The organism is Christiangramia marina, from assembly GCF_048285865.1.
In the GTDB taxonomy this organism is placed as follows: Bacteria; Bacteroidota; Bacteroidia; order Flavobacteriales; family Flavobacteriaceae; genus Christiangramia; species Christiangramia marina.
On the sequence record NZ_JBLVTK010000001.1, the window covers coordinates 258154 to 315824 of the forward strand.

At 39.7% G+C, this 57671-nt stretch carries 56 protein-coding genes and 1 riboswitch (1 of these 57 running past the window's edge); of the genes, 23 read left to right on the forward strand and 33 right to left on the reverse strand.

The features are described from left to right. Window positions 1-174: 174 nt before the first annotated feature. The 20 genes from ACNKXS_RS01145 to ACNKXS_RS01240 form a co-directional block, all read right to left on the reverse strand. Window positions 175-924, reverse strand: coding sequence for a head GIN domain-containing protein (locus ACNKXS_RS01145; RefSeq protein ID WP_417919277.1), 750 nt, complete (start codon window positions 922-924; stop codon window positions 175-177). Continuing rightward, window positions 921-2024, reverse strand: a complete 1104-nt coding sequence (locus tag ACNKXS_RS01150) for an acyloxyacyl hydrolase (protein WP_417919278.1) — start codon at window positions 2022-2024, stop codon at window positions 921-923. Before ACNKXS_RS01150 ends, ACNKXS_RS01145 begins: the two co-directional genes overlap by 4 nt. A 51-nt stretch (window positions 2025-2075) precedes the next feature. Continuing rightward, window positions 2076-3032, reverse strand: a complete 957-nt coding sequence (gene metF, locus ACNKXS_RS01155; RefSeq protein ID WP_417920124.1) for a methylenetetrahydrofolate reductase [NAD(P)H] — start codon at window positions 3030-3032, stop codon at window positions 2076-2078. A gap of 275 nt (window positions 3033-3307) precedes the next feature. Next, on the reverse strand, window positions 3308-5986 hold the full coding sequence (metH, locus tag ACNKXS_RS01160; RefSeq protein WP_417919279.1) for a methionine synthase: 2679 nt from the start codon (window positions 5984-5986) through the stop codon (window positions 3308-3310). 1 nt (window position 5987) lies between these two features. Continuing rightward, window positions 5988-7001, reverse strand: a complete 1014-nt coding sequence (locus ACNKXS_RS01165) for a homocysteine S-methyltransferase family protein (protein ID WP_417919280.1) — start codon at window positions 6999-7001, stop codon at window positions 5988-5990. A gap of 51 nt (window positions 7002-7052) precedes the next feature. Then, window positions 7053-7156: riboswitch (SAM riboswitch) on the reverse strand. A gap of 85 nt (window positions 7157-7241) precedes the next feature. Next, window positions 7242-7748, reverse strand: coding sequence for a hypothetical protein (locus ACNKXS_RS01170; RefSeq protein WP_417919281.1), 507 nt, complete (start codon window positions 7746-7748; stop codon window positions 7242-7244). Then, window positions 7748-8170: an OsmC family protein gene (locus ACNKXS_RS01175; RefSeq protein WP_417919282.1), complete on the reverse strand. Its 423-nt coding sequence runs from the start codon at window positions 8168-8170 to the stop codon at window positions 7748-7750. The genes ACNKXS_RS01170 and ACNKXS_RS01175 overlap by 1 nt, the downstream gene beginning before the upstream one ends. Window positions 8171-8237: 67 nt before the next feature. Beyond that, window positions 8238-9302 carry an NAD(P)/FAD-dependent oxidoreductase gene (locus tag ACNKXS_RS01180; protein WP_417919283.1) on the reverse strand — a complete coding sequence of 355 codons (1065 nt, stop codon included), beginning with the start codon at window positions 9300-9302 and terminating at the stop codon, window positions 8238-8240. Next, complete coding sequence (locus ACNKXS_RS01185; protein ID WP_417919284.1) at window positions 9295-9888, reverse strand: precorrin-2 dehydrogenase/sirohydrochlorin ferrochelatase family protein; 594 nt, start codon at window positions 9886-9888, stop codon at window positions 9295-9297. The genes ACNKXS_RS01180 and ACNKXS_RS01185 overlap by 8 nt, the downstream gene beginning before the upstream one ends. 106 nt (window positions 9889-9994) lie before the next feature. Beyond that, on the reverse strand, window positions 9995-10786 hold the full coding sequence (gene cobA / locus ACNKXS_RS01190; RefSeq protein ID WP_417919285.1) for a uroporphyrinogen-III C-methyltransferase: 792 nt from the start codon (window positions 10784-10786) through the stop codon (window positions 9995-9997). After that, window positions 10779-12872, reverse strand: a complete 2094-nt coding sequence (locus ACNKXS_RS01195) for a HEPN domain-containing protein (protein WP_417919286.1) — start codon at window positions 12870-12872, stop codon at window positions 10779-10781. Before ACNKXS_RS01195 ends, cobA begins: the two co-directional genes overlap by 8 nt. 157 nt (window positions 12873-13029) lie before the next feature. Further along, entirely contained in the window at window positions 13030-14274 is a 1245-nt protein-coding gene (locus ACNKXS_RS01200) for a sulfate adenylyltransferase subunit 1 (RefSeq protein WP_417919287.1), read from the reverse strand. A gap of 13 nt (window positions 14275-14287) precedes the next feature. Continuing rightward, window positions 14288-15187 carry a sulfate adenylyltransferase subunit CysD gene (gene cysD / locus ACNKXS_RS01205; RefSeq protein WP_417919288.1) on the reverse strand — a complete coding sequence of 300 codons (900 nt, stop codon included), beginning with the start codon at window positions 15185-15187 and terminating at the stop codon, window positions 14288-14290. 10 nt (window positions 15188-15197) lie between these two features. Then, on the reverse strand, window positions 15198-15827 hold the full coding sequence (locus tag ACNKXS_RS01210) for a phosphoadenosine phosphosulfate reductase domain-containing protein (protein WP_417919289.1): 630 nt from the start codon (window positions 15825-15827) through the stop codon (window positions 15198-15200). An 81-nt stretch (window positions 15828-15908) separates the two neighbouring features. Further along, window positions 15909-16166 carry a DUF2061 domain-containing protein gene (locus ACNKXS_RS01215; RefSeq protein ID WP_417919290.1) on the reverse strand — a complete coding sequence of 86 codons (258 nt, stop codon included), beginning with the start codon at window positions 16164-16166 and terminating at the stop codon, window positions 15909-15911. 114 nt (window positions 16167-16280) lie between these two features. Continuing rightward, window positions 16281-16697, reverse strand: coding sequence for an RrF2 family transcriptional regulator (locus ACNKXS_RS01220; RefSeq protein WP_298528282.1), 417 nt, complete (start codon window positions 16695-16697; stop codon window positions 16281-16283). Window positions 16698-16730: 33 nt separating this feature from the next. Then, a complete protein-coding gene (locus ACNKXS_RS01225) occupies window positions 16731-17894 on the reverse strand; it encodes a trans-sulfuration enzyme family protein (protein ID WP_417919291.1) in 1164 nt (387 codons plus the stop codon). 4 nt (window positions 17895-17898) lie between these two features. After that, window positions 17899-18972, reverse strand: coding sequence for a homoserine dehydrogenase family protein (locus tag ACNKXS_RS01230; RefSeq protein WP_417919292.1), 1074 nt, complete (start codon window positions 18970-18972; stop codon window positions 17899-17901). After that, on the reverse strand, window positions 18935-19948 hold the full coding sequence (locus tag ACNKXS_RS01235) for an alpha/beta fold hydrolase (protein WP_417919293.1): 1014 nt from the start codon (window positions 19946-19948) through the stop codon (window positions 18935-18937). The genes ACNKXS_RS01230 and ACNKXS_RS01235 overlap by 38 nt, the downstream gene beginning before the upstream one ends. A 66-nt stretch (window positions 19949-20014) precedes the next feature. Beyond that, entirely contained in the window at window positions 20015-21307 is a 1293-nt protein-coding gene (locus tag ACNKXS_RS01240) for an O-acetylhomoserine aminocarboxypropyltransferase/cysteine synthase family protein (RefSeq protein ID WP_417919294.1), read from the reverse strand. An 841-nt stretch (window positions 21308-22148) separates the two neighbouring features. On the opposite strand from ACNKXS_RS01240, the gene metK reads away from it, so the two are divergent. Then, the gene (gene metK, locus ACNKXS_RS01245; protein ID WP_417919295.1) at window positions 22149-23408 is read left to right on the forward strand and encodes a methionine adenosyltransferase; all 1260 of its coding nucleotides are present in this window, start codon (window positions 22149-22151) and stop codon (window positions 23406-23408) included. Window positions 23409-23464: 56 nt separating this feature from the next. On the opposite strand, the gene ACNKXS_RS01250 is transcribed toward metK, so the two are convergent. Beyond that, window positions 23465-24334 carry an SDR family oxidoreductase gene (locus ACNKXS_RS01250; RefSeq protein ID WP_417919296.1) on the reverse strand — a complete coding sequence of 290 codons (870 nt, stop codon included), beginning with the start codon at window positions 24332-24334 and terminating at the stop codon, window positions 23465-23467. Window positions 24335-24519: 185 nt separating this feature from the next. Between ACNKXS_RS01250 and ACNKXS_RS01255 the strand changes: the two genes are divergently transcribed. From ACNKXS_RS01255 to ACNKXS_RS01270, 4 genes are read left to right on the forward strand one after another with little or no spacing between them, the layout of a single operon-like run. Next, complete coding sequence (locus ACNKXS_RS01255) at window positions 24520-25884, forward strand: acyl-CoA dehydrogenase family protein (RefSeq protein ID WP_417919297.1); 1365 nt, start codon at window positions 24520-24522, stop codon at window positions 25882-25884. A gap of 17 nt (window positions 25885-25901) precedes the next feature. After that, the gene (locus ACNKXS_RS01260; protein WP_417919298.1) at window positions 25902-26831 is read left to right on the forward strand and encodes a 2-hydroxyacid dehydrogenase; all 930 of its coding nucleotides are present in this window, start codon (window positions 25902-25904) and stop codon (window positions 26829-26831) included. 10 nt (window positions 26832-26841) lie between these two features. Beyond that, complete coding sequence (locus tag ACNKXS_RS01265) at window positions 26842-27288, forward strand: universal stress protein (RefSeq protein WP_417919299.1); 447 nt, start codon at window positions 26842-26844, stop codon at window positions 27286-27288. Window positions 27289-27341: 53 nt separating this feature from the next. After that, window positions 27342-28283: a pyridoxal-phosphate dependent enzyme gene (locus ACNKXS_RS01270; RefSeq protein ID WP_417919300.1), complete on the forward strand. Its 942-nt coding sequence runs from the start codon at window positions 27342-27344 to the stop codon at window positions 28281-28283. On the opposite strand, the gene ACNKXS_RS01275 is transcribed toward ACNKXS_RS01270, so the two are convergent. Next, window positions 28280-28789 carry a DinB family protein gene (locus ACNKXS_RS01275; protein WP_417919301.1) on the reverse strand — a complete coding sequence of 170 codons (510 nt, stop codon included), beginning with the start codon at window positions 28787-28789 and terminating at the stop codon, window positions 28280-28282. The two genes, ACNKXS_RS01270 and ACNKXS_RS01275, sit on opposite strands and share 4 nt — an antisense overlap. Window positions 28790-28885: 96 nt before the next feature. Between ACNKXS_RS01275 and ACNKXS_RS01280 the strand changes: the two genes are divergently transcribed. From ACNKXS_RS01280 to ACNKXS_RS01290, 3 genes are read left to right on the forward strand one after another with little or no spacing between them, the layout of a single operon-like run. Then, the gene (locus tag ACNKXS_RS01280; RefSeq protein WP_417919302.1) at window positions 28886-30685 is read left to right on the forward strand and encodes an SLC13 family permease; all 1800 of its coding nucleotides are present in this window, start codon (window positions 28886-28888) and stop codon (window positions 30683-30685) included. Beyond that, the gene (locus ACNKXS_RS01285; protein ID WP_298248264.1) at window positions 30682-31008 is read left to right on the forward strand and encodes a DUF202 domain-containing protein; all 327 of its coding nucleotides are present in this window, start codon (window positions 30682-30684) and stop codon (window positions 31006-31008) included. The genes ACNKXS_RS01280 and ACNKXS_RS01285 overlap by 4 nt, the downstream gene beginning before the upstream one ends. Next, the gene (locus ACNKXS_RS01290; protein ID WP_417919303.1) at window positions 31008-31361 is read left to right on the forward strand and encodes a DUF6122 family protein; all 354 of its coding nucleotides are present in this window, start codon (window positions 31008-31010) and stop codon (window positions 31359-31361) included. The genes ACNKXS_RS01285 and ACNKXS_RS01290 overlap by 1 nt, the downstream gene beginning before the upstream one ends. Here the strand turns inward: ACNKXS_RS01290 and ACNKXS_RS01295 are convergent. Then, the gene (locus tag ACNKXS_RS01295) at window positions 31358-32308 is read right to left on the reverse strand and encodes a DUF302 domain-containing protein (RefSeq protein WP_417919304.1); all 951 of its coding nucleotides are present in this window, start codon (window positions 32306-32308) and stop codon (window positions 31358-31360) included. The genes ACNKXS_RS01290 and ACNKXS_RS01295 overlap by 4 nt on opposite strands. A gap of 178 nt (window positions 32309-32486) precedes the next feature. Between ACNKXS_RS01295 and ACNKXS_RS01300 the strand changes: the two genes are divergently transcribed. Continuing rightward, window positions 32487-33101, forward strand: coding sequence for a deoxynucleoside kinase (locus ACNKXS_RS01300; protein WP_141878609.1), 615 nt, complete (start codon window positions 32487-32489; stop codon window positions 33099-33101). Window positions 33102-33114: 13 nt separating this feature from the next. Then, window positions 33115-33783, forward strand: coding sequence for a sterol desaturase family protein (locus ACNKXS_RS01305; protein WP_417919305.1), 669 nt, complete (start codon window positions 33115-33117; stop codon window positions 33781-33783). Window positions 33784-33853: 70 nt separating this feature from the next. Here the strand turns inward: ACNKXS_RS01305 and ACNKXS_RS01310 are convergent, their stop codons facing one another. From ACNKXS_RS01310 to ACNKXS_RS01345, 8 genes are all read right to left on the reverse strand, one after another. Beyond that, window positions 33854-34891 carry an App1 family protein gene (locus ACNKXS_RS01310; protein WP_417919306.1) on the reverse strand — a complete coding sequence of 346 codons (1038 nt, stop codon included), beginning with the start codon at window positions 34889-34891 and terminating at the stop codon, window positions 33854-33856. A gap of 82 nt (window positions 34892-34973) precedes the next feature. Next, entirely contained in the window at window positions 34974-37361 is a 2388-nt protein-coding gene (ligD, locus tag ACNKXS_RS01315) for a DNA ligase D (protein WP_417919307.1), read from the reverse strand. A gap of 3 nt (window positions 37362-37364) precedes the next feature. Next, window positions 37365-38138, reverse strand: coding sequence for a non-homologous end joining protein Ku (gene ku / locus ACNKXS_RS01320; RefSeq protein ID WP_298248268.1), 774 nt, complete (start codon window positions 38136-38138; stop codon window positions 37365-37367). A gap of 1 nt (window position 38139) precedes the next feature. After that, complete coding sequence (locus ACNKXS_RS01325) at window positions 38140-38388, reverse strand: DUF7218 family protein (protein ID WP_322301033.1); 249 nt, start codon at window positions 38386-38388, stop codon at window positions 38140-38142. Window positions 38389-38595: 207 nt separating this feature from the next. Beyond that, a complete protein-coding gene (locus ACNKXS_RS01330; RefSeq protein ID WP_417919308.1) occupies window positions 38596-41004 on the reverse strand; it encodes a sodium-translocating pyrophosphatase in 2409 nt (802 codons plus the stop codon). 129 nt (window positions 41005-41133) lie between these two features. Beyond that, window positions 41134-41646 (reverse strand): inorganic diphosphatase, encoded by a 513-nt coding sequence (locus ACNKXS_RS01335; RefSeq protein ID WP_141878615.1) that lies wholly within the window; start codon window positions 41644-41646, stop codon window positions 41134-41136. A gap of 69 nt (window positions 41647-41715) precedes the next feature. Beyond that, complete coding sequence (locus ACNKXS_RS01340; protein WP_417919309.1) at window positions 41716-44208, reverse strand: DUF5686 and carboxypeptidase-like regulatory domain-containing protein; 2493 nt, start codon at window positions 44206-44208, stop codon at window positions 41716-41718. A gap of 59 nt (window positions 44209-44267) precedes the next feature. Next, complete coding sequence (locus tag ACNKXS_RS01345) at window positions 44268-45245, reverse strand: pyruvate dehydrogenase complex E1 component subunit beta (RefSeq protein ID WP_299154658.1); 978 nt, start codon at window positions 45243-45245, stop codon at window positions 44268-44270. A 308-nt stretch (window positions 45246-45553) separates the two neighbouring features. On the opposite strand from ACNKXS_RS01345, the gene ACNKXS_RS01350 reads away from it, so the two are divergent. From ACNKXS_RS01350 to ACNKXS_RS01400, 11 genes are all read left to right on the forward strand, one after another. Next, window positions 45554-46300: an electron transfer flavoprotein subunit beta/FixA family protein gene (locus ACNKXS_RS01350; RefSeq protein WP_417919310.1), complete on the forward strand. Its 747-nt coding sequence runs from the start codon at window positions 45554-45556 to the stop codon at window positions 46298-46300. Between the two features lie 46 nt (window positions 46301-46346). Then, window positions 46347-47315: an electron transfer flavoprotein subunit alpha/FixB family protein gene (locus tag ACNKXS_RS01355; protein WP_417919311.1), complete on the forward strand. Its 969-nt coding sequence runs from the start codon at window positions 46347-46349 to the stop codon at window positions 47313-47315. Window positions 47316-47401: 86 nt separating this feature from the next. Beyond that, window positions 47402-48028, forward strand: coding sequence for a bifunctional nuclease family protein (locus ACNKXS_RS01360; protein WP_295181568.1), 627 nt, complete (start codon window positions 47402-47404; stop codon window positions 48026-48028). A 6-nt stretch (window positions 48029-48034) separates the two neighbouring features. Further along, entirely contained in the window at window positions 48035-49738 is a 1704-nt protein-coding gene (locus ACNKXS_RS01365; protein WP_417919312.1) for a NupC/NupG family nucleoside CNT transporter, read from the forward strand. A gap of 86 nt (window positions 49739-49824) precedes the next feature. Beyond that, on the forward strand, window positions 49825-50808 hold the full coding sequence (locus tag ACNKXS_RS01370) for a YihY/virulence factor BrkB family protein (protein WP_417919313.1): 984 nt from the start codon (window positions 49825-49827) through the stop codon (window positions 50806-50808). Between the two features lie 95 nt (window positions 50809-50903). Beyond that, a complete protein-coding gene (locus ACNKXS_RS01375; protein ID WP_417919314.1) occupies window positions 50904-51728 on the forward strand; it encodes a thymidylate synthase in 825 nt (274 codons plus the stop codon). A 70-nt stretch (window positions 51729-51798) separates the two neighbouring features. After that, on the forward strand, window positions 51799-52209 hold the full coding sequence (locus ACNKXS_RS01380; protein WP_417919315.1) for an energy transducer TonB: 411 nt from the start codon (window positions 51799-51801) through the stop codon (window positions 52207-52209). Next, complete coding sequence (locus ACNKXS_RS01385; protein WP_417919316.1) at window positions 52210-52980, forward strand: energy transducer TonB; 771 nt, start codon at window positions 52210-52212, stop codon at window positions 52978-52980. Between the two features lie 89 nt (window positions 52981-53069). Then, complete coding sequence (egtB, locus tag ACNKXS_RS01390; RefSeq protein ID WP_417919317.1) at window positions 53070-54233, forward strand: ergothioneine biosynthesis protein EgtB; 1164 nt, start codon at window positions 53070-53072, stop codon at window positions 54231-54233. A 6-nt stretch (window positions 54234-54239) separates the two neighbouring features. Next, window positions 54240-55208 (forward strand): L-histidine N(alpha)-methyltransferase, encoded by a 969-nt coding sequence (locus tag ACNKXS_RS01395; protein ID WP_417919318.1) that lies wholly within the window; start codon window positions 54240-54242, stop codon window positions 55206-55208. 12 nt (window positions 55209-55220) lie between these two features. Continuing rightward, window positions 55221-55502: a DUF427 domain-containing protein gene (locus tag ACNKXS_RS01400; RefSeq protein ID WP_295180909.1), complete on the forward strand. Its 282-nt coding sequence runs from the start codon at window positions 55221-55223 to the stop codon at window positions 55500-55502. Between the two features lie 3 nt (window positions 55503-55505). Here ACNKXS_RS01400 and ACNKXS_RS01405 read toward each other — a convergent pair whose 3' ends face one another. After that, window positions 55506-55796, reverse strand: a complete 291-nt coding sequence (locus tag ACNKXS_RS01405) for an isoamylase early set domain-containing protein (RefSeq protein ID WP_141878628.1) — start codon at window positions 55794-55796, stop codon at window positions 55506-55508. Between the two features lie 178 nt (window positions 55797-55974). Beyond that, window positions 55975-57051, reverse strand: a complete 1077-nt coding sequence (locus tag ACNKXS_RS01410; RefSeq protein WP_417919319.1) for an aminotransferase class V-fold PLP-dependent enzyme — start codon at window positions 57049-57051, stop codon at window positions 55975-55977. Window positions 57052-57114: 63 nt separating this feature from the next. Here ACNKXS_RS01410 and ACNKXS_RS01415 point away from each other — a divergent pair, with 63 nt between their 5' ends. Together ACNKXS_RS01415 and ACNKXS_RS01420 are read left to right on the forward strand one after the other, a co-directional pair. Further along, window positions 57115-57579 carry a 2TM domain-containing protein gene (locus ACNKXS_RS01415; protein ID WP_417919320.1) on the forward strand — a complete coding sequence of 155 codons (465 nt, stop codon included), beginning with the start codon at window positions 57115-57117 and terminating at the stop codon, window positions 57577-57579. A 2-nt stretch (window positions 57580-57581) separates the two neighbouring features. Continuing rightward, window positions 57582-57671, forward strand: partial view of a dihydrofolate reductase gene (locus ACNKXS_RS01420; RefSeq protein WP_417919321.1) — the 5' end (the start) only. Its footprint extends 408 nt past the window's final position; only the first 90 of its 498 coding nucleotides appear in the window; the start codon lies at window positions 57582-57584; its stop codon lies off the right edge, out of view.

Sequence of the window (57671 nt, forward strand, 5' to 3'; positions counted from 1 at the left end):
CAAAAAATAAAATGATCCAGCGCAGGTTCAATCACTCTAAACTACAGTTGAATCTCTCAACCTCCCTTTTATTTGTTTGCGTTAGGGATTGCAGCGGCATTCCCCGATTTTTATCGGGGATATAGAGGAAAGCCCGGCCCGAAGGGCAACGCCCAAACCAGAAAAATCATTGAACTATTCAAAAACCAATCTGCCTTCGAAGTGTTCGGTCACATTGACTTCCGGCGGTCGATTTACAGAAATAATATCGCCATAACTAAAAAGATCGGCTTTTAATGATTGCTGCGGATTAATGATCAACTTATTCGTACCACGATGTAGTAAGTCGTAATGCTGTACGACAAGGTCTCTTGCTTCCAGCCTGGAATCTCCTGCTGCAAAGAAGCCGTCAAAATTTTCTACGCTTCCGGAAAGGAAGAAATGGGAATAATTGTCGCTCGTGATTCTAAGATTCTCCACCTGAAGATCAAGCTTGAAATCCCCATTAGTATAAACTTCGATGTCCTTATCCTGATTTTCAGAAACCAGCCAAAGGTTTTCCAGCTCCAGCTTACCTACACTTTCTATCATCAAATTTCCTGCATGTCTCAGGTAAGTAAGATCGGGAACAGTCACATAAACTTTGGTGATATTAAAATCGCGCACAAAATTACAATCGTTCTCGTTTCGTAAAATTAACTGACCATCAATCACTTCAGCCGAGACCTCATTTCGAAGATTTTCACCGGTTTCCACAACCACTTTTTGCTGTTCACCTTGCTCAATAAACAATTTGATCTTGTCATATACCAGGATCTCGTCAAAGCTTTCAAGCACTATTTCTTCGGAAGTGATCGCGCCAGCTTTCTGAAAACAGTCATTGGCATCTTCAGAATCACAACTCCAGAGAACTATTCCGAAGAATAAAAATATCAGTCTTTTCATAATCTGTAACCTATTGAAAATTCTACTGCTTCTGCATTTGCTCCATGGGATCGAACTGTGACCGAAGCCCACCAGTCTTTAGAAAAATCACGTTGCAAACCCATTCGGTTATAAATTCTATCTACATAATCATCATAGGGATAATAAGCATAATACCCAAGATGGGTGATCAGGGACATTTTATTAAAAGTGAGTTTGTGACCCAAAAATAATCCCACTCGCTTAGCATCCTCATCGCCTGAAGTACCTTTCTGCGGAAATGCTATCGACTGATACCTGATAAATTCTTCCAAAGATCTTGAAAAGAAAAGCTCTGCTCCTCCATGTAGCGTACTTTTATGATTCAGGACTTTATCTGCATACGCTGAAACCGTTAGAAATGGCAACCTTGGAGAACCAATCACCCCTGAAGTGTTCACACCACTTCGAACAGCAATATTATAATGAAAAGGTTCGGTATATTTTTCCTCCTCTCCTCTTGGAATATAGTCAGGATGTTCCTTATGATCCAGCAGGTAATTCAGCCCTACGTTAAATGTGAAGGTATTGGTACTATGATTTGGGGAACCCATGTCTGCATTGGAATAATGAATGATCGTGACCCCGGCATTCAGTCCCAGTCCACCCACGATCTTTTCCTTATGAATATTTCCCATTAAATAGGTAGAACTTAAAAGGCGGGTGCCGTAGGCATTATTCTGATAATTGGTATCAGGATCGTAAGGATTGGTGGTGTATGCAATCCCCTGACCTATCCTAAACATCAGCAATCGCTGCAGGAAATAGAAACTAAAATGACCGTAAACAGAATAATTCTCACCGAGATACTGATTCTTCATATTCTGATAGATAAAAGAATAACCAAAATCAGGATAATTGTACCTGCTTTCCCATTTATCGAGTCCGTAGGTTTTCCGGTTCACACTCAGTAAAAAACCTTCCTGATGTTCATCGATCAAATGCGCAATATCCGGGTTATGTTCAAGGATACTTCCATAAAAATAACTGGCATCGAAGGAATAATATTTTTCAGGTTTTTCTTCCTGTGCCTGTATAAACAAGCTGAAAAACATGAGGAGAGCGGGGAGAATTCTTTTCATAAGGAAACAAATCTAACATATTTACGAATATTATTCCGCTAGAGTTTGAACTTAGAAAACCGCTTCGGCAATCTGCCTGATATTGGTACTTTTTCCCATGGAATAATAGTGTAAAACAGGCGCTCCACCTTTAATTAATTCTTTGCTTTGCTGGATGCACCATTCTACACCAACCTGTCGGACCTCTTGATTATTTTCACATTTTTCAACTTCGTGAATCAGGGATTCCGGAAGATCCACATGAAATCTATGCGGCAGTAAACTCAATTGTTTTTTGGTTGCTAAAGGCTTCAATCCCGGGATAATAGGCACATTGATTCCCTGATCCCTGCATTTTTCAACGAATTCGAAATAGCACTGGTTATTAAAAAACATCTGGGTTACCACATATTCTGCTCCGGCATCCACTTTTTGTTTTAAGCGCCGAACATCAGAATCTATACTTGGAGCCTCCATATGTTTTTCCGGATAACCAGCAACGCCTATACAGAAATCTGTGTTATGCCCTTTTTCAATGACCTCATCCAGATATTTACCTTCGTTCATATCCCTGATCTGTTCCACCAGTTCACTGGCAAATTGGTGACCGTTTGCTTCCGGCTTAAAATAAGTTTCACTTTTTACTGCATCTCCCCGTAGTGCCACCACGTTCTTGATCCCAAGAAAGTCCAGGTCGATCAAAAAATTCTCGGTGTCTTCCTTTGAAAAACCTCCACAAAGAATATGAGGTACCGCATCCACTCCATATTTGCTTTGGATAGCCGCACAGATCCCAACAGTTCCGGGCCGTTTTCTAACAATCTTTTTCTCAAGGAGTCCGTTTTCACGTTCAGAATACACATATTCTTCACGATGATAAGTCACGTCTATAAATGGCGGATTAAATTCCATCAAAGGATCGATATTTTCGTAAATCGAATTGATATTAAATCCTTTTAAAGGCGGCAGGATCTCAAAGGAGAATACTGTTTCTCCTATTGTTTTCTCCAGATGTTCGGTAATCTTCATGATATTGGTAATAATTTCAATTTGTGCGTTGCCCTTCGGGCCGGGCTTTTCGCTGTATCTCTTAGCACGATGCTTCGACATGCTCAGCTTCGTACTAAAAGGATGCCGCTGCAATCCCTAACGCAGATTTTTCACTTCACACTTTTTTAATATTCTGAACCTGCTTCAGAATCTTCAGAAAAGCCAAAATCTATGATTCACGGAGTTGAATTACTTCAGCTTCACTGATATCTTTTCTGACTTCTCTAATTTCTTATTGGTCTAAATACTCAGTATTAGTCCGCTATATTCGGATTCAACCATTTTTCTGCTTTGCGATAATCTATTCCTTTTCGCTCTGCATAATCCATAACCTGATCTTCCTTTATTTTTCCCAGTCCAAAATATTTCGCCTCAGGATTGGCAAAATAATATCCGCTTACACTGGCCGCGGGCCACATTGCCAAGCTTTCAGTTAATTCCACTCCTATCTTTTCCTTCACTTTTAAGATTTCCCAGATGGTTAATTTCTCTAAATGATCCGGACAGGCGGGATACCCCGGAGCTGGTCGAATTCCTTTATAATTTTCTTTGATCAGGTCTTCATTACTCAGATTTTCATCGGAAGCATAACCCCAATCTTCCGTTCTAATTTGTTTGTGCAGGTATTCTGCAAAAGCTTCCGCTAGTCGGTCGGCCAGCGCTTTGATCATGATCGAATTATAATCATCGTGCTCTTTTTCAAATTGCGCGGCTAATTCCTGGGTTCCAAAACCGGTACTCACACAAAAACAGCCAATATGATCCTGGATTCCCGAATCTTTCGGCGCAATAAAATCGGCCAGGGCGAAATTTGGCTGATACCCGTGCTTCTTCAATTGCTGACGAAGTGTTCTAAAAATCGCAGTTTTCTGTTCTGAATCTTCAGAATATCTAACTTTAATATCATCATCATTTACTGAATTAGCTTCAAAAAGACCAAAGATCGCTTTTGCTTTCAGTAGATTTTCAGATAAAATTCGCTGCAGTAAAACCTGCGCGTCATCAAATAAATTTTGCGCCTGTTCCCCAACCTTTTCATCTTTCAGAATATCAGGATAGCGACCATGCAGATCCCAGCTTCTAAAAAACGGACTCCAGTCTATATAATCCACCAGTTCTTTCAGGTCAAAATCTTTAATGATCTGTATTCCCGGTTTATTCGGCTTAAAGATTTCGGTTTTGTCCCAGTCGATCTGGAATTTATTCTTTCTGGCTTCTTCAATATTTAGAAAAGACTTGACCTTACTTCTCTTACTAAAGTTCTTCCTGAAAACCTCATACTGGTCTTTCAGGTCTGTCTTATATTTTTCACGGGAATTTTCTTTTAAAAGATCTCCGACCACGGTAACGGCACGGGAAGCGTCATTCACATGCGCTACCGCATGTTTGTATTGCGGATCTATCTTTACCGCCGTATGTGCTTTTGAAGTGGTCGCACCACCAATCAATAAAGGAACAGAAAAATCCTGTCGCTCCATTTCTTTAGCCAAGAAAACCATTTCGTCCAGGGACGGAGTAATAAGTCCGCTAAGACCAATCACGTCCACATTCTCTTTTTTGGCAGTTTCAATGATCTTTTCCGGCGGAACCATCACGCCAAGATCGATGATCTCGTAATTGTTACAACCCAAAACCATCGCTACGATATTCTTACCAATATCATGCACGTCACCTTTCACCGTTGCCATTAGAACCTTTCCAGCCGACTGTCTTTTATTCGATTTATCGGCTTCAATATATGGTAAAAGATGCGCGACAGCTTTTTTCATCACCCTCGCCGACTTTACCACTTGCGGAAGGAACATTTTTCCACTTCCGAAGAGATCACCAACCACATTCATCCCTATCATCAACGGACCTTCGATCACATCCAGAGGTTTTTCAGCTTCAATACGGGCCTGCTCGATATCTTCCAGAATATAGGCGTCCAGACCTTTTACGAGCGCATGCGTAATTCGTTCCTGCAAAGGCTTTTCACGCCAGGATAGGTCTACTTTATTTTCCTTTTTTCGTCCAACGACATTCTCAGCAAAATCCAGTAATCGCTCGGTCGCATCTTCCCTGCGATCTAAAATCACATCTTCAACATGCTCCAGCAGATCTTTAGGAATCTCATCATAGACTTCCAGCATCGAAGGATTCACGATCCCTATATTCATCCCGGCCTTGATCGCATGATATAAAAACACAGAATGCATCGCTTCCCGAACGGGATTATTTCCGCGGAAAGAAAACGAAACATTGCTCACTCCACCACTCACACTGCAATGCGGTAAATTTTCCTTTACCCAGCGCGTACCTTCAATAAAATCGATGGCATTTCTTTTATGCTCGTCCATTCCCGTTCCTACCGGGAAAATGTTTAAATCGAAAATGATGTCTTCGGGAGGGAATTTTACTTTATTCACCAGAATATCATAAGACCGCTTCGCTATTTCGATTCGGCGTTCATAATTATCTGCCTGACCGGTTTCATCAAAAGCCATTACGATCACGGCGGCGCCGTAGCGTTTTATCTTCTTGGAATTTTCGATAAATTCCTGTTCTCCTTCTTTCAGGCTTACGGAATTTACCACGCATTTTCCCTGCACCACCTGAAGTCCGGCTTCAATAATTTCCCATTTTGAACTGTCTATCATAATAGGAACACGAGAAATATCGGGTTCGGCAACCAACAGATTCAGGAATTTCACCATGGCTTCTTTGCCATCGATCAACCCATCGTCCATATTCACATCAATGATCTGGGCGCCATTATCAACCTGCTCGCGAGCTACATCCAGGGCTTCATCAAACTTTTCTTCTTTGATAAGCCTAAGGAACTTTTTAGATCCGGCGACATTGGTTCGTTCACCAACATTTATAAAATTACTGTCCGGTGTGATCACCAGTGGTTCGAGTCCGGAAAGTTTTAAAGGTCTAATTTCTGACATATTAAGCGCTTTCAGATTGAAGTTGTGGTAAAACTCGCGGTTTGTAATTCGAAGCAATTTCAGCAATAGCTCTGATGTGTTTTGGGGTTGTACCGCAGCATCCACCAAGAATATTAACCAAACCTTTATCCAGATACTCTTTGATCTGGGAGGCCATTTCCTTTGCATCCTGGTCGTAATCTCCAAATGCATTTGGTAGACCGGCATTGGGATAGGCTGAAACTCCGGAATTCGCATATCGATTCAAAACTTCCAGATGAGGAGTCAATTGTTTTGCTCCCAAAGCGCAATTGAAACCAACGCTCAATAAAGGAATATGTGAAACCGAAATAAGGAAAGCTTCGGCAGTCTGCCCTGAAAGTGTTCTTCCGGAAGCATCGGTTATCGTACCGCTTACCATAATTGGAATATCAACATTCAATTCTTCTTTTAATTCTTCGATCGTAAAAAGAGCAGCTTTCGCATTCAAAGTGTCAAAAACGGTTTCTACGAGAAGAACATCAACACCACCTTCGATTAATGCTTTTGCCTGTTGCTTGTATGCTTTCCGAAGTTCCTCAAAAGAAATGGCACGGAATCCCGGATCATTCACATCCGGACTCATACTAGCGGTTTTATTGGTTGGACCAATCGCGCCCGCCACAAATCTTGGTTTTGAGGGATCTTCAGCAGTCACCTGTTCTGCCACACCTTTGGCAATCCTTGCCGACTCAAAATTGAGTTCGTAAACAAACTCTTCCATTTGATAATCTGCCATCGCGATAGTGGTTCCGGAGAAAGTATTGGTTTCCACAATATCGGCGCCGGCGTCAAAATATTTACGATGTATGGTGGCGATCGCTTCAGGTTGCGTGATGGAAAGCAGGTCGTTATTCCCTTTGAGAGAAACGGGCCAGTCGGCAAAACGTTGCCCACGGAAATCCTCTTCAGAATATTTGTATTCTTGAAGCATGGTGCCCATAGCACCGTCTAAGATTAATATTTTTTGAGAGAGTAATTCTTCTAATTTCGACATGATTATTTAAATAATACGATATCAAAAAAAGAAGACTGGAAAGAATTCTGATTGTTATCTATCCGAGACTGAACTCGGTAGAATGTAGCACCTTCTCCAAAGGAGGGTTGCTAAGGTTTCACAGGGTCTAATCCCTCAACCTTTCTTGATAACGAATGTTAGTAAACAATGAACTTACGCGACAAATATAGGACTCAGCCTCTAAAAACCAAGAGTTTTGGCAAAAAATTAATCTCGCTCCTAAAATGAGAAATTCCCGCTCTTTTGGACCTTCAGTAAATTATCTTCACTTAATTCCTTCAGAAATGATTTGAATTCTTCTTTCATCTCTTTGTTTGAAAGTATTATTTCAAGGTCAATCTTTTCTCCAGATCTGTCGGTAAAATATAAATGATTCTTATTTCCGTAGATCGTATGCTTCCAGAAACTGGCATATCCTACATAGTCGAAACCAAGATCCTGTAATGCTGCGATCTTATATGTTTTTGATTCGTTCTCTTTTTCAATAACGATCTCATCCCGAGTGATCTTCAAAAATCCTAATTCCTTTGGTTTTAGAAAGCTCTGCCCCAGGGCGATAAACATGCAGATAACATACACTACATGTGCGGAATGTAACAGCCAGGGATTTTCCGGTTTCCAGACATACGCGATTACACCGCTACCCAGCAATAATAGGGCTACCAGAATACGGACATTCCAGGAAGGATCCCAGGTTTTAACAATTTTCGTTTCAAACGAATTCACTAAAGGATTTTTTCAGAATTAAGGCTTACACTGTAAGATATCTCCGCAGCTTTTTCCAACATTTTTGAAACTGAACAATATTTGTCCATTGATAATTTCACTGCCCGCGCCACTTTTGCTGCTGGAACGTCGCCCTTCAGAATAAAATCAAGATGGATCTTTTTGAATACATTGGGAATGGCGCCATCTTCACGATATCCATCCACCTCAACCCGAAGATCTTCCAGTTCGTGATTCTGCTTTCTAAGGATCATCACAATATCTATACTGCTACAACCTGCAATTCCTCTAAGCAGAAGATCCATGGGACTTGCTCCTTTTGGTTCCGCATCAGATTTGTTATCAAGTAAAACTATGTTCCCACGCTCATTTACCGTCTCGAACAGGTAATTCTCGTTGATTCTTTTTAAACTGATCTTCATTTTTTCAAATTTTCAATAAAGATAGGAATTCTCGCACTTTTAAATGTAAGTGGTTATTCGCTGATGGTTAAACGCTAATACTTTTAATCACTTCTCGTTTTGCTTCTTTCTTTGTCCCGTCGAAACCTTCCACCCCGCCAACAGTCGTGTACTTCATCACATACTTTTTATCAGGATTGATTCGAGCATAAGCACTTTGGCACATAATAGCCGCCTCATGAAAGCCAGACAAAATCAATTTCAGTTTCCCTTTATAGGTATTTATATCACCAATCGCATAGACTCCCGGAATGTTAGTCTGGTAATCGTAAGAATTATCTACCTTAATAGCGTTCTTTTCGATTTCCAGTCCCCAATTTCCAATTGGTCCTAGTTTAGGCGATAAACCAAAAAGCGGGATAAATTCATCCACTTCTCTAAATTCTTCCCCGCGAGCTTTGTCTTTATGTCGAATAACCACCTGTTCCAGCTGATCTTCGCCTTTGAGTCCGATTACCTCTGCATTTGTGATCATTTCTATTTTTCCAAGCTTGGCTAATTCTGAAACTCTTTCTACAGAATCCAGAGCACCACGAAATTCCTCTCTTCTGTGCACCAGGGCAACTTCTGACGCAACATCGGCTAAATAAACCGCCCAGTCCAAAGCAGAATCACCACCACCAGCGATCACCACACTTTTATTACGATATATTTCAGGATCCTTAATGAAATAAGATACTCCCTTATCTTCAAAATCTATAATATTAGAAATTGGTGGTTTACGAGGTTCGAAAGAACCAAGTCCGCCAGCGATCGCAACAACGGGGGCATGATGTTGAGTTCCCTTATTAGTGGTTACAATGAAAGTCCCGTCATCCAGTTTTTCCAGAGTTTCTGCTCGCTCGCCAAGTGTAAAACCTGGCTCAAAAGGTTTTATTTGCTCCATTAAATTCTTAACAAGATCACCCGCAAGGATCTCTGGAAACGCCGGAATATCGTAAATAGGTTTTTTCGGATAGATCTCAGAACACTGTCCGCCTGGTTGAGGCAGGGCATCAATAAGATGTGTTCTAAGCTTTAACAGTCCCGCTTCGAATACGGTAAACAATCCTGTGGGTCCTGCTCCAATGATCAGGATATCTGTTTTAATCATTTTTCTCCTTTTTATATATTAAAGACTCCGTAATACTATTCATTTGTTTTACTTTGGCTTCAAAATCACCTTTAATGGATTTTCGGTATTCATTCAAATTCTCCACCATTTCGTTCACATTTTCGGGAATTACTTCTTCAAAAAACTGACGAAGTCTTTTGGCAGTAGTGGGCGATTTTCCGTTGGTAGAAATCGCAATTTTTACATGGCCTTTATTTACGATCCCGCCCATATAGAAATCGCATAGTTCTGGTGTATCTGCGATATTCGCCAGTAAAAATCTCTTTTTTGCATCTTTATACACTCTTTTGTTAAGCTTTGCATCGTTTGTTGCTGCGATCACAAAATGTCGCTTCTTGAGATATTTTCGTTTATACCTTCCCTTTGTCAATTTAGCTCCGTGTTTTCTGGCAAGCTCCTCAGTTTCGGGAAGAAACCATTTTGCCACAATTTCAACCTGGGCATTGGGACTGGATTTGAAAAGGAAATGAAGTTTTTCATGACCAACATTTCCGCCACCAACTACTAAAATATTAAGTTGATTTACTTTTAAAAAAACCGGATATAGTTCGTTTCTCTCTTCCATTTTATTTTAATTAAACTTCGACTAGCGCAGTTTGACATGTCGTCATGCTGAACATCAGGATCTTTACAGAAGCTGAAATAAGTTCAGCTTGACGTGGTAATTGCATTTAAGCTGCTCCTACTTTGACAAATTTTGATTGCTTCGGAAGACTTTTCACGTTCTGATAAACAGTTTGTAAAGCATTCGCTTCTTTCACCACTTCACCAATCACGATGATCGCAGGCGCTCCCAGATTTTTTTCTGAAACTATCTTTTCAATAGTTTTTATAGTTCCAAAACCTGAATTTTCATTAGCAGTAGTACCATTCTGAATAATTCCTACGGGCACATCTTGCTTTCCAAAACCACTGAAGATCTCCACTATCTCCTTCAATTTTCCCATTCCCATCAGGATTACTACGGTTGCTGTAGATTGTGCTGCCAATTGCACGTCATTAGATAAATTCTTGTGAGAAGTGGTTCCCGTGATCACCCAGAAACTTTCAGAAGTGCCTCTTTGCGTCAGCGGAATTCCAACATTTGCCGGTACCGCAATGGAAGAGGTTATTCCCGAAACAACCGCAGTTTCCAGTCCATGCTTTTGAGCATAGATGATCTCCTCAGACCCTCTTCCGAAGATGAATGGATCTCCTCCTTTAAGTCTTACCACATGACCTTTTTCTGCAGCATATTTCACAATTAGTTCATTGATCTCATCCTGAGAAAATCGATGTTTATCCTTTCGTTTTCCCACGAAAATATATCTCGCCTGGGGCGCATATTCCAATAAGTCTCTATTAATAAGTGCATCATACAGAATTACGTTAGCCGACTTTAAAGTATTTAAAGCCTTCACTGTGATCAATTCCGGATCACCCGGACCTGCGCCTACTACCGTTAGTTTTGCTGAATTAAACATTCTGTACCTCCTTCGTCCTATAAGCATCCACTCTATTCAGAAATAACTGCGCATCCTCTAAATACTTTCTGGCAAAGTCCTCGCTGGGTTCATGCTGGTTCAACTGGTATGCAAACTCTTTGAAAGTAGTCGCCAGATCGATCCTGCCAGTTTCAACAAATAGTTCATCAAATTGCGCAATGATCCCAGCCTGGGTATTCGTTTTCACATCTTCAGCCAGCAGCAGGGCTTTCGCTGAATTTACTATCGAAGTGTACGCGTGATAAATACTGTCTGCCCAATCCTTTCGCTCCAAGGCAGATTTCGCATTATCGATCTTCTCTTCACTTTCAAATAATAAAGTTGCAATTAGATCGATGACCACCCCGGCGCATTCCCCTACTCCTACTGCCTTTATATATGGAGTTTCATGACCCCAGTCCACGAACTCATTCTCGGAAATATTTGAAGTATCTGCCAGATCTTTCAGCAAATCATAGAAATAGGTTTTTTCTTTACGATCGTAATACTCCACAAATTTTTCCTGTGCTTCTGCATTTGCTTCAAAATCGTCTAGTATGATCCTCAATGCTTCAGGACCACGTTTACTGGGAACTTTTACAAGTTTATCTGCAAATCTACCCTTGCCATTTCCAAGGGTTCCCCCACCAAGTAAAACCTGAAGTGCCGGTGCAACCGTTTTTCCGACTTTTATAGACATTCCCTGAAATCCAATCTCAGCCATATTATGCTGTCCACAGGCGTTCATACAACCACTAATTTTAATGGTAATATCTTTTCCATTCGTGACTTGCGGATATTCTTCTTTCAGAACATCTTCCAGCACATCGGCAATACCGGTACTGCTGGCAATACCAAGATTACAGGTATCGGTGCCCGGACAGGCGGTAATATCTACGGTTTTATTGTACCCAACTTCGGCGTACCCTAGTTTTTTAAGTTCAGTATAAAAAAACGGCAGTAAATCTTGCCGGACGTGACGAATCAAAATATCCTGTCTTAAGGTTAATCTTAACTCGTTACCTGCGTATTTTTTAATCAAATCTGCTAGCTGCCTCGCACCACCAGTATAGAAATCACCCAACGGGACACGAATACCAATAGCAAACAAACCCTCCTGCTTTTGTGCAAAAACGTTGGTATTTTTCCAATTTTCAAAATCATTTTCATCTTCAATTTCCACGGAAGGAACCTCAACTTGCTGCAATGGTGGAGCTGCTTCGAATTTTTCAATTTCATATACCGGTTGCTTTTGCGAAAGTGCGGTTTTTTGCTCCTCGACGAGTTCCATAAAAGCTTCTTTTCCTATATCCTTCAGAAGAAATTTCATCCTGGCTTTAAGACGTTTAGCTCGCTCACCATGTCGATCAAATACGCGGAGCACGCCCTCGATAAGTGGAATAATCTCTTCCGCAGGTAAGAAGTCATATAACTCATCTGCATGCCTGGGTTGTGAGCCCAGACCGCCACCAAGCATTACTTTGAATCCGCGTTTTCCATCCTTCAGTTTGGCGATAAAACCAAGATCATGTATATAACTAAGCGCAGTATCTTCATCTGAAGAAGAAAAGGAGATTTTAAATTTTCTACCCATTTCCTGGCAAATGGGATTCCGAAGAAAAAATTGAAAGGCAGCGTGTGCATACGGTGAGACATCGAAAGGCTCATTGGGATCTATCCCGGCGGTTGGCGAGGCTGTGATATTTCTTACCGTATTACCACAGGCTTCTCTCAGAGTGACATCATCTTTTTCCAGTTGCGCCCAAAGTTCTGGAGCTCTGTCCAGGCTCACGTAATGGATCTGGATATCCTGCCTGGTTGTGATATGCAGCCGACCTTTGGAATACTCATCTGAAACATTGGCGATCCGGTGTAATTGTTCTGAAGTCACCTTTCCAAACGGTAGTTTTATACGAACCATTTGAACTCCAGACTGTCGCTGTCCATATACTCCGCGTGCCAGGCGCAGGCTACGAAACTTTTCTTCATCAGCCTTTCCTTCGCGAAAAAGCCTGATCTTTTTTTCTAAATCCAGGATATCTTTCTCGACAACGGGATTTTCAATTTCGGTTCTGAAACTTTGCATGATCTTGATTATTTAAATGAAAAAAGTCCTTTTAAGAATGACACTTAAAAGGACTTTTTATAACTCAGTTTATAAAATGGACTTTTAAGTATGAGGCGAATAGCACATACACATATTTGATAAAATGTTGATATTGAAGTGGTTCATTTTCCAGCAATTATTTAATAAATCCTACTCCGGCCGTGGTATTTGTTTGAGTATCTACCAGGATAAATCGCCCATTTGTTCGATTTTCATTATAACTGTCGGCATAAATAGGTTTACTTAGTTTGATCTTTACGCTACCAATATCATTCAGACTTAAAGAAGTTACATTTTCTTCTGCTCCAAAATTCGAAGCGACATGACTTTCTACTTTATCTATTTTAGCCAGAACATCGTTGCTATTATGTTGTAAAACATATTTTTTGCCCGGAACCAAAGGATGATTGTCCATCCAGCAAACCATGGCATCCACTACTTTTGTTTCTGCAGGAACCTCTTTGGTCTTAACCAGCATATCTCCCCTGGCGACATTTATATCATCTGTCAGGCTAATGGTTACAGAACTTCCTGCTGGAGCTTCATCAAAAGTTTCTTCGAAAAAATGAATGTCCTTGATTTTAGAGGTCGTCAATGATGGCAAGACGGTCACCTCATCTCCTACTCTCAGGCTATTACCATTAATTTTTCCAGCATATCCACGATAATCATGAAATTCTTCGGTTTTAGGTCTTATCACTGTTTGAACAGAAAACCTGGCCTGACTTTCTTCCGCAAAATCTTCAGCTTTGAGATCTTCGAGATGTTCCAGTATGGTTTGTCCTTGATACCAGGACATTGCAGTAGATTTTTCAGCAATATTCTCTCCCCATAAAGCGCTCACCGGAATAAAGGTGAGTTTCTGTTCCTGGAAATCACTTTTACTCCTCAACTCCTCAAATTCCTTAATGATGCTATTGAAAACATCTTCGGAATAATTGACAAGATCCATTTTATTTATAGCGACTATAACTTCTTTGACCCTCAACAAATTATTTATAAAAAAGTGCCGGTACGTTTGTTCGATAACTCCCTTTCTGGCATCTATAAGTATGATTGAAGCCTGAGAAGTTGAAGCCCCGGTCACCATATTGCGGGTATATTCAATATGACCTGGAGTATCGGCGATGATATAACTTTTCTTTGGTGTTGAAAAGTAGATATGAGCCACATCTATTGTGATCCCCTGTTCTCTTTCTGCTACCAGACCATCTGTAGCTAGTGAGAAATCCAAATAGTCCAGACCATTTTTCTTACTCACCCTATCAATGGCTTCCAATTTATCTGAAGTCAAAGATCTGGTATCGTAAAGCAGTCTGCCAATGAGCGTACTTTTACCATCATCAACGCTTCCTGCTGTTGCTATTTTTAATACTTCCATTCTCTTCTTTAATTTAGAAATAACCTTGTTGCTTTCTTGTTTCCATGGCGGCCTCAGATCTTTTATCATCGATCCTTGCACCTCTTTCTGAAATAGCTGACTCCCTTACTTCCTTGATAATCTTTTCAACGGTATCTGCTCCAGATTCCACTGCAGCCGTACAGGTTATATCTCCCACAGTTCTAAATCGAACGGTTTTCGTTTCTGTAAGCTCATGATCGTCTTTGTAAACATGCTCTGAAGCTGTCCAAATCAAACCATCCCTTTCAAAAACCTCTCTCTCGTGCGCAAAATAAATAGAGGGAATTTCAATCTTTTCAGCATCTATATAACTCCAAACATCCAGCTCTGTCCAGTTAGAAATAGGAAATACTCTTACATTTTGACCAATATCGATTCGTCCATTCAACATATCAAAAACCTCCGGTCGCTGGTTCTTTTCATCCCATTCTCCAAAGTCATTTCTTACTGAAAAAATTCTCTCTTTTGCACGAGCTTTTTCTTCATCCCTTCTTGCTCCGCCTATACATGCATCAAACTTATATTCTTCAATAGCACTTAAAAGAGTATTGGTTTGCAATGAATTCCTGCTGGAATACCTGCCTTTTTCTTCAATAGAAACTCCGCTGTCAATATCATCCTGAACTTTTCGTACAATAAGATTCAGTCCAAGTTCTTCAACTAATCGATCTCTGAACTCGATAGTTTCAGGAAAGTTGTGACCGGTATCTATGTGCATTAGAGGAAAAGGAATCTTGGCAGGATAGAAGGCTTTTTGCGCTAAGCGTACCAAAGTGATAGAATCCTTACCGCCCGAAAATAATAGCACGGGATTTTCGAACTGAGCCACAACTTCCCGGAAGATGTAAATAGCTTCGCTTTCTAACGTATTTTGATTTAAGATCGAACTCATTTTTAAACTTTTAGGCGTGTAAACCACACTCTCTATTATCTAATACTTTTGTAGGGTCGAAATATTTGAATTCATTCGGTAGTTTATGCTCTCTCAAATACTCATCTAATTTTTCGTCTGACCAGTGGTAAAAAGGACTGACCTTAAGAAGCCCGTCTTTACTATAACTTAGAATATCGATGCTATCTCTAAGATTTGTCTGTCCTTTCCTAAGATTCGTAAACCACACATCTGGATTTTGTTCTGCCATTGCTCGCTGGAATGGTTCTAGTTTTACCTGCCTGGTAAATTCCTTATGATCTGGAGAATCTACCCTCGGAATACCTTTAAAAAATGCGTCTCTATAAGCAGCAGTTTCTTTTGGTGTATAAAGTTTTATTTTTAGACCTAAATGATCTACGAGAAATTGAGCATGTTTATAGGTAGGCAGGGTATTGTAACCCGTGTCACACCAAATTATCTTCATAGACTTGTCTACAAGGGTACAGGCATGTAAGATTGCTGCTTCATATGGTCTGAAATTGGTAGTAACCACTGGATTGGTACTCGATGCTAAAACCCATTGAATTATTTCTGAAGGAGCTACACCCCGTAACTGACTGTTAAGCTTTTCTAACTCCATATCGCTATACTTTTTCATTTCCTTGTAAGTTTTACATTCGTCAATTAAGAGTATAAAACAACTATTAACTCTGCTAATAGTGGTTCGCTTATACTAAGACTATTCCTTTCCATACGGTATCAAGTTCCAGAGTCGCTCGTGCCCGAAATACAGGACCATTTTCGTCACCAGTTCTACAGATCCAATAGCGAGAGCAGTTTCTATCTTACCTGTGAGAAACCATGAGATCATTATCGTATCCAGTGTACCTACTATCCTCCAACTTATAGTTTTAATAATGCTTCGAAGCGGTCGCTCCGTAATCCTGTCCTTTTTGTAGGTACTTTTCTCTTTAGTTCGATTCAGTAACATCAACATACGCTCTTCATTAAAACTATAATCCTATCGGTTTACTAGGTTATAAGCAAAACTAGACTTCGTTTATTTAAACACCAATTTATTTCTCTGTAAAATTTTATTTTAACACCCTTATCAATGCTTGAAGGCAATGTCTGCAAGCGTATTCTCTCCAAGTACATTTAGCGATGCATCCCTAACCTGTATCATCAATTTATGAACAGAACAGGCGTCCTCATCTGGACAGTCATCGCATTTTTCATAGTAATTAAGGCTGACACAGGGAACCATGGCAATAGGTCCTTCCAGAACCCTTATCACTGCGGTCATCTTAATTTCTGAAGGCTTTTTTATTAAATAATAACCTCCACCTTTTCCCTTCTTAGATCCTAGAAAGCCAGATTTTCTGAGTTCCAGCATAATACTTTCCAGGAACTTCTGAGAAATATTCTCACTTTCTGAAATTTCAGAAGCCTGAACAGGGAATTTTTCATCTTTTCGCGCTATGTATGTTAGCGCTTTGATGCCATACTTGGTCTTTTTGGAAAGCATGAAACGAAAATAGAAAATTTCCGACTGCTAATGCTATTCCTGCAAAGCCTTTTTAAGATCATCAATAATATCTTCCACATGTTCCAGACCCACAGAAATTCTTACCAGGCTTTCTGAGATTCCTACCGCTTCCAACTCTACTTCACTTAATTTACTATGGGTCGTGGAAGCAGGATGCGTCACGATCGTCCTGGTATCTCCTAGATTTGCAGATCTTGAACACATTTGCAGTCTGTCGATAAACTTTCTACCAGCTTCCAGTCCGCCTTTGATCTGGAATGCTACTATATTACCGCCCAGTCTCATTTGTTTTTTTGCCACTTCATATTGTGGATGAGATTTCAAAAACGGATATTTAACGGTTTCCGCCTGAGGTAATGACTCAAGAAACTCTGCAACTTTAAGCGCATTTTCACAATGTTTCTCCAGTCTAATAGACAGTGTTTCCAGGCTTTTTGATAAAACCCAGGCATTAAATGGTGATAGTGCCGGACCCGTATTTCTACTAAAAAGATAGATCTCACGAATTAGTTCATGATTCCCTACCGTAATTCCACCAAGGACTCTACCCTGCCCGTCCATCAATTTTGTAGCCGAATGTATCACGAGGTCTGCCCCAAATTTTATAGGATTCTGCAAATACGGAGTCGCAAAGCAATTATCTATGATCAAAATGAGATCATGTTTTCTGGCAACGTTTCCAAGTAATTCCAGATCCAGAATGTCAACACCAGGATTGGTGGGTGATTCAGCAAACAGGATTTTTGTTTCAGGTTTGATCAAACTTTCAATATCTTCCGGCGCATTCACATCAAAATAATCATGTGAAATATTCCATTTTGGGAAATACTTAGTGAATAATCCATGAGTTGACCCAAATACAGAGCGGGATGAAACCACATGATCACCGCTTTCCAGTAAGGCTGCCAAAGTAGAAAACACCGCAGCCATACCTGTCGCAAAAGCAAATCCATCTTCAGCTCCTTCCATCTGCACCACCTTGTCAATAAATTCTGAAGTATTAGGATTTGAATAGCGACTGTAAATATTCCGTTCCTTTTCTTCAGCAAAACTTGCGCGCATATCTTCTGAATCTTCAAAGACATAGCTGGAGGTTAGATATATAGGTGTGGAGTGCTCCTGAAATTGCGTTCGTTCCAATTGTGTTCGTACCGCGATGGTTTCAAATGCTGCCATTACTTTAATTTAATTGCTTGTTTATCTTCAGAATATCGCTAAAAACGCCTCGTGCGGTAACATCAATTCCTGCTCCCGCTCCCTTTATAACCAGTGGAAACTCTTTATAGGATTCAGAATAGATCTCAAAAATATTATCGGTTCCATCAATCTGGCCTAGCGGAGTTGCAGCATTCGCTGAGATCAACCTCGTTTGCAGACTTCCATTTTCCACATTGAGTTCCCCCACATAACGCAATACTTCGCCGCTCTTGTTCTCATCTTTATGCTTCTGAAAAATATCGTCTAAAATTGAAACCTGCTTCTGAAAATGCTGTAAACTGGTCCCACCATTCAAGGATGTAGGAAGTAAAGATTGAATACTTACCTCTTCCAGCTCTTTCTTCAGCTGAAGTTCACGTGCGAGAATTAGTAATTTTCTGGCTACATCTTTCCCGCTTAGATCCACTCGCGCATCTGGCTCGGTATAACCAAATTCACCAGCCTTCCGAAGCACTTCAGAAAATTGAACATTCTGCCTGGAATAGGTATTAAATATATAGCTGAGTGAACCCGAAAAAACTCCCCGGATCCTGGTTACCTGCTCGCCGGATTCGTACAGACTTTTGATGGTTTCTACCACTGGCAAGCCAGCTCCCACATTGGTTTCATATTGAAATATTTTATGATGTTGTTTTAAAGCTGTTCTTAACTGCTCGTAAAATTCCAGACTTAGGGTATTAGCTGCTTTATTTGCGGCTACAATATGACTCCCATGTTCGATCAGGTCAATATAATTCTCCGGTAAACTATCACTTGCCGTGGTGTCTATGGAAATTAGATTAGTAAATGTATTTTTTTCTAAATATTTCAGAATATCTTGAAATTTGTAAGAGCGCTTTTCCTTGCCGAACCGTTCTTTCCAGTGCTCATCAAAACCCAGATGATCAGTGATCAAATTACTGGAATCGGCAATCAGGACAATCCTGATCTCCAAGTCTGAATTTCTTAGAAATTGATCTTTCGCAGCGATGATTTGCTGAATTAATTTACTCCCAACCTTACCCGGCCCAAACAGAGCGAGATTTATTATTTTCATTTGTGTAGTTTTTTTGTTGAAATATGGGTTCTATAAATTTGGCTACCTGGTCGGTTTCGATCAAAAATGCATCATGTCCATGAATAGATTTGATCTCGTGGATGCTAACATTATTTTTGAATAGAGACAGCTCCACGTAGGTGTTCCAGTTTTCTTCTGCCAGGAAGAAAAGGTCGGTATCTATCGTGATCATATGTATATGACCTTTAACCTGGGCAGCCACTTCAATGGCGCTTTTTGAGTCGTTTGAAATATTGATCGTAGTCAATAAATGGTTCATCAATTTATAGGAACTTAAACTAAAGCGCGATCTAAGTTTACTCCCGTGATGCTCCAGCCAGTTTTCGACCTTAAAACTATTCGTAGTTTCGTCTTTTTCATTTCTAAATTTGGAGCTAAGTGATTGTGGTGTGCGATAAAAGGTCATTGCATGCATACGCGCATCCTCCAATGGATTCTCACTATTATTCAAAATCCTGTCCTGAATTTTACAATTTGCAAGAAGCCAGTCGGTAGATTTTAGATCGGTTGCGATCGGGATCACATGCAAGGCAAGGTCTGGTTTTAGAGCTGCCAGTTGCCAGGCTAGTGCTCCGCCAATAGAGGCTCCAATAATCGCAAATAGCTCGGTGATATTTAAGTGTTCCAGAACAGATAATTGAATTCTGGCAATATCTTTCAGGGTAAACTCTTTATAATGATGAAAGTTCTCTTCATCATTCTTCAGAATTCCATTTCCAGGAATGTTGATGCAAAGAATAGAATAATGATCTGTATCTATGCTAGCTCCATGCCCCACAATATCACTCCACCAACCTCCTGAACCGCAAACCTGGGCATTGCCAGTAAGCGCATGATTTACCAGAATTACCGGAGCTTCGCCCAGTTTTCTGCCAAATAACTGGAAACAGACATCTATGTTCTGGACTTTGCCGGCACTATTCGTGAAATCTGTTATGCTTATTTGTTGTAACATAAAATTGAGGTTAAACCGAAGCCGCGTACATTTCATACGGGCTCCGGCGATTAAACCAAACTAAAATTAAACAAGTGATTGTTGAGCAACCTGGGCGAAAGCCTGCTTCAAATCTGCTTTCAGATCTTCTGTATCTTCAAGTCCTACTGAAAGTCTTATTAGATCTGGCTTTACTCCGGCAGATAATTGTTCGTCCTCTTTCAACTGCTGGTGAGTGGTACTGGCAGGATGAATAATGAGGGATTTTGTATCTCCTATATTGGCAAGCAGTGAAAATACCTTTGAAGCATCCACTACTTTTTTAGCTACTTCATAACCTCCTTTGATCCCGAAAGTCACGAGTCCGCTTTGCCCTTTTGGTAAATACTGCTGAGCGATATCGTAGTACTCGCTGGACTCGAGGCCTGGATAATTCACCCATTCCACTTCCTCCTGCTGCTCCAGCCAGGTGGCTAGTTCCAGCGCATTTTTACTATGTTCGTTAATTCTAACTTTCAGCGTTTCAAGTCCCTGGATGATCTGGAATGCGTTAAACGGACTCAGTGCAGCACCGTGATCACGCAATCCTTCGATCCTCACTTTAGCTATGAATGCGGCTTCCTGCAATGCGTCGTGATAAACTAATCCATGATAACCTGAAGATGGCTCGGTAAACTCAGGAAATTTTCCACTGGACCAGTCGAACTTACCAGCATCAATGATCACTCCTCCAAGACTGGTTCCATTCCCTCCAATATATTTGGTTAGTGAGTGTATTACGATATCTGCTCCGTATTCTATTGGATTTAGCAGGTAAGGTGTGGCTACGGTATTGTCCACGATAAATGGCACTTTGAATTCTTTTGCTTCTTTGGAAATGGCTTCCAGATCCAGTACATCCAGCTTTGGGTTTCCCAGCGATTCAACAAAAAATACCCGGGTATTTTCCTGTGCTGCTTTTTGGAAATTTGCAGGATCACGTGGATCCACAAAGGTGGTTGTTATGCCAAATCTTGGCAATGTATTTTGTAATAGGTTGAAAGTCCCACCATACAAACTGCTGCTGGCTACTATATGATCGCCAGCCTTTAGTAATGTTAGCAATGCTGTATTGATCGCAGCAGTTCCAGATGCTGTAACTACAGCTCCAATTCCACCTTCCAGTGCTGCCAGCCTTTGCTCCAGCACATCATTGGTGGGATTATTTAAACGGGTATATATAAAACCTGGCTTTGCAAGAGAAAACAGATCTGCTGCATGCTGACTATCTTTAAAAACATAGGAACTGGTCTGGTAAATTGGTACCGCTCTGGTTCCTCCATTTTGAGTTGTATCGTGTCCTGAATGTAAAGCCTGTGTTGAAAATTTTTGAGTACTCATGATATAAATTTTTAAAAATTGTAAATGATTGAATTAAAAAAGTCCCCCTGATATGCTATTACCAGGGGGACTTTTGAATTGATTCCTTTTTTAAAATCTATATTCTCGAGTTCAGGTAATAGCTATACATGCTGCACATACACATCATCATGCGCATGTTCATCATATTTTTAACTGTTACCTGTAATTTCATAATGTAATTTTTGTGTTCTAATTTCAATTTTGGCAATAAAAAAAGCCGCTGCGATTGGCAGCGGCTTTTTGCAATATATATTCTTTCAGAATTATGCAATAAGATGCGCTGCGGAAGTTCTCCACATCATACACATCATCATATTGCAAACTGTTCTGTACATTGTTCTAAAATTGTTTTACAAAGATAACGGCAGAGTTTTTTATTATCCAAGCTTTTGCGTACTTATTTTTTTAACCTTCTAGAAATTACAAAGTCTAACCCGCATAAATACTGATAGTTAGGAAGAATATTTTTTTAGTTGCGTTAGGGATTGATCGAGTTGTTTGAGCTCTTTTGATTCTTTTTCGAACCAAAAAGCGAGTCGCGAAAGCCCGGCGCGAGACCGGAACCGGCGAAGCGAAACGCCCTGATTATTCCGAAAAATCCAACTGCAATTCCACGTCCTTTAAAATGGCGTTAAATCGATTTGCTATCCTTTTAAATTTTATACATTTGTATCAACTTATTGAAAGGGATAGATTTGACTGATTGCAACCCTCTACATCACATCGATGTTTTAAAATGCTAAAGCAGAATGGTAATTACACTCCTTTTTAGCTTCACACGTCAAATTTCTCCATTCTTATAAACTTAAAAAGTAATTGAATGGCTTATTTATTTACTTCAGAAAGTGTATCTGAAGGACACCCGGATAAAATTGCAGATCAAATTAGTGATACGTTACTGGATAATTTTCTTGCCTTTGATGGCGAATCGAAAGTAGCTTGCGAAACTCTGGTTACAACCGGGCAGGTAGTACTTGCTGGTGAAGTACGTAGTAATACATATCTGGATGTTCAAAATATCGCACGTGATGTGATCAATGATATTGGTTATACAAAAGGTGCTTATAAATTTAGTGGTGATAGTTGCGGTGTGATCTCCCTTATTCACGAACAGTCCCAGGATATTTACCAGGGTGTGGATCGTGGAAAGAAGGAGGAACAGGGCGCTGGTGACCAGGGAATGATGTTTGGTTACGCGACCAATGAAACTGAAAACTATATGCCGCTGGCATTGGATATTTCACATCGTATCCTTATCGAACTGGCTAAACTTAGAAGAGAAGGTAAAGACATCGAATATCTACGACCTGATTCCAAGAGCCAGGTGACTATTGAATATAGCGATGACAATGTGCCTGAAAGAATCGTTGCGATCGTGGTTTCTACTCAGCATGATGATTTTGATCAGGATGACGAAAAAATGCTCGCGAAGATCAAAAAAGATATGGTTGAGATTCTTATCCCAAGAGTTAAGAAACAGCTGCCAGATTATGTTCAGGAATTGTTCAATGACGACATTATTTACCATATAAATCCTACCGGTAAGTTCGTAATTGGAGGTCCACATGGTGACGCAGGACTCACCGGAAGAAAAATTATTGTGGATACCTATGGCGGAAAAGGTGCGCATGGTGGTGGTGCATTCTCTGGAAAAGATCCTTCTAAAGTAGACAGATCTGCCGCGTATGCTTCCAGACATATTGCCAAGAACCTGGTGGCCGCAGGAGTAGCTCCTGAAATTCTGGTACAGGTTTCTTATGCAATTGGAGTGGTGGAACCAACTTCTATTTCGGTTTATACCTACGGAAAGAATAATACAGATCTTTCTGATGGTGAAATTGCCGAGAAAGTTCGTGAAATTTTTGATATGAGACCTGCTGCGATCGAGGAACGACTGAAGTTAAGGAATCCAATCTACCGTGAAACCGCGGCTTATGGACATATGGGGAAAACTCCGCGTACAGAAACCAAGGTTTTCGAGAGTCCGTACAACGGCAAGATTACCAAGAAAGTGGAACTATTTACCTGGGAGAAACTGGATTATGTGGATAAGATCAAGGAGAGTTTTGATCTGGAATAAATTCATAATAAATAAATTTAAAAGCCTCTAAACGTTTAGAGGCTTTTTTAATAAGATCAAATCGTGTACTGGCCTCCAGTGACCTGTACCGTTGAGCCAGTCATATAACTAGAATCTTCGGAGGCTAGCAATACGAAAGCTGCCGCCAGTTCTGCAGGCTGTCCCGGTCTTTTCATAGGAGTATCGCTTCCAAAATTCTTCACAACATCCTCTGGCATGGTAGCCGGTATAAGTGGAGTCCAGATTGGTCCCGGTGCAACGCAATTCACCCGAATCCCTTTGTATGCAAGCAATTGCCCCATACTCGCGGTAATATTCTGTATTGCACCTTTAGTAGCAGCATAGGCAAGAAGATCTGGACGTGGATTGTAGGCGTTTACCGAAGTGGTATTCACAATGGTACTGCCCGGTTTCATATGAGGTTCGGCCGCCTTACATAGATAGAACAGGGAGTAAATATTGGTTTTAAAGGTATAATCCCATTCTTCTGCAGAAATATCCTGCAAAGACTCTCTCGCCATCTGGTAAGCTGCATTATTAACCAGGATATCGATCTGGCCAAATTCAGCAATAGCTTTTTCTACTATACTTTTACAGTGTTCCTGATCACCGATGTCTCCTGGAACCAAAACTGCTTTTTTGCCTGCCTCTTCTACAAGCCTGGCAGATTCCTTAGCATCCTCATGTTCTTCAAGATAAGAGATCAATACGTTTGCCCCTTCCCTGGCAAAAGCAATTGCCACTGCTCTTCCAATTCCGCTATCTGCCCCGGTAATGATCGCGTTTCTGCCTTGGAGTTTGCCTGAACCTTTATAGGATTGTTCGCCGTGATCTGTATCAGGGTCAATGCTACTTTCTGTTCCTGGTTCACTCTGGTTGAGATTTTCGAATGGTGGTTTGGGATATTTGTCCTGTGGATGTTCCATAATTACTGATTTTAAAGGTTTCTCTAAAATTATAGAATGCTTAAAGAAGCCCGGAAAGCAGATGTTGTAAATTTTCCATAAATAATCACGGAAAACAGTTCTATTTTTTATCAATTCTTCGGAAAACCTTAACAAGCGAACGCTGTTATAATGCCTAAATTGAAATTCCACCAAGAGGAAATTCTATGTCTTTATTTAAAAAAGTTCGTGATACGGTTAACCTTCTAAAATCGGTTGATCTGGATCAGCTCGCCAAGATCAATCAAAAGATCGATCTCACCGAGGCGATGAAAACTTTGGGCAAACTTGACGACCGTCAACTCGCCGGATTAATGAAAATGTTAAAAACCAAGAAGAAGAAAGGTCAGCACGACCTGCCTCCTATCAATGGTGATTTTTATAATCTGGATCTCAAGCTTACTCCAGAACAACGGGAAATTCAGCTTAAGGTTAGAAATTTCATGGAAGACGAAATTCGTCCTCTAGTAAATGAATACTGGAAGAAAGATCAGTTTCCATTTGAAGTCATCAAAAAATTCAGCAAACTGAATATCGTCGGTGTTCCTTATGAAGGATATGGATGTCCAAACATGCCATTTTTAATGGAAGGTATCATAGCGCAGGAAATTGCACGTGTAGACGTGTCCATTTCTACATTCTTTGGAGTCCACAGTGGTCTCGCCATGGGTTCCATTTATCTCTGCGGAAGTGAAGAACAGAAACAGGAATGGTTACCACAAATGGCAAAAATGGAAAAGATCGGTGCTTTTGGCCTTACCGAACCTAATGTGGGTTCTGGTGTTGCTGGCGGCCTCGAAACTACCTGTCAATTTGATGGAGAGAACTGGATATTAAACGGTCAGAAAAAATGGATAGGAAACGCCACTTTCGCTGATGTAATCGTGATCTGGGCCCGGGATCTTGACTCTGGCAGAGTAAAAGGTTTCCTTGTACGTAAGGAAAACCCTGGTTTTTCAGCAGAAAAGATTCAGGATAAAATGGCATTGAGAATCGTGCAAAACGCTCTGATCACCCTGAAGGATTGCAGAGTCCCTGAAGGTGACAGGCTGCAAAACGCGAATTCTTTTAAAGACACTGCCAATGTTCTTAGAATGACCAGAGCCGGAGTTGCATGGCAAGCCGTTGGTTGTGCCAGAGGTGCTTATGAAAGCGCTTTAAAATACACCAAAAAAAGAGAACAATTCGGGAGACCTATTGCCTCTTTTCAGCTCATTCAAAATCATCTTGTGGAAATGCTTTCCAATCTAACGGCGATGCAAACACTTTGCTTTAGATTATCAGAAATGCAGGATCAGGATCTACTTACAGATGAGCACGCCAGTCTTGCGAAGGTGTATTGCAGCATGAGAATGAGAGATGTAGTTAGCAGAGCAAGAGAGGTCCTTGGTGGAAATGGAATATTATTAGAATACGATGTAGCTCGTTTTGTAGCAGATGCTGAAGCGATCTACAGTTATGAAGGAACTAAAGAAATCAATTCATTGATCGTTGGACGTGCAATTACAGGTTACAGCGCATTTGTGAGTTAAATGAAAAAGAAAAATTTATGTCAGTATTAATCGTTGCTCCGGGAAGAGATTCGGAGGCATGGGTAGAAGCATTGAAAAATCAACATCCGGGAATGAATATTTACATGTATCCGGAAGAACATGACCCGGAAGAAGTGGAATTTGCTTTAACCTGGAATCACCCCAGAGGATTATTCAAGAATTATCCAAATTTGAAGGTGATAGCCAGTATGGGTGCCGGTGTAGATCACATCTTAAGTGATAATTCTCTCCCTGAAAACGTTACAATTACAAGAGTAGTAGACGAAACACTCACCGAAGATATGGGAGATTTCGTACTTAGCCAGGTAATGAATCATATTCGTAATCTCCATGGATACGTTAAGTCTCAGTATAAAAAACAATGGGACAGATCTCAATATAAAAGACCGCAGAATACTAATGTTGGAATTATGGGACTTGGTGTCCTTGGTAATGCCGTCGCAGATAAATTACACAAGAACTTTTTCAAAGTGTCCGGTTGGTCAAAAACAGAAAAGAATTGTGAAAATGTAACCAGCTATTACGGGAAAGATCAACTGGAAGAATTTTTAAATAATTCTGAAATTTTAGTTTGTCTTCTTCCGTTGACTGAAGACACTGAAAATATCCTGAACGAAGATCTTTTCGATATGCTACCGGAAGGTGCATACGTGATCAATGTGGCGCGTGGTGAACATCTAGTGGAGCATGATCTAATGAAAATGATCGATAATGGTCATCTTTCAGGAGCATCTTTAGACGTATTCCGGGAAGAGCCGTTACCGGAAGAACATCCTTTCTGGGAACATGATCGTATCAATATCACTCCGCACATTGCCAGTGTAACCAAGCCGGAATCTGTGGTTCCGCAGATCGCTGAAAATTATGATCGTATGAAGGAAAATCAGGATCTCAAGAACAAGGTTGAATTAGACAGAGGTTACTAATTAATAAACTATGGATACATTCAAAAATATCATGGTAGCGGTAGACTTCAATGATAGCATTGGTGAATTAATGATCTTTGCTGATAGTCTTGCTCAAAAATATGAAGCTAAATTATGGGTTTTGCATGTGGCAGATCCAGAACCGGATTTTGTTGGTTATGAACCGGGACCTCAATATATTAGAGATCTTCAAGCTGAAGAATATCGCCAAGAACATCGTAGTCTTCAACAGGTATGTGATAGTTTTATAAGCAAAGAGGTTGAAAGTGACGCTTTACTTATTCAGGGATCAACTGTAAGCACCGTTCTTGAAGAAGCTAAAAAACTGAATGTTGATTTGTTGATCGTGGGAACTCATAAGCACAGTTTCCTTTACAGTCTGCTGAATGAAAGCGTCTCGATGGAGCTAGTTAAAAAAGCTGAAATTCCCATGTTAACGATACCTATTAATGAATAAAAACAATCCCCGTAATCACGGGGATTGTTTATTTTAGTGTAAAATTGAAAGATTTGAATAGCAGCAAGGAAGAACTTCTGAAAGTTCTGGAAACCATAGCACCATTTATTCACAGAACTCCGGTTCTAACTTCCAAGCTGATCGACGAAATGGCCGGCTGTGAAATTCAATTTAAATGCGAGAATTTTCAAAAAATGGGTGCATTCAAGATGCGTGGTGCGATGTATGCAATTTCAAAACTTTCTGAAGACCAAAAGAATGCCGGGGTGGTCACACATTCTTCAGGAAATTTTGCACAGGCATTATCCCTGGCTGCTAAAAGTCTGAATGTTCCTGCTTACATAGTGATGCCCGAGTCGGCTCCTGAAGTTAAAAAAGCTGCGGTTCGAACCTACGGCGGAAAGATTACAGAATGTCCCTCTACTCTTCAGGATCGGGAAGCTACAGCTAACAGGATAATGAAAGAAAAAGGAGCTAGTTTTATACATCCTTCCAACGATATGAATGTGATCCTGGGACAGGGAACTGCGGCAACCGAATTATTGCTGGATCATCCTGAACTGCAGATAATCGTTTGCCCGGTTGGCGGCGGTGGCCTGATTGCCGGAACTGCTATCTCCACACATGTTTTGCTTCAAGATTGTCTTTGTATTGGTGCAGAACCTATGGAAGCTGATGATGCATGGAGATCTTTAAAAAGTGGAAAGATTGAAAGTAACGCTTCTGTTCTAACCATTGCCGACGGACTCAAAACAATGCTTGGAGATGTTAACTTCCCTATAATCAGGGATCATGTCTCAGAGATCATCAGGGTTTCTGAACAGGAGATCATTGCGGCTATGCGCTTGATCTGGGAACGCATGAAGATCGTTGTAGAAGCCTCCAGTGCCGTGGCCCTGGCTGCCATTATTCAGCAGAAAGATAAGTTCAGAAATAAGAAAGTGGGTTTGATCATTTCTGGCGGTAATGTTGATCTTACGAACCTGCCATTTTAGTAATCTTTTACTACAGATATTGTCACCAGCATTTGTCCTACATGCCTTTGAGAATGTTCTGCAGCATGAAAAAGTACTCCAATTAAACTTGACTTAATTCGTTTTCTCCCTACTTCTACTGTATTGGTTAGATCTTCAGACTTCTGTAATTTTAAAAATTCTACCGCTTCGCTCAATTCATTTTCAGCCTGAATTATAAGTTCTTCAACACTAATAGAAGCATCAGCTTTTCCTTCAAGTTTTAAATATTGCAACTGAGCTTCACTTAATTGTTCTCCTTTTGCGTAAGAGATCAAACGATTGGTCACACCAGCTATATGCTGAAGATGAAACCCGACAGACGCCCTTTCCGCAGGTTTCGTCCATAATTTTCCTGATGGAAAATCAACCAGATATTTACGGAGCTCTTCTTTAGACTGAAGTAGTGCATGTGCTGCAGGTTGCAACAGGTCGGGAACATTCTCTACTTTACCGCGTAGCCAATTCTCTGGTTTAGATTTATCCATTTTCAAATTTTATTGAAAAATAGAAATTAAATCAGGTAATAAAAAGAAGTCTTATCTTTAAGAAGAACATCAGGTTGTTATATTAAATAAATTCAGATGGAATTGTATCTCACCGTTGCGATCATCATCATTGGTATCATCCTGTTTGTGCGCGATTATTTTTCGATAGACACCACTTCTATCATTATTATGGCGCTTTTTATCATTTCTGGAGTTCTAAGTCCAGAAGAAGGCTTCTCCGGATTTAATCATCCGGCAACCATCACTCTTGGTTGTATGTTTGTGGTTAGTGCCGCTGTTTTCAAATCTGGGATCATTGACGGTCTAAGTGCCAGGCTAATTAAGATTGCACGTATTAATTATTTTTCTGCACTTGTTTCCTTGTGTCTCACTTCAGCTGTACTTTCTGCTTTTATTAATGATTCTGCGGTAGTCGCGATTCTTATTCCTGTGGCATTACTGGTTTGCCGCGAAGCCGAAATTAGCCCGGCCAGACTTTTAATCCCTATCTCCTTTTCAGCATTATTTGGTGGCACCTGCACTCTTATTGGAACCTCAACGAATATCCTGGTAAGTAGTTATGCTGAAAAGCTGGGTTCTGAACCCTTTGGCATGTTCGAATTTTCGATGGCTGCTCTGTGCTTACTTACTATTGGCCTGGCGTATATCTTCCTGCTGGGGCCCATTCTATTACCAAAAAGAGGATTGCCTGAAAATACCGGACTGATAAAGCAAACTGAAAAATATATGGCCGAGATCGAACTGCATCATGATCATGTTGATGTCGATCTACCTGTTTCAGAATCCAGACTGGTCAAAGACTATAAAATCCAGATACTAAGAATCAAACGAAAACATTACCGGGTTTATGAAATCAATGGCGAAACGGTTTTAAGAGAAAACGATAGGATTAGAATCCTTGTAGACCCCGTAAACCTTGCAAGGCTGAAATCAAAAAAAGGCATCTCTGTTAGAGGGGACAAAGAAAGTATCCAGGAAATGGAGGCCAATCAGGATGCCTCAGAAGTTTCAGAAGAAAAAAAAATCTTCGAAGTCATGATCCCTTATGGATCTGAGCTTGCGGGTAATTCCATTAGGGATATAAACTTCAGAAGCACTTACTATGCCTCTGTCCTGGCTATTCGACATCGTAAGGAAACGATCACAGAAGATGTTTCCCGGGTAGTTCTTAGAGAGGGTGATATGATGTTATTGTTCGCTTCAGAAAAAGCAATTTCGGTTCTTGCTTCAGAAAAAATGATCGTAACACTTTCAGAATACCAGGGAAGAAATGTGAACTATAAAAAGGCAATTCCTGCGTTGCTAATCGTGATTGGAGTAGTTGCCGCTGCAGCCTTTAACATTACTTCTATCCTCATAAGCGCGATGGTTGGAAGTTTATTGATCGTTACTCTTACCATTTTAAAACCTCAGGAGGCTTACGAAGCTATTGAATGGAAAGTGATCTTCATGATCGCCGGAGTACTTTCTATGGGAAAAGCTTTGGAAAAAACCGGTGGTTCTGATATTGTTTCCCAGTACGTTTTTGAAACTCTGGGCGATATGGATCCCCGGTGGACGTTAAGTATGATATTTTTATTCACCTTTCTTTCCACCAATGTCTTATCCAGTAAAGCGGCGGCAGCTCTTATGACGCCTATTGTCATAAGTCTGGCCGGGGCGATGCAGGTGAGTGAAAAACCTTTTTTGATTGGCGTCATGTTCGCATGCTCGCTTACATTTATGACTCCGGTAAGTTATCCCGTGAATACAATGGTGTACGCTCCGGGAAATTATAGGTTCAGAGATTTCCTAAAGTTCGGAACTCCGCTTAACTTTATCATCTGGATCGCGGCCTCATTTATTATCCCGATGTTTTTCCCTTTTGAACTATGAGAAAAGTAAAATTACATAACCCTTTTAAAGCCAGAATCATTGACGAAAAACTGCTTCGTGAACATCTAGCTTTAGAACGAACTAAACTTGCCAACGAAAGAACCTTACTCAGCTATATTCGGGCATCTATATATTTGCTTATTAGCGGACTTGCTTTATTACAAATCAAGGATTATCAGGGTATCAGCCTGATGTGGGTAGGTTATTTGTCGCTTTTCCTCTGTATTCTATTTATAATTGTTGGATTTTCAAGGTATGTTGCCCTGGAACGTAAACTTAACGGACTCCTTCGAGAACAACCGGAAGATAATAATAAAGGCTGATGCTACAGGGTCTGGTGCATTACTCCATGCACTTTTTGGTGATCGCCGTGATCGCCTGGTTCTATGATCGTGAAAACTGGTTAAAATACTGGGCTATTCTTGCGGCTACCATGATCGTGGATATCGATCATTTACTAGCCACCCCAATTTTTGATCCCAATCGCTGCGGAATTGGATTTCATCCCCTGCATTCTGAAATTGCAATCGCTGCCTATTTCTTCGGAATAATATTAATAAGACAAAAAATAATCCGATTGATATGTATCGGATTATTCTTTCATATGATCACAGATTTTCTTGATTGCTTGTGGACCAACTATAATTGTAACTCCTGTATATTTCCAGATTTTTAATCTGAAGTAGCAGCATTTTCAGCGATAGTTTCCAGTGCCATTTTAATTTTATTTAAAACATCATCAGAATTTGCAAACCCATGTCTTTCAGCAATAAAAAATGGATCATTATAAGAGATAGAAACCTTACCATCTGCATCCTCCCAAACCAGCATTTCATGCGGAAGGTCCAGACCAAATGATTGATCTTTCTGCATTAGGGGCGTCCCCAGATTTGGATTACCGAAAATAATAATTTTAGTAGCTCTCAAATCAAGACCGACACTAGCAGCATTAGCCTGGTGATCCAATTCTGCTATAATTTTGATATTTGGATTATTCTGAAGAAAAGTTTTGAGGTCGCTGTAGGTATTCTCAAAGTTTTGATTACTGGTTATCGATACAATTCCTTCTCCTTCACCAACCTGTTGAAATGGTGAAATTTCAACTTCAGACTTAGTGGCAGCTGAGACAAGATTCTCGAGAGCTCCCGAAATTTTAGGCAGCGTCAAAACTCCTTCCAATCCATGTCTTGAACTTAAATATTCTACAGAATTATATAACGCCAGTTCATTTTTTTCAGCATCCTTATAGAACAGCACTTTTTGCGGAAGATCAAGTCCGGCAAGCTGATTTCTTTGCATTAACGGGGTTCCTAAAACTGGATTTCCGAAGAAAGTAACACTGGTATAATCCAGTTCTTCACCAATCGATTTTGCGTTGGCAGAATGGTCTACTTCAGCAACAATACTGATTGCTTCATTCTTTTGTAGAGCCTGCTTTAAACTATTATAAGCTCCTGCAATTCTAGTTTGACTTTCAGCATATTTCACACCATTTGGCAAATCTGGCACCTCTATTATGGAAGTATTAGTTCGGGAATCTGTAATTGAAATTTCATCCTGATCGTTCTGGGAACATAAGCTAAATCCTGCTAGAAGTCCCAGTATTAATATCATCTTTTCCATATAGTTGATTTTATTAGTGATTTATTTTCTTAATGTGCTGTTATTCAATAAATTATTAATCTTTAACGCGAACATGTTAAGTACGATGAAAAATACTTTCCCGATCGTTTTTGAAATAGTCTATTTTAACTCAATTCTTTTATCTTTACGCTCCTTAATTCAGCCTAAGAAATAAATTATGCATGTAGCCATAGCAGGAAATATTGGTGCAGGAAAAACAACATTAACTAGATTACTAGCAAAGCATTACAACTGGGAACCTCAGTTTGAAGATGTTCTGGAAAACCCTTACCTCGAAGATTTTTACAACAAAATGGAGCGCTGGTCGTTTAACCTGCAGATCTATTTTTTGAATAGCAGATTCAGGCAGATCCTTCAAATTCGTGAGAGTGGCCAGAAAATCATTCAGGATCGTACGATCTATGAGGATGCTTATATTTTCGCACCAAACTTGCATGCAATGGGTCTTATGACCAACAGGGATTTTGAAAATTATAAATCACTCTTTGATCTAATGGAAAGCGTGGTTCAGGGACCAGATCTACTCATTTACTTGAGAAGCAGTATTCCTAACCTTGTAAAACAGATTCATAGTAGAGGGCGTGATTATGAAAACTCTATCTCTATTGATTATTTGAGTAGGTTGAATGAACGCTACGAAGCATGGGTACACGATTATAATAAAGGAAATTTGCTTATAATTGATGTAGATAATATTAATTTTGTGGACAATCCGGAAGACCTCGGTGATATCATTAACCGCATCGATGGACAGTTACACGGACTTTTTTAAATGATAATTGACTATGGAATCTACTAAGCTGAAAAGACCAAAACACAAGGGTTCTCCAAAACTTTTTGACAACCCTATTCTAGAAAAATTAACTCATACCCATATATCCCTGCCTTTGATCATTTTTGGTTTGATCTCTGTCGCTTTAGTTTATTATGGAGTGTTTGAAAAAGGTTTTGAAGCCCCGGCGATGATTGGATTATTCCTGGCAGGCCTGTTCTTCTTTACGTTCATTGAATACGTAATGCACAGGTATCTCTATCACATCCCGGCAACTACGCCCAAAAAACAAAAATTAAGCTACACGATGCATGGTGTACATCATGATTACCCAAAAGACAAATCAAGGCTGGCCATGCCTCCTGTTCTTAGTCTGGTGATCGCAACGGTTTTATTCATTATTTATCGTGCGGTTCTGGGAGATTATGTATTCGGTTTTCTTGCAGGTTTCCTGATTGGTTACGCTGCTTACCTGGCTGTTCACTATTCTGTACACGCTTTTAAGGTTCCAGATAACTTTCTAAAAATCCTATGGCATCATCATAGTATTCACCATTATCGTGAACCAGATCGTGCTTTCGGAGTCTCCTCTCCACTTTGGGACCAGATCTTTGGTACTATGCCAAGAAAGTCTCCGGTTCAGGAAAGAGCCGCGGTTGGAACCAGTATAGATCCAAGCTAATTCAGTATATACAATAAAAAAACTCCCTTTTTCAAGGGACTTTTTTTATGTACTGAATTTTGTGACCTGACTATTTTATAAAGCCATTTTCACGGGCGTGTTCTTCCGCTTCCTCACTACTCATCACCATGAGCACCGGTACTGTATCAAAATTATCAATGATACTTTGCACACGTTGCATCTGCTTTTTGTGTTTTACGCTTCTTAGGTAGATCGCCAAAATACGATCTGAATACTGAGCCGCAATATCTGTATAGATGGTCGCATCATGTTCGCCACTATCTCCAATCAGGATAAATTTAAGATCTGGATAGGTTTTTAGAATGTTGGTGATCTCCTTTTGCTTATGAGGTTTCTCAGGTTTCATAGTGCTTTCAAAAGGAGTTCGAAGATCACGTAACAACATGGGACCCTTCGGAAAATTATTGTGATCCAGGAACAATTTGAGATACTCATACATGTTCCAGGGACTGTTACTTAAATAAAACATGGGATTTCTAAACTTACCACTGGTTCCCTCGTGTAATTTCTGGTAAAGGCTCGGAGCTCCTTTTAATGGTATTCTTTTATAAGCGTTTGTTAGCAATGAATTCTTCAGTAAGCGCCATTTTAGAAATGAAGTAACGCCTGTATGCAGAATGGTATCATCAATATCACTTATAACTCCAAATTCAGCATCATGCTGCGGAATAAGAAATTCGCCACGTTTTGGGTTCTCCAATTCATCTGTTCTAGGTTCTACCTTTTCACAGTACCTAACCTCGTAATCTATCCAGCCTTCATTAGATGCATATTCAGATAAGTTTTCATCAAAAGTCTTATCGAATAGAAAATAACCTTCATCGCTGGTAGTCGTTCTTAAATTTACTTTTCCAGGAACCACCAGCTCCATTTCGGCATCAGGAATTTCAAAGCTATCGAATTGCTTATACGTATTTTTTATAGTCCGAAAAATAGACTGTTCCTTAACGATATTCAGTGGTTCATTGTCTAAAACCCTTCCGAAGACATATAAATGGGAATAGGTACCATAACTTCTATAGGGCACGATATGAATTTGATCGAGGTTTCTATACCTGCCTAGTAGTTTTTTAAAACGTTTGATCATTAAAATTGAAGGTTTTGGTTCAAGTTATATTTTATTCTGAACCGAGTCTGCCAGATGGCCTAGTTTTATAATTATTTTAGTATTAAAGTCGGTTTAGAGCTTCCAACGCTTTTCCCATATCTATACCTTCAGCTAACACTCCTTGAAAAAGATCTGGATTCTTCATTATTCTTGCGGGCAAATTTTTGATATTGTAATCTATGATCTTTAGACCTGGTTTCAATTCGTTCCAGTGTAGAGGAGCTGAAACCGGGGCACCAGGTTTAGGTCTTACACAGTAAGGAGCAGCCAGAGTTTGTCCCCGTCTATTCTGAAGATAATCCAGGTAGATCTTATTTTTTCGATTCTTTACAGCACGATCCATGCTGGTAAGTCCTTTGGTTCTCTCAAGAACATAATAACAAATGAGCTTAGTAAATTCACGACCTTCTTCGTAAGAATATTTCGCACCAAGTGGGATATAAATATGAATTCCCGAAGATCCTGAAGTCTTGCAATATGCTTCAATATTTGCCGCCCCTAAAATCTCCTGTGTTACCTGCGCAACTTCGATCACTTCATCGAACGTGTTTTTTTCGGAAGGATCCAGATCAATAACTACATAATCTGGTTGATCCAAGTTGTTTTTCCTGCTATTCCAGGGATTGATCTCGATACAACCCAGGTTTGCCATATAAATTAAACTAGCCTCGTCCTGGCAGAGAAGGTATTCTATATCTCTTTTCGCAGAAGTAGACCAAATCTTTAAAGTTTCGATCCAGGAATCCATCAAACCTTCATTATCTTTCTGGTAAAATCCTTCTTTCCCGATACCATTTGGGTGCCTGTGGAGATTTTGTGGACGATCTTTCAAAAACGGGATCATATATTCTGAAACCTGTATGTAATAATCGATGAGATCATACTTCCTGAATCCTGCTCCCGGCCAGTAGATCTTGTCCAGATTAGTGACATTAACTTTTCTGCCATTTATTTCTAAAGCATTGGAGCTAGCCTTTGAGGAATTCTGAGATGCTTTGTTTGTGGTTTTTACATCACTTAAAGATTTATCATCTCTTAGACCTTTGTAAACAGGATGACGCATTCTACCGCTCTCTGTCCATTCTGAAAATTTGATCTCACACACAAGTTTAGGTTTTACCCAATTTGGTGTTCTACCTTTAAGATTTATTTTCTGAAGGAAGGGTGACTTTTGAATTTCAAGATCCTGCATTTTCTGAAGTAATTCCTGCTGCACCGAGGATGAAAATCCTGTTCCGCAATTACCTACATATTGCAATTCACCTTCTCTATAAATCCCGAGTATCAATGAACCAAAAATGGATCCTTTTGAATCTGTATAACCACAGATCAAAGCTTCTTCAGAGCTTGTACCTTTAATTTTAAGCCATTTCTCACTACGATAGCCTGGAGTGTATACAGAATCTGCTTTTTTCGCGATCACTCCTTCCATACCATTTTTGATAGCTTTCTTGTAAAAAGCATCTGCCATACTTTCAACATGCTCACAGTAATAGGTCATCTCCAATCCTTCCAGAACATCAGGAAGCAGACTTTTACGTTCAAGCAGGCTTAGATCAAGGGTACTGTGTCCATTTAGAAAAAGTATATCAAAAACATAAAACCGAAGATCTGCCGAGGAATTACTATCGTAATTTTGCAGTTGTTGAAACTGAGGTTTTCCCCGCTCATCCAGAATCACCACTTCCCCATCGAGTATCACCTCATGAGGGATGCTGTACAGGTCCTGAGCAAGCTTTGAAAACTTATCATTATAATTTATACCATTTCTGGAATACAGGTTCACATTACCATCGCTAATACTTGCAAGAACTCTGTATCCATCCCATTTTAACTCATAAATCCAACCGGCTTTACTAAAGATTCCATCTGCTGCAGTTGCCAGCATAGGCTTTATGATATCAGAATCGTTTAGGCTTTTTACGATTCCTTGTGGAACATAGTCTTCTGCGTCGTAATTTGAAGTTACAGAGTGATCGTCTTTCTTCTTTATTAGCAACCAATGCTTCTGTCCATCCTGCCTTCTTGTTCGAACCAGGGCAAATGTTCCTTTTATCTTATCACCATGAAATTTCACTTTTAGATCGCCCTTCTTTAGAGCTTCCTGAACTCCCAAATCTCCAACCGACTCATATGTACCGGTATCCCAGATCCTCATTTTCCCAGCGCCATAATTACCCTTTGGGATCGATCCTTCAAAGTGTAGATATTTTACCGGGTGATCCTCAGTTTCAATAGCCAGCCTCTTATCCTCGGGATTCATGGATGGACCTTTAGGAACGGCCCAGCTTTTAAGAACATCATCATTCTCAAGCCTCAAATCATAATGTAGTCTGGAAGCACGATGACGCTGAATTACGAACCTATTGAGATTCTCATTTTGAATATCCCCCTCAGGTTCAGAGGTTTGAGTAAAATCACGTTTTTTATTGTATTCTGTTAAAGACATGTATTAGCTGGCCTTTGACTTTTTCTTTTCAAGGCTGGCCTTCAGTTTAGCCATAAGATCATCTGCCTGAGTGGGTTCTGAATCGTATTCCTCGACTTTAGGCTTTTTACCAGTCGCTTTGGATTCTATGATCTTCATTAACTGGTCATTATAAATATCCTTGTATTTTTTAAAATCAAAGTCAGAAGTATACTGCTCGATCAGTGAGACCGCCATATCTACCTCCTTGGCTTTTACTTTGGTTTTGGTAAGCTTCAGCTCTCCGGGGTTCCTTATCTCATCCTCAAACCTAATTACGTGTAATACCAGTGCATCCCTGTAAATACCCACAAGCGATAAATGCTCCTTTTGTCGCATCACGAAGGTAGCCACACCTAGTTTTCCAGTTTTCTTTAATGCCTGTAGCAGTAAATTATAGGATTTACCACCTTCCTTTTGCGGTTCCAGGAAATAAGGCTTTTTGAACAACACATCGGCAACCTCATCTTCATCGATGAATTCTTCGATATCGATGGTTTTCGTCTTTTTCATGTTCGCCTGGTCGAAATCCTCTTTTTCCAGTATCACATAGCCATCATCCTTTTTATAACCTTTGACAATATCCTTCCATTCCACTTCTTTACCAGTATCCTCATTTACACGTTTATAGCGAATACGGGCGTGATCATTTTTATCAAGCATATCCAGGTCTATACGCCTGTCTTCTGAACCCGAATAAAGTTTCACGGGAATAGAAACCAGACCAAAACTTATTGAACCATTCCAGATTGAACGCATATTAGTGATTTCTTAGTGCTTTGATCAATTCATCTTTAGACATATCACTACGCCCATCGATGCCTACTTTTTTCGCCTGCTCGTAGAGTTCTTCCTTTGTTCTCTCTTCGTAATTTTCGGCTTTGCCACCTTTCTCTCCAGAGTTGGATGTATTGGCGATCCTTGCCGCTTTTTCCTTGCTCATTCCTTCCTTGCGCAATTTCTCGTATTGCTCATCATTTTTAATACTGGGTCCATGATCTTTTGACATCTTCTGAATCTTTTGATTTGAACTTAAATTTAATCAACCTTGTGGCAGTCCTGAAATTTTAAGCGATTGATTAACCATAGTTTAACTGAAATACCCGTTTATACGATCAATTTTTAGAAGAAACAGGAGAATGGAACTTATAGCCGGAAATAGAAAAACCTCCACGATTGCGGAGGTTTCTTGAATTATTCTTTTCTAAAGAGTATCCTATAGCGCGTCGATCTTTTTCTGCACTTCCAGACTTGACCCTTCAAATTCATAGGTATTGCTGGTTTCATTTCCATTTAAGGAACTTGTAACTACTACCCTCGCAATAACCAGATCGTCAAGATCATTTTTCTCTAAACTTATTTCTTTTGAAATCACAGAACCTTCCGAAGAGATAACCTCAACAGTTTCCTCCTGATTTGGAATGTCAGCATCTGTATGCCCTCCTAAAATTGGCGCGATCACCAGGCCTATAAGACAGGTTAATTTAATTAATATATTCATGGAAGGACCTGAAGTATCCTTAAAAGGATCGCCCACCGTATCACCAGTTACTGCTGCTTTATGTGCATCAGAGCCTTTATAGGTCATTTCACCATTGATCATGACTCCAGCTTCAAAAGACTTCTTCGCGTTATCCCACGCACCTCCTGCGTTATTCTGAAAGATTGCCCAAAGCACACCACTCACAGTAACCCCAGCCATATAGCCCCCAAGCATTTCAGCAATTGCAAGATTATCCATCCCAAAGATCATTGGTAGAAATGCGATGACTAATGGAAAACCTATGGTTAACAAACCTGGCAGCATCATCTCTTTTAAGGAAGCTTCCGTAGAGATCGCCACACACTTGTCATATTCAGGCTTTGCCGTTCCTTCCATAATACCCGGAATATCTTTGAATTGCCTTCTTACTTCCTGCACCATTTCCATGGCGGCTTTACCCACTGCATTCATTGCCAAAGCAGAAAATACCACAGGAATCATCCCACCAACGAAAAGCATCGCCAGTACAGGAGCTTTGAAGATATTGATTCCTTCAATCCCAGTAAAGGTTACATAAGCGGCGAAGAGCGCTAAAGAAGTCAATGCGGCAGATGCTATTGCAAAACCCTTTCCTGTGGCTGCGGTCGTATTCCCTACAGAATCCAGAATATCTGTTCTTTCTCTTACTATTGACTCCTGCTCACTCATTTCGGCAATACCACCAGCATTGTCTGCAATAGGCCCAAAAGCATCGATTGCCAGCTGCATAGCTGTAGTTGCCATCATTGCTGAAGCTGCCAATGCAACCCCGTAAAATCCGGCGAGCGCATAAGACGCCCAGATCGCTCCGGCGAATAATAAAATTGATGGAAACGTGGAGATCATACCGGTCGCCAAACCTGCAATGATATTTGTTCCAGCTCCTGTACTTGATTGCTGAACGATCTTGAGAATTGGCTTTTTACCCAGCCCGGTATAATATTCGGTTACTGAAGATATCGCACCACCTACAACCAGACCAACCAGTGTTGCATAAAATACACGCATGGAACTTATGTTTATCATTTCAAATCCTTCCTCTCCTCCTATAAAGAATCCCATGGTCATGGTATTCGCAGGTAGCATCCAGTTAACCAGGAAATAACATGAAACCGCGACCAGTAAGATCGAAACCCAGTTCCCGATATTCAAAGCTTTCTGAACTTCAGATTCCTTAGCCGAATTTGAAGAGATTCTTACCAACAAAGTTCCGATTATGGAAATGATAATTCCTACTCCGGCGATTGCCATTGGTAATAAAATTGGTCCAATACCACCAAAACCTTCGCTGGTAATATCACCTCCCATGTCTTCGATTATATAATTTCCCAGCACCATTGCTGCCAGAACTGTGGCCACATAACTTCCAAAAAGATCGGCTCCCATCCCGGCAACGTCTCCTACATTATCTCCAACATTATCTGCAATGGTCGCAGGGTTTCTAGGATCATCTTCAGGAATACCTGCTTCAACCTTACCAACAAGATCAGCTCCAACATCTGCGGCTTTGGTGTAAATTCCTCCTCCTACTCTGGCGAAAAGCGCTATAGATTCGGCACCTAGTGAAAAACCAGCAAGGGTTTCCAGAACCACGGTCATTTGTTGAGTATTGGTCCACTCTCCTCCCATGAAATAATGAAAGAAGAGTATAAAGAAGCCGGTAAGACCGAGAACTGCAAGACCTGCAACACCTAGTCCCATCACTGTTCCACCTCCAAAAGAGATGTTCAATGCTTCCGGTAGGCTGGTTCTAGCCGCCTGTGTAGTTCTTACATTTGTTTGAGTAGCGATCTTCATCCCGATATTTCCGGCAAACGCTGAGAATATTGCACCAAAAATAAAGGCAACTATGATAAGGTAATGGGTTGTTGGAACAAAATATGCGATTGCGGCTAACGCAATGCTGGCTCCAATCACAAAGAGAGTCAATAATTTATATTCTGCTTTTAAGAAGGCCAGGGCTCCTTCATAGATGTGTGCTGAAATTTCTTTCATTTTTCCGTCTCCGGAGTCCTGTTTCATCACCCAGGATCTTTTCACCCACATAAAAATGAGTCCGATGATTGCCAGCACCGCTGGCAGGTAGATCATTATTGATTCCATATTAGCTAGTTGATTGTTAATTAAATATTAATGCTAGCTAATGTAGTAAAATTGACAACAATTAAAAAAGCAACAACTTTTTAAGGTTATTGCTTTCATATTCTTAATAATTCGAGTGATATTTTACGATTATATTCCGAATCGGGATTTATCACCGTCATAGTTCTCATAACGTTCGATACACTGTTTAATGATCTCACGAGCTTCGTCTGCATCTCCAAAATCTCCTGTATCTACCTTTTTCTTCTCAAGATCCTTATAAACCTTAAAGAAGTGTTCGATCTCTTTAAGCATATGCCCGTTTAATTCTTTAAGATCGTTCAATCTATTCCAGATAGGATCAGATACCGGCACACAGATGATCTTCTCATCCGGTCCCTTTTCATCTGCCATATGGAACACACCAATAGGCTTCACTTCCATCACGATTCCTGGAAAGGTAGGTTCAGAAACCAAAACCAATACATCAAGAGGGTCTTCATCCAATGCAAGGGTGTTAGGAATAAAACCATAATCTGCAGGATACATCATAGAAGAGAAGATCATCCTGTCGTAACGTACTTTTTTAAGCTTGAAATCGTATTCGTATTTGTTTCGGCTTCCCTTTGGGATCTCGATCAATACATCAAAAGTATTCGACATTTTTATATTTTTATCTGTGTTAAAATTCAGGGCAGCAAATATAGTTATTTCTGATATTTAAACTATTATCTAAAAGTGAAATCCGAAATCTATTGTAAACGCAAGGCTTCTTGCGTCAGGATTATCGAAGTAATTTCCGCGGAAATGAACGTCAAATCGCATTACTTTCAAAATATTTCCAATACCCAGACTATACTCGTAAAAAGGATCATTATCAGGAGCTACCAACGGTAAACCGGAAGCATCTAAATCTTTACTGGCTTGTGAAATATCTCCATAGACCGCTCGAAATCCTACTAATTCCCGCAGGTTTAATTCTCTTAGTAACGGAATTCTGGAAAATAACCTACCATTGAAGTTGTGATCTATATGAATAGCTGAATAACTGTCTGTCACGAATTCGTAGAAATCCAGTGTTGGAAATGAATTGTACATACTAAAATATGTCTGGTTACCAGGTACTACACTTAGCAATCCTAAAGGCACAGCGTCAAATGTCTTCCCGGCTTCCAGGCTAATATTAGACCTACCAAAACCACCAATTAACAATGGTTGATTGTAAAAGAACTGAAGTTTCTTATAATCAAAATCACTATTGAAAACCTCCTTAACTCCCAAACTGTAGTTTAGGAACAAGGTTGGGAAATCTTCTTCGTTCACCACATTACGCTCCACTCCAAAGCCAGAAGTTTTTCTACCCGGTGTCCAGGTAATGATCGTTGAAAGTTCGGTTTGGTTGATCTCACTGTCGGTGATTGTACGCGTGTCATCCACATAATAATCAAGACTAAAACCTTCAGATGCCGGTTGCAATATTCTGTAGTTAGCTCCAAATCTTACGGTAAGATTCTTTACCGGTTCCAGTTCTACGGAAAAAACACTCAAATTGATCGAACTCAGTTTATCTGTATCTCCGACATTCAGAAGTGATGAAGAAGCTAGACTCCTTCCCAGAACATCTGTGGAATTAGTAAGACTGGTTCCCAACTGTTCTACATCCCTTCGGTTTCCACCACTTAAGATAAGTCGCATTTTATAATCCAGCAGCACTTTTGCTGATACTCCATACTTAAACTTATGGTCTTTGAACCCATAAGCTCCATAAGCTTCAATTCTCCATGGATCATTCTGTCCAAAATATGTTCTTCCTCCAAAACGGGTTCGTACTCCTTCCACATCATTAAATCCGAAAGTAGAATAAACAGGACCATAATCCCATCCATCAAACTCTACGTAACCAGACTGCGCAATCGTAGCGATATCATACAACCTATTAAAAGCCTTTGTCTTCGTAAGACTATCGAGCATTACATAGATTCCCTCTTCATCCTCGTTTAGTTTTTCCAGCCTGTTTTCACTCCAGAACTCATCACTTCTATTGTAAGCCTGAGATTGTGGATTGTAGACTGGTTGATTATAAAAACTTGATCCCCGTTCTTTATTAAACTCATACTCATCGTAAAGCATAGTTCGTTTTGCATAAACTCCCTGGGAAGTTTTCTTTTTGTTGATTCCGAAGTCGGCCATAAAGAAATCCTTCTCTATCAAAAAAACAGAGTCATTTAAAACTTCAAAATCCTGTTCGATATAAACCTGTTTGATCCAGTTGATGTTTACATCCTTGGTAGTTTCGAGATTGATGTTCTTAACTGCCCAGGTCGTATCATTTACCCAGAAGTCTCCCTTGAAAGTTAGTTCATTCTCTCGGCGTGGATAATAGACGATATTATAGCACCACTTATTGTCGATGTAAGCACTATCAGACAACACATAATTGTAGGTATCGATCCCTGTAGTCGAAATTGGGCTTACGAATGATTTATCGAAGAACTTGATGTAGTTTTTATAAATATCGTAATCGTCATAAATATCCTTCACAAAATCGATCAGGTTCCTGTTCTGGTTAAATCCGGAATTCTTGTTTCCAAGTAAAACTTTTTTCTCCTCATTGATCTTGTTATCTCCGTAAACCTGGGTAACCGACTCGTTAATGAACATAGGCAGATAAGTCTTCCCGGTCACTGCATTGGTATCTGTATAATCGAAAATAAACTCCATTCCATTAAAGATCCTGCTTTCTACAACAGCACTATCTATGGTATTAAGATCAAATTCCAGTTTTTCGTATTCCTTATAACTATACTGGTCGAAAGCATTAACACCGTTGCTTCGGCGGTTTGCCCATACTTTCTTTAAGATATCTACTGCCGGGTTGTTCTTTTTTGAGGTTTTCCCGCGATAGATAACCACTTCATCAAGACTGGAAGCTTCCTGCTCCAACTTCACATCCATATTTAAATTGACCCTGGATCTTAAAGCGATCTTTTTGGTTTTGTAGCCAATAAAGGAAAACACAAGCGTATCATAATTATCATCTGACTGAAGGTAAAACTCACCAACTTCATTGGTGGTTGTTCCTGAAATAGAATTTGCGAAAACTACGTTCGCAAAAGGTACAGTAGCGCCGGTGTCATCGGTCACAATTCCTCCTGCTTTTGTTTGAGCGATTAGACTGAAAACTGGAAGGAGAAATAGTATTAAAAGGTAGGTGTATTTGTTCATTATAGGATAAAAAAAAACTTCATCGTTTAGATGAAGTTTCAAAGATAGGTTGAAAAGGTCTACTTGTACATGACCTTTTTCACAGCTTTAACAACATCCTCACTATTTGGTAACCATTCTTTCAAAAGAACAGGTGAATAAGGTGCAGGAGTATCTGCTGTATTAATTTTTATAATTGGAGCATCCAGGTAATCGAATGCTTTAGACTGTACCTGATAAGAAATTTCTGTAGAAATATTTCCAAAAGGCCATGATTCTTCAAGGATCACTAGTCGGTTCGTTTTCTTAACAGATTCAAGAATGACATCAATATCTAAAGGACGAATCGTTCTAAGGTCAATGATCTCACATGAAATATCATCTTCAGCTAAAGTTTCAGCTGCTTTATAGGCTTCTTTAATAATTTTTCCGAAGGAAACAATAGTTACATCAGAACCTTCACGCTTAATATCGGCTTTTCCAATTTCAATAACGTACTCATCTTCAGGAACTTCTCCTTTATCTCCATACATCTGTTCACTCTCCATAAAGATCACCGGATCGTCATCACGAATAGCAGCTTTTAAAAGCCCTTTTGCATCATAAGGATTAGAAGGAACTATCACTTTTAGTCCTGGAGTATTTGCATACCAGCTTTCAAATGCCTGAGAGTGAGTTGCACCTAACTGACCCGCAGAACCTGTAGGCCCACGAAATACAATTGGAATATTAAATTGCCCACCACTCATCTGGCGCATTTTTGCAGCGTTATTGATAATTTGATCAATCCCTACAAGTGAGAAGTTAAAGGTCATGAATTCAATAATAGGACGGTTACCATTCATGGCAGACCCAACTCCTATTCCAGAAAATCCAAGTTCAGCGATTGGAGTATCTATAACTCTATCCGGACCAAATTCGTCAAGCATACCTTTGGAAGCTTTATAGGCACCATTGTATTCAGCAACTTCTTCACCCATTAAATAGATACTGTCGTCGCGACGCATTTCTTCGCTCATCGCCTCAGCAATAGCTTCTCTAAATTGAATTGTCCTCATTATGTAAAATCTTAATTTTAATTCCTGCAGAGCAAAAATAGTAATTCATTAAGGTAAATACCATAATTGTAAGTAAAAATTTAGGGGTTGTAGTGTTCTTCGGAAATGCTTAAATCACAAATAATAGGAATCTCATTATTTTACATAGTTTTATACATATTGCGCATTAAAACATCTACAAAACCAAAAATCAACTAAAATTTGACTCATTCTTTTGGTTAAATTTATTATGCATGCATAGCTTTTTTTGATATAAAATACTTACCTTCGTCTGCGAAAACGTTTTATTAAAAAAAAGAACCTTATATATGAAAATCTTAGTTTGTATTAGTCACGTACCTGACACTACATCCAAAATCAATTTCACGGAAGGAGACACGAAGTTTGATACGAATGGTGTTCAATTTGTAATAAACCCGAATGACGAATTTGGTCTTACCAGAGCGATGTGGTTCAAAGAAAAACAAGGTGCCAGTGTTGATGTTGTAAATGTTGGTGGAGCTGAAACCGAGCCTACACTTAGAAAAGCACTTGCAATTGGAGCAGATACAGCAATTCGAGTAAATACTGCTGCAACTGATGGTTATCAGGTTGCAAAGGAACTTGCGAAAGTTGTAAAAGACGGAGGTTACGATCTTGTAATTGCCGGTAGAGAGTCTATTGATTATAATGGTGGAATGGTTCCGGGAATGTTGGCCGGAATTCTGGATGCTAATTTCATTAATAACTGTATTAGCCTTGAGATCGATGGAGACAAAGCGAAAGCTCTTCGTGAGATCGATGGCGGTAAAGAAACTTTGACGGCTTCTCTTCCTCTGGTAATTGGAGGACAGAAAGGATTGGTTGAAGAATCTGATCTTCGTATCCCGAACATGAGAGGTATTATGCAAGCGCGTAAAAAACCTCTAAATGTCGTGGAGCCTGCGGAAACTTCAGTGAAAACCGAAGTTGTGAAATTTGAGAAGCCTGCACCTAAAGGAGATGTAAAATTAATTGATCCTGATAATCTGGATGAATTGATCAACTTGCTTCACAACGAGGCAAAAGCGATCTAATCAAAATTCAGAATAAAAAAGATTCAGGAATTAAAATATTTAGAAAATGTCAGTTTTAGTATATATAGAATCAGAAGAAGGAAAACTTAAGAAAGCCTCATTCGAGGTTGCGTCTTATGCAAAGGAAGTTGCGGGTATGCTGGGTACCAGTGTTACAGCGATCACATTTAATATAGATGACGTATCAGAACTTGGAACCTACGGGGTTGACAAAGTTCTAAAAGTAAATAATGATAAGTTGAAGCATTTTAATGCTGAAGCTTATTCTGACGCCATCAAACAAGCGGCAACTCAGGAAAGCAGCAAGGTTGTAGTTCTTAGCCAGAGTGCGAACAGTAAATATTTAGCACCACTACTTGCAGTGCATTTAGAAGCAGGTTATGCATCTAATGTTGTGGCGTTGCCAGAGAGTGCAGATCCTTTTACAGTCAAAAGAACTGCTTTCACGAATAAGGCATTTAATTTCACCAAAATCGATACCGATGTGAAGGTGCTAGGAATATCCAAGAATGCTTTTGGTCTTAAAGAATCTCAAGGAGCTGCGACTGCTGAAGATTTTAGCCCGAATCTTACAGATGAAGATTTCACCGTAAATGTAGAATCTGTAGATAAGGCTACCAATAAAGTAACAATCGCCGATGCTGAAACTGTGGTTTCAGGAGGTAGAGGACTTAAAGGTCCTGAAAACTGGGGAATGATCGAAGAAATGGCAGAAATTCTTGGAGCTGCAACTGCATGTTCCAAACCAGTTAGTGATATGGGCTGGAGACCTCACAGTGAACACGTAGGTCAAACAGGTAAGCCTGTAGCATCCAATTTATACATTGCCATTGGTGTATCTGGTGCAATTCAGCATCTTGCCGGTATTAATGCTGCCAAAACCAAAGTTGTAATTAACAATGATCCTGAAGCGCCTTTCTTCAAAGCTGCAGATTACGGGGTGGTTGGAGACGCTTTTGAGATCGTACCGAAGCTAAATGAAAAATTGAGGGAATTTAAAGAGAAAAACGCATAATTTTTCTAAATTGCGACCCATAAAAGGGCTGTCTAGATCTGGTAATTTTGTCCTTATTTAGACAGCCTTTTTAATTTTTAAGAAGCATGAGTTTAGTTCGTCTGAACATTAAAGGAATATCTTACAGTCAAACACAAAACGGAGCTTACGCCCTGATCCTTAATGAGGAAGATGGTGAACGTAAGTTACCAATTGTTATTGGAGCATTTGAAGCACAATCCATTGCGATAGCATTGGAAAAAGAGATCAAACCTCCCAGACCACTTACACACGATCTTTTCAAGAACTTTTCAGATCGATTCTCGATCACGGTCAAACAGGTTATTATTCACAAACTGGTAGACGGCGTATTTTACTCCAGTCTAATTTGTGAACGTGAAGGTGTCGAAGAAGTTGTAGATGCCCGAACCAGCGATGCAATCGCGCTTGCACTAAGGTTCAACGCTCCAATTTTCACCTACAAGAACATTCTTGATAAAGCTGGAATTTTCCTGAAAGCAGACGAGAGTCAGCGTGCTAAGGAAATGAAAGATGAAGAGGAAATTATTGAAGAGGAACTTCTACGCGAAGACATTGAAGTAAAAATGGACAGCGATTCAGGTTTCAGCAAAATGTCACTGGAAGAGCTTAATGAGCTACTTGCCCAAGCTGTGAATCAGGAAGATTACGAAAAAGCCGCTCGTCTAAGGGACGAGATCTCCAAAAGAAAATAATCTAAAATGAATAAACTCTGGTGTTGCCTGTTTCTGGTCTTAATTTCTATTGCATCAGCTTCTTCTCAAACTATTTCCAAATCCTGGACTCTGGAAAATTCAGCTGAATTTCAAGAGAATTCAGTTTTTCAGGATGTTGAAGAGGTTCATTTTAATGAAGGTAGCTTCCTTTTTCTGGCAAATTCTGAACAAGACACTATTGCTTCAGGAGACTATCTTTATCAGAAGAAATTACTGGTCCTTTTTTATAACTCACCAAAAGATACTATCCAAAATCTTAGGGTAACAGGGATTAGTGATCAAAACCTAAGCATTGAAGGCAGAGATAACACCTTCGAACTTTCGGCAAAACCAAAACTGGCTGAAGATGTAATCCCGGTGAAAGCTGCGAAGCAAATGATACCGAGCCAGGGAATGTCCACCTCAAGTTTAATTAGAGGTGTACTTGGTATGCTCGTTCTACTACTCATCGCATTCCTGTTCAGTAATAACCGAAAAGCAATTAGCTGGAAGACGGTTGGTATAGGATTAGGAGCACAACTCATACTAGCTATTGGTGTATTGAAGATCACCGTAGTTCAGAAGGTATTCGAATTCGTAGGAAAAGTATTTGTGCTGATCCTTGATTTCACCGCGGCAGGAAGTGAATTCCTGTTAGGCGGAATGATGGATGTGGACAGTTTTGGATTTATATTTCTATTCCAGGTACTACCTACCATTATCTTTTTCTCAGCATTAACCTCTGTATTATTCTACCTTGGAGTGATTCAGATCGTCGTAAAGGGAATGGCCTGGGTGCTTACCAAATTAATGGGGATCTCTGGACCAGAAAGTCTGAGTGTCGCCGGGAATATTTTTCTTGGTCAGACCGAAGCTCCTTTAATGATCAAAGCCTATCTGGAACGTATGACCAGGTCTGAGATTCTATTGGTTATGATTGGTGGGATGGCTACTGTAGCCGGAGGTGTACTCGCGGCATATATTGGATTTCTTGGAGGTGATGATCCGGAATTAAGACTTCAATTTGCTAAACACCTGCTTGCTGCTTCCGTAATGGCTGCGCCTGGAGCTATCGTAATTTCGAAAATTCTGTATCCTCAACAGGAACCAGTTAATACAGATGTAGAGGTTTCTTCAGACAAAATTGGAAGTAACATTCTGGATGCCATCGCAAATGGTACTACGGAAGGTTTGAAGCTGGCGGCGAATGTTGCAGCGATGCTGCTTGTATTCATTGCATTTATTGCCATGATCAATTATATCCTGGGTTATCTAGGTGCGCTTACTACTTTGAACAGCATAATGGCAGAATATACACCATATTCAAAATTCTCACTGGAATCAATTTTAGGAATCATCTTTTCTCCTTTAATGTGGATTATAGGTGTAGCAAAAGAAGATATGATGCTAATGGGACAGCTGCTTGGAATCAAACTGGCAGCAAGTGAATTTGTTGGATATGTTCAACTGGCAGACCTTAAAAACCCTGCAAATGCATTAAGTCTCAATTACGAAAAGTCAGTCATCATGGCTACCTATATGCTCTGCGGATTCGCTAATTTTGCTTCCATAGGGATCCAAATTGGTGGAATTGGATCATTAGCTCCAGGACAACGTAAAGTTCTTTCTGAATTTGGGATGAAAGCATTAATTGGTGGAACTCTTGCTTCACTTTTGTCTGCTACAATCGCCGGAATGATCATTGGCTAACAGCCTAATTTTTAGAAAACTTTGTAATCTCATATTCTTTAGCAGCCTTAAAATGTTCTAATTTGCCGTACTCAGTAAAACTGAATATGGAAAAAGCAGCTAAGAAAAAAGGATATAGAGGACAGAATGCGGAATGGCCGCACCAGATACCATTAAAAGGATGGGTAGACATTGGTAAACGTGTTTATAAGGAAATGTCGGTAGACCACGTTCAGATTGTTGCTGCCGGTGTTGCCTTTTATTTTTTCTTATCCATTTTCCCAACCATTGTAGCAGCTATTTCTATATACAGCCTGGTTTTAGATCCCGCGCAAATACAAGAACAATTATCCAGACTTACGTTGATACTACCGGAACAGGCATATGGTATGATCACCGATATTCTCAATCCGGTCATAGAACAGGATCGTAAAGAAATTGGCTGGGGTTTGATCATTAGCATCATGGTTAGTATCTGGAGTGCAAACAAGGGAACCAGCGCATTGTTTCAGGGTGTTAATATTGCTTACGATGAAGTCGATACCCGTGGAATTATTAAAAAGAACCTACTCACTTTGCTTTTTACTTTAGCAGGTGTTGTGGTAGGCCTATTAAGTTTACTTATCGTAATATTCTTCCCGCTACTCATCAAGAACTTTGGTCTTACACCTGGTCTGGAACACATGTTGACCTGGTTACGCTGGGTGTTCCTGGGAGTCATTCTAATTGTCATGCTAAGCATGGTATATAAACTGGCTCCAAACCGAACAAATCCAAAAATGCGCTGGGTAAGCTGGGGAGCGATCCTGGGAACTATTTTCTGGTTGGGAGGCTCTATTGCATTCTCCTGGTATGTCGGGAATTTTGGTAGTTATGACGATCTCTACGGAAGCTTTGCCGCAGTAGCAATTCTAATGTTATGGTTATTTCTTACCGCTTTCATTGTTCTAATGGGTGCTGAAATTAATTCTGAAATGGAACACCAGACTAAAATCGATTCTACGATTGGTGCTGATAGACCCATGGGAAAACGGAATGCTTACCATGCAGACAGATGTGCGGTAGTTGAAGATGGTGAAGAAGAATGCTAAATTATTATAGATTGGACTGGGAATTCAGTCTATAGTTTAGCCGATTTTCTTATTTTTATTGCTCGACATTTCGCTCAATAATCTAGCTTCTTTTCATGAAACAATATCACGATCTTCTTAAACACGTACTTGAAACGGGTGCTCAAAAAGGTGACAGGACCGGCACTGGAACACAAAGCGTTTTCGGTTACCAGATGCGCTTCGATCTTAGTGAAGGCTTCCCTATGGTTACCACCAAAAAGCTTCATTTAAAATCAATCATTCACGAATTGCTGTGGTTTCTAAAAGGAGACACGAACATTGAATATCTAAAAGAAAATGGCGTAAGAATATGGAACGAGTGGGCAGATGAAAATGGTGATCTGGGTCCTGTCTATGGACATCAATGGAGAAACTGGAATAGCGAGGAGATCGACCAGATCAAGGAGATCGTAGAGACATTAAAAACAAATCCCAACAGTAGGAGAATGCTGGTTTCTGCCTGGAATCCTTCAGTGCTGCCAGATACTTCTGTTTCGTTTTCAGAAAACGTAGCAAATGGAAAGGCTGCTTTACCTCCATGTCATGCATTCTTCCAGTTTTATGTGGCAGACGGTAAATTATCCTGCCAGTTATACCAGAGAAGTGCAGATATTTTTTTAGGAGTTCCATTTAATATTGCCTCTTATGCCTTACTCACTATGATGATGGCTCAGGTGTGTGGGTATGAGGCTGGTGACTTTATCCATACTTTTGGTGATGCTCATATCTACAGTAACCATATGGAACAAGTGGAACTTCAGCTAAGCAGAGAACCCAGAGAACTTCCTCAAATGAAACTAAATCCTGAAATAAAAAACATCTTTGATTTCACGTTTGATGATTTCAGTTTAGAAAACTATGATCCACATCCGGCAATCAAAGGGAAAGTAGCAGTTTAATAAGCAGAATTTTTTCCAGTCCATCGTGGCGGGATAATTGCACTTTATAGAATGAACCAAAATTGAGAATATGAAAAATATATTTCTATTAGTATTGTTATTTATAGGATTTGGAGCCTTCGCTCAAGACGATGTATCGGTAAAAGGAAATAAAGTTTCCATGAAAGAGACTGCGCCTGTCTGGCCAGGTTGCGAAGCAAGTGAAGATACAAAGGCCTGTTTCAATTCCATGTTAATGAAACATATCAAGGAGAACTACAAGTATCCAAAGAACGAAAATGGCGAATACATTAGAGGAAAAGCAACAATTTCATTAGTTGTAAACGAAGAAGGAAAAGTGGTGGTCAAAGAAGTTACGGGCAAGCATCCAAAGATTAATAAGGAAGCAAAAAGAATGATCGAAGCGATACCAGAGATGGTACCAGGACAGCTGGCTGGAAAGCCTAGAGCGATTAGTTACAAAATCCCCTTAACTTTCTAAATGAAATTCATTAGTTTTTTAAGTTTACTGTTTTTATTTTCACACCCTATTCAATCTCAAAATTCTGAAATAGTTGCATGGGATGAAGTGGAAAAAACTCCAGTTTTTGTGGGTTGCTCAGAATCTGGAAATATTAGTACGTGTTCTAAGAAAGCATTTATTGATTTTGTGATCAATCAATTTAATCAAGAATTGATTTCAGAATCTGAGTCTGCTTATACCTTAAACTTTAGGATCATTATTGGTACAGATGGCAAATTGCGCTGGTCATCTGTAAAAGGTAATAATGACGAGATAGAATTGGAAGGACGCAGGATCTTGTCCATTTTACCCGCCTATAGCCCAGGATTGGTAAATGATCAGCCGGTAAATGTTATGGTTTCGTACAGGATTGAATTGGAAAAACAAAATGAGATCTCTAATGTAAGATCTGTAGATATCCCGCCAATACCTCGTGATTGTGAGAATAATGATGATAAAAGAACTTGTTTAGCTGAAAACATTTCACGTTACGTCAATAGATCATTCAATACTGATATTCTGAGATCAAAGAAAAAAGGAAACTCAATATTTCGAACTACAGTGAATTTTGTTATTAGCGAGCAAGGCAAAATTGTTGATATAACAGCAGATGGAGAAAATGAAGTATTCAACCAGGAAGCAATTCGAGTAGTAAGTACTATTCCTTCCATGCGACCGGCAATACTGAATGACAAACCTGTAGCGGTGTCATATAGTCTGCCAGTTGTAGTCGGAATTTCAAACATTTAACACTTTAACTCGACCTTAACGAGTTACTTGTATACTCATTTTGAAAAAATTGTAAATTTGAGTGATACCAAAAAGTATCGTTCATTTTTATGTTGTCACAATCCGAACTACTACACCTTTTCAAAGAAACCCGAAAAGATTCAGAAAATATTTGCTCCTTCCTGGAAACTGAAGATTACGTTGTACAACCCATCGTAGATGTTTCACCTCCTAAATGGCATTTAGGGCATACCACCTGGTTCTTTGAAGAATTTGTTCTAAAAAAATACGCTGAAGACCATACGCTATTCGATGAGAATACTGCATTTGTTTTTAATAGCTATTATGAAAGTGTTGGTGAAAAAGTAGTTCGAACAGACAGGGGAAACCTTTCACGACCAACTGTTGCGTGGATCTATAAATACCGAGAATACGTTACGACCGAAATTATCCGGCTACTGAAAAATAATACGCTTTCGAACGAAGCTTTAGATGTTATGGAAATTGGCTGTCATCATGAAAAACAGCATCAGGAACTGTTGTATGCAGATATCAAGTATATTCTAGGAAACAATCCTTTGATGCCTGAATACAACCAGCAGTTTGAAGAAAATCCTGTTCAGGATTTTGAAAGAGAATGGGTGGATGTTACTGAAGGTATCTATGAAATTGGTCATACTTCAGAAGATTTCTGCTACGACAATGAATTGGGAGTTCATAAAATTTATCTACACGACTTTAGTATATCTAACAAACTCGTAACGAATTCAGAATACATGGAATTTGTTGAAGCTGGTGGATATGATGATGTTCTTTTATGGCACGCTGAAGCCTGGGATTGGGTAAACACTAATGAAATTAAAACACCATTTTACTGGCATAAGGTCGAGAACAAATGGCATCAATATACATTGGGAGGATTAAAACCTTTGAATCCTGATGCTCCAGTTACCCATATTAGTTACTATGAAGCTTTCGCTTATGCACAATGGAAAGGTATGAGATTACCAACCGAGCAGGAATGGGAAATTGCTCAAAAACATTTCGACTGGGGAAGCAGATGGGAATGGACTGAAAGCGCCTATTCTCCATATCCAAATTACCAGAAGGCAGACGGCGCTCTTGGAGAATACAATGGAAAATTCATGGTAAACCAGAAAGTTCTTCGGGGAGCTTCAGTCGCTACTTCCAGCAAGCATAGCCGTTATACTTATAGAAATTTCTTCCATCCACAATTAAGATGGCAGTTTACGGGCTTCAGACTCGTTAAATAATATTATATGAAAAATCAATCTGCAACCATGTTCGAATCTGTCTTTGCTGAAGACACGCATAAAGGACTTACCAGCTATCCAAAATTTTTGCATTCCAAATATATCTACGATAAAAAAGGAGACAAATTATTTCAGGAGATCATGGCGATGCCTGAATATTACCTTACCAGCTGTGAGTTTGATATTTTGAAACAAAACAAGACTGATATTGCTAAAATATTCAGTAGTGAGAACAGTTTTGATCTTATTGAACTTGGAGCAGGAGACGGTAAAAAGACCAAGCTTCTTCTCAAGGAACTGGTGGACAAAAATTATAAGTTCAACTATTTACCTGTAGATATTAGTCAGAATGTGCTAGATGAACTTGAAAATGCGTTAAAGGATGAAATTCCGCAAGTATCTGTCAAAACTCAACAAGGTACCTATTTTGAGACGCTGGAGAAACTTGCAGAGTATAATTCAAGGAAAAAAGTCATCCTTGTTCTGGGTAGTAATATTGGTAATCTTTCGCATAGCGAAGCCGTAGATTTTCTTCGGAATATTGCTGTAGCGATGAGCGATGATGATATGTTATTTATGGGTTTTGATCAAAAGAAGGACCCACAAATTATCATGAATGCTTATAATGATCCAGCCGGGATTACAGAAAGATTCAATAAAAACTTGCTGGTAAGAATTAACCACGAACTGGGCGGTGAATTCGAACTAGAAAAATTCAAACACTGGGAGACCTATGATCCAGAAACTGGTACTGCCCGCAGTTTCTTGGTGAGCAAGGAAGAGCAAAGAGTTAAGATTCATAGGCTTGAACTAGAAGTGAAATTCGATGCATGGGAGAGCATACATACCGAGATTTCTCAAAAATATGATGATGCAATCGTAAGCTGGTTAGCAGATGAAGCCGGCTTGTTAGTGGAGCGTAATTTTGCAGATTCAAATAACTGCTTTAAAAATTATATCTTTAGAAGGAAATAAATTTACTGAACTATGAAAGCTATTTGGAAAGGCACCGTAATCGCAGAAAGTTCCGAAACGAGGATCGTTGAGAACAATCATTACTTTCCTCCTGAAGATATTAAGGATAAGTTCTTTAAGCCAAGTGAGTTCACCACACGATGCCCATGGAAAGGCAAAGCTTCCTACTATGACATAGAGGTAGATGGTGAAAAAAATGAAGATGCAGCATGGTTCTACCCAGAGGCAAGTCACGCGGCCAAACCAATTGAAAATTATGTAGCCTTCTGGAAGGGTGTTCAGGTTATTGAATAGTTTCTATACGCTCACTACACTATTATCATCTCCCGCGAAATCATTCCACTTGTAGGCATCTGCAGCTGGATCGTTTTGCCACTGCCCATCTACAAGATATCTGAATTCGTATGCTTTATCTACTGGTAAATTGAGCTGAGTCTTGAAATTACCATTTTTATACTTCTTCAATTTTGCTGGCTTCCAATCATTGAACTCACCCACTAATTCTACCTGGTCTGCTTCTTTCGCAGGAAGGTTAAAAGTGATCTTACATTCCGGTTTGGACTTCAAGTATTGCTTGCTAATTGGCATATTTTTAATTTATTGATTGACTCTTCAAATTAAATTAAAATATGCTTGTAAACCAATACATATCAGCGATCTACATCATTTTTACAGAATTACTAATTTTAGTTATTTAAAGAGATAATTCTTTATTCCGAAAACGGTTTAGGATATAAAAATATTGATTATCTGTAGAATTTTAAGATTAAATCCCGAGTACAGCAAACAGTTTATTCAGTTCTTTCTCAGAATTGAAATAGTGTAAACTAATTCGAATTCCGTTTCCTCTCATAGATGTGATAATATCTTCTGATCTCAGTTTATGAAATAGTTTTTCATCACCCGCGATATTAAATAAGGATGAATAGATCTCTCTCTCTGCAACCCATTTTTCTAGTAAACCAGCCGATTTAAACCGTTCCCGGGCTATAAGCTTCAGCTTGGAAATCTGACCTTCAATAGGATCCCAACCAATCTTCTGAATAATTTCAATCGCAGTTTTTAAGCTTCCGAAGTTGAGTGTATCATAATGACCCGGTTCGAACTTCCCAAGAAAATTTCCCTCATGTTCTTTGTACTTTCCTTGCAGCGAACCGAAACCAAGATGTTTAGGATTCAGTCTTCCTTCTACACGATCGCTAAATAGCATAAAGCCATTACCGTAACCCGCATTCATCCATTTGTAGCAACTGGAGATCGCAATATCCAATCCGCTACTTTCAAAATCATAGGCCTCGGTTCCAAAATATTGAGTTCCGTCGCCAATAAGTAGAAGATCCGGGAATTGCTGTTTTATATCATTTATAAAATTTGAACTCAGTTGCACCCCATTTATGTACTGCACAATACTAAAAGCAAATATGTTGGGTTTATTTTTTTTGATGGCTTCGAGAATATTATTTTCCAGATCTTTATCCAGGTTTGCATAACAGACCTGAAAATCCCTGGATTCCACCGGCCAGTTGATCGAAGGATAATCGTCCTTAATTAGTAGAATTTTGGAACCCGAGTCGATTCCTCCCAGGATACTATTAAATCCATAAGAGAAATTTGGAATTAAAGCCACTCGATTTGGTGCGCAATGATATAAAGAACCTATACTTTCCCTTACTCCCGTAAGCATCTCTCCCATTTTTTCCTTTAAAACACTTGCTTTTAAAAAAAAATCCATGTCATGATCCTGCCTGAATTCCCATACTTTTTCGGGAAGTAAACCGCAAGCAGCGGTATTGAAGTATGTATATTGCTGAAGTACAGGAAAGCCTTTTCTTAAATTATCCATAAGCTATTGGAAGTTCTTTTGATAAAAATGTAAATTTGAAACTACACTAAGGTACTTTTTATTATGTTTTCCAAAAAGAAAAACGAATCCAAAATAGATTATGAACAACGGGAGCTCTATGAGAATGCAAGGCAGAGAGCAAGACAGAAAAAAAGACTATTCCGGCATTTTGTAATATTCCTAATTGGTGCCGCTTTTCTTATTGTTTTGAATGTGGTCGTGGGTTACCAGGAAGATTTTAAACCCCTTGGATATAACTGGTTCGTGTGGGCCGTTCTATTATGGACCCTGTTATTCCTGATCCACTTCTTCAATGTCTTTATCATTAATAGCTTTATGGGTAAGGATTGGGAAGCAAAACAGGTAGACAGACTGGTTAAGAAGCAACAAGAGAAAATTGCTCAACTTCAAAGCAAAGTAGAGAAAGACCATCCACTACCTGATCGTTCCACCGACGCCAAGAATACAGAACCAGATTTCCAGAACAGAATTACCCCTGGAAATCCAGACCGACCAATAAATAGTTAAATATGATCACAATAATTGCTGCGGCAGCAGAAAACAATGCGCTAGGCAAGGATAACGATCTTGTATGGCATCTTCCAGACGATTTTAAAAGA

Bases quoted from the DNA above. Each gene is read 5' to 3' on its own strand.
- ACNKXS_RS01145 (WP_417919277.1), bottom strand. From the start codon at position 924: ATGAAAAGACTGATATTTTTATTCTTCGGAATAGTTCTCTGGAGTTGT.
- ACNKXS_RS01150 (WP_417919278.1), bottom strand. From the start codon at position 2,024: ATGAAAAGAATTCTCCCCGCTCTCCTCATGTTTTTCAGCTTGTTTATA.
- metF (WP_417920124.1), bottom strand. From the start codon at position 3,032: ATGAAGATTACCGAACATCTGGAGAAAACAATAGGAGAAACAGTATTC.
- metH (WP_417919279.1), bottom strand. From the start codon at position 5,986: ATGTCAGAAATTAGACCTTTAAAACTTTCCGGACTCGAACCACTGGTG.
- ACNKXS_RS01165 (WP_417919280.1), bottom strand. From the start codon at position 7,001: ATGTCGAAATTAGAAGAATTACTCTCTCAAAAAATATTAATCTTAGAC.
- ACNKXS_RS01175 (WP_417919282.1), bottom strand. From the start codon at position 8,170: ATGAAGATCAGTTTAAAAAGAATCAACGAGAATTACCTGTTCGAGACG.
- ACNKXS_RS01180 (WP_417919283.1), bottom strand. From the start codon at position 9,302: ATGATTAAAACAGATATCCTGATCATTGGAGCAGGACCCACAGGATTG.
- ACNKXS_RS01185 (WP_417919284.1), bottom strand. From the start codon at position 9,888: ATGGAAGAGAGAAACGAACTATATCCGGTTTTTTTAAAAGTAAATCAA.
- cobA (WP_417919285.1), bottom strand. From the start codon at position 10,786: ATGTTTAATTCAGCAAAACTAACGGTAGTAGGCGCAGGTCCGGGTGAT.
- ACNKXS_RS01195 (WP_417919286.1), bottom strand. From the start codon at position 12,872: ATGCAAAGTTTCAGAACCGAAATTGAAAATCCCGTTGTCGAGAAAGAT.
- ACNKXS_RS01200 (WP_417919287.1), bottom strand. From the start codon at position 14,274: ATGGAAGTATTAAAAATAGCAACAGCAGGAAGCGTTGATGATGGTAAA.
- cysD (WP_417919288.1), bottom strand. From the start codon at position 15,187: ATGAGTTCGATCTTAAATCAAAATACGTTAGAAAGCGAAGCTATTTAC.
- ACNKXS_RS01210 (WP_417919289.1), bottom strand. From the start codon at position 15,827: ATGAAAAAGTATAGCGATATGGAGTTAGAAAAGCTTAACAGTCAGTTA.
- ACNKXS_RS01215 (WP_417919290.1), bottom strand. From the start codon at position 16,166: ATGTTGATGTTACTGAATCGAACTAAAGAGAAAAGTACCTACAAAAAG.
- ACNKXS_RS01220 (WP_298528282.1), bottom strand. From the start codon at position 16,697: ATGCTTTCCAAAAAGACCAAGTATGGCATCAAAGCGCTAACATACATA.
- ACNKXS_RS01225 (WP_417919291.1), bottom strand. From the start codon at position 17,894: ATGGCAGCATTTGAAACCATCGCGGTACGAACACAATTGGAACGAACG.
- ACNKXS_RS01230 (WP_417919292.1), bottom strand. From the start codon at position 18,972: ATGAAAATAATAAATCTCGCTCTGTTTGGGCCGGGTAAGGTTGGGAGT.
- ACNKXS_RS01235 (WP_417919293.1), bottom strand. From the start codon at position 19,948: ATGTTACAACAAATAAGCATAACAGATTTCACGAATAGTGCCGGCAAA.
- ACNKXS_RS01240 (WP_417919294.1), bottom strand. From the start codon at position 21,307: ATGAGTACTCAAAAATTTTCAACACAGGCTTTACATTCAGGACACGAT.
- metK (WP_417919295.1), top strand. From the start codon at position 22,149: ATGGCTTATTTATTTACTTCAGAAAGTGTATCTGAAGGACACCCGGAT.
- ACNKXS_RS01250 (WP_417919296.1), bottom strand. From the start codon at position 24,334: ATGGAACATCCACAGGACAAATATCCCAAACCACCATTCGAAAATCTC.
- ACNKXS_RS01255 (WP_417919297.1), top strand. From the start codon at position 24,520: ATGTCTTTATTTAAAAAAGTTCGTGATACGGTTAACCTTCTAAAATCG.
- ACNKXS_RS01260 (WP_417919298.1), top strand. From the start codon at position 25,902: ATGTCAGTATTAATCGTTGCTCCGGGAAGAGATTCGGAGGCATGGGTA.
- ACNKXS_RS01265 (WP_417919299.1), top strand. From the start codon at position 26,842: ATGGATACATTCAAAAATATCATGGTAGCGGTAGACTTCAATGATAGC.
- ACNKXS_RS01275 (WP_417919301.1), bottom strand. From the start codon at position 28,789: ATGGATAAATCTAAACCAGAGAATTGGCTACGCGGTAAAGTAGAGAAT.
- ACNKXS_RS01280 (WP_417919302.1), top strand. From the start codon at position 28,886: ATGGAATTGTATCTCACCGTTGCGATCATCATCATTGGTATCATCCTG.
- ACNKXS_RS01285 (WP_298248264.1), top strand. From the start codon at position 30,682: ATGAGAAAAGTAAAATTACATAACCCTTTTAAAGCCAGAATCATTGAC.
- ACNKXS_RS01290 (WP_417919303.1), top strand. From the start codon at position 31,008: ATGCTACAGGGTCTGGTGCATTACTCCATGCACTTTTTGGTGATCGCC.
- ACNKXS_RS01295 (WP_417919304.1), bottom strand. From the start codon at position 32,308: ATGGAAAAGATGATATTAATACTGGGACTTCTAGCAGGATTTAGCTTA.
- ACNKXS_RS01300 (WP_141878609.1), top strand. From the start codon at position 32,487: ATGCATGTAGCCATAGCAGGAAATATTGGTGCAGGAAAAACAACATTA.
- ACNKXS_RS01305 (WP_417919305.1), top strand. From the start codon at position 33,115: ATGGAATCTACTAAGCTGAAAAGACCAAAACACAAGGGTTCTCCAAAA.
- ACNKXS_RS01310 (WP_417919306.1), bottom strand. From the start codon at position 34,891: ATGATCAAACGTTTTAAAAAACTACTAGGCAGGTATAGAAACCTCGAT.
- ligD (WP_417919307.1), bottom strand. From the start codon at position 37,361: ATGTCTTTAACAGAATACAATAAAAAACGTGATTTTACTCAAACCTCT.
- ku (WP_298248268.1), bottom strand. From the start codon at position 38,138: ATGCGTTCAATCTGGAATGGTTCAATAAGTTTTGGTCTGGTTTCTATT.
- ACNKXS_RS01325 (WP_322301033.1), bottom strand. From the start codon at position 38,388: ATGTCAAAAGATCATGGACCCAGTATTAAAAATGATGAGCAATACGAG.
- ACNKXS_RS01330 (WP_417919308.1), bottom strand. From the start codon at position 41,004: ATGGAATCAATAATGATCTACCTGCCAGCGGTGCTGGCAATCATCGGA.
- ACNKXS_RS01335 (WP_141878615.1), bottom strand. From the start codon at position 41,646: ATGTCGAATACTTTTGATGTATTGATCGAGATCCCAAAGGGAAGCCGA.
- ACNKXS_RS01340 (WP_417919309.1), bottom strand. From the start codon at position 44,208: ATGAACAAATACACCTACCTTTTAATACTATTTCTCCTTCCAGTTTTC.
- ACNKXS_RS01345 (WP_299154658.1), bottom strand. From the start codon at position 45,245: ATGAGGACAATTCAATTTAGAGAAGCTATTGCTGAGGCGATGAGCGAA.
- ACNKXS_RS01350 (WP_417919310.1), top strand. From the start codon at position 45,554: ATGAAAATCTTAGTTTGTATTAGTCACGTACCTGACACTACATCCAAA.
- ACNKXS_RS01355 (WP_417919311.1), top strand. From the start codon at position 46,347: ATGTCAGTTTTAGTATATATAGAATCAGAAGAAGGAAAACTTAAGAAA.
- ACNKXS_RS01360 (WP_295181568.1), top strand. From the start codon at position 47,402: ATGAGTTTAGTTCGTCTGAACATTAAAGGAATATCTTACAGTCAAACA.
- ACNKXS_RS01365 (WP_417919312.1), top strand. From the start codon at position 48,035: ATGAATAAACTCTGGTGTTGCCTGTTTCTGGTCTTAATTTCTATTGCA.
- ACNKXS_RS01370 (WP_417919313.1), top strand. From the start codon at position 49,825: ATGGAAAAAGCAGCTAAGAAAAAAGGATATAGAGGACAGAATGCGGAA.
- ACNKXS_RS01375 (WP_417919314.1), top strand. From the start codon at position 50,904: ATGAAACAATATCACGATCTTCTTAAACACGTACTTGAAACGGGTGCT.
- ACNKXS_RS01380 (WP_417919315.1), top strand. From the start codon at position 51,799: ATGAAAAATATATTTCTATTAGTATTGTTATTTATAGGATTTGGAGCC.
- ACNKXS_RS01385 (WP_417919316.1), top strand. From the start codon at position 52,210: ATGAAATTCATTAGTTTTTTAAGTTTACTGTTTTTATTTTCACACCCT.
- egtB (WP_417919317.1), top strand. From the start codon at position 53,070: ATGTTGTCACAATCCGAACTACTACACCTTTTCAAAGAAACCCGAAAA.
- ACNKXS_RS01395 (WP_417919318.1), top strand. From the start codon at position 54,240: ATGAAAAATCAATCTGCAACCATGTTCGAATCTGTCTTTGCTGAAGAC.
- ACNKXS_RS01400 (WP_295180909.1), top strand. From the start codon at position 55,221: ATGAAAGCTATTTGGAAAGGCACCGTAATCGCAGAAAGTTCCGAAACG.
- ACNKXS_RS01405 (WP_141878628.1), bottom strand. From the start codon at position 55,796: ATGCCAATTAGCAAGCAATACTTGAAGTCCAAACCGGAATGTAAGATC.
- ACNKXS_RS01410 (WP_417919319.1), bottom strand. From the start codon at position 57,051: ATGGATAATTTAAGAAAAGGCTTTCCTGTACTTCAGCAATATACATAC.
- ACNKXS_RS01415 (WP_417919320.1), top strand. From the start codon at position 57,115: ATGTTTTCCAAAAAGAAAAACGAATCCAAAATAGATTATGAACAACGG.